The following is a 55793-nucleotide window of genomic DNA, read 5'->3' as shown; positions in this document are numbered from 1 at the left end:
GGCGAAGAGCTCGAGCCCGCGCGCGAGAAGGCCGAGATGCTGGGCATCAAGCCCGAGAACATCTTCATCGAGGACGTGCGCGAGGAATTCGTGCGCGATTTCGTCTTCCCGATGTTCCGCGCCAATGCGCTCTATGAGGGGCTCTATCTCTTGGGCACGTCGATCGCTCGGCCGCTGATTTCCAAGCGGCTGATCGAGATCGCCGCCGAGACCGGCGCGGATGCCGTGGCCCATGGCGCCACGGGTAAGGGCAACGACCAGGTGCGCTTCGAGCTGGCGGCCTACGCGCTCAACCCCGATATCAAGGTCATCGCGCCCTGGCGGCTCTGGGACCTGACCTCGCGCACGAAGCTTCTGGATTTCGCCGAGAAGAACCAGATCCCCATCGCCAAGGACAAGCGCGGCGAGGCGCCCTTCTCGGTCGATGCGAACCTGTTGCACACCTCTTCCGAGGGCAAGGTGCTGGAAGATCCGGCCGAGGACGCGCCGGATTACGTCTACCAGCGCACGGTGAACCCCGAGGACGCGCCGGACCAGCCCGAATATATCGAGGTAACCTTCGAACAGGGCGACGCGGTCGCGATCAACGGCGAGGCGATGTCGCCCGCGACGATCCTGACCCGGCTCAACGAATACGGGCGGGTGCACGGGATCGGACGGCTGGACCTCGTGGAGGGCCGCTTCGTCGGCATGAAGTCGCGCGGCATCTACGAGACCCCGGGCGGCACCATCCTGCTTGAGGCGCATCGCGGGATCGAGCAGATCACCCTCGATCGCGGCGCGGCGCATCTCAAGGACGAGCTCATGCCGCGCTACGCCGAGTTGATCTATAACGGCTTCTGGTTCTCGCCCGAGCGCGAGATGCTGCAGGCTGCCATCGACCGCAGCCAGGAGCATGTGACCGGCACCGTCCGGCTGAAGCTCTACAAGGGTCTCGCGCGCACGGTCGGCCGCTGGTCGGAGCATTCGCTTTATTCCGAGGCCCACGTGACCTTCGAGGACGATGCCGGCGCCTACGACCAGAAGGACGCGGCGGGCTTCATCCAGCTCAACGCGCTGCGCCTGAAACTGCTGGCGGCGCGGAAAAAGCGTCTCGGCGGCTGATCCCGCCGCAGCGTCACGGATTGCGGGCGCGGGGCCGTCGGCCTAGCCCGCTAGCACGTCGCCAGGGGAAAGGTCCGACCATGACACTCGAAGAGCTTGCCGACATGCTGCGGCCGGGACTGACCCGCCATCCGCTGTCCGAGTCGCTGAAATTCGATTGCGGCGAGGCCGGGGCGATCACGCTTGACGGGGCGGAGGCACGCGTCGCCGACGATCCCGCCGATTGCACGATCCGCATCAGCGACGCCAATCTGGAGAAGCTCCTGAAGGGCAAGCTGAACCCGATGACCGCCTTCGCCATGGGCAAGATCAAGGTGTCGGGCGACGTGAGCGTCGCCATGAAGCTCAGCAAGCTGCTGGGCTGAGCCCGGCTTCCTTCTCCTTCCACCAAGCGCCTCGGCCGGGGCGTCATCGCGCCTCGGGCGTGCTTTCGGGTGTTGCGCGCGGGCCGGTGGCTTCGCGGGGCACATCGGAGTTCCGCGCCGCGAGGATGGCCGAAATCGCATAGGCTCGGTCCGGTGGCAGCCCTGCCATGATCGCTGCGGCCACATCGGGCTTCATCCGGGCGAGGAACCCGGCCGCGAATTCCGGCGCCATTTCGCGGAAGAGAAGCGCCGCATTCTTCGGCTTCATCCGCGAATAGACCTCCGTCAGTCCCGCCACATCGGCCTCCGCCGCGCCACGGGCCAGCGAGATGGTCTGCCGCAGCCGCGCCTCGGCATCGACCAGCGCCGTCATCTTCTCGGTGATTTCCGCCTCCGCGACCTTCAGCGCCTTCTCGCGCAGCCGGATCTCCTGCTCGCGCGCTTCGAGCCGGGCCTTCTGCACCCGGAGCGCGGCCAGAAGCGTGTCGGGCTCCGCCTCCATCATCTCGGACGCATCGCCCTCGGCGGTCATGGCCACGGGAACGGCATCCGCCGTATCGCCCGCGGCGCGCGCGATCAGCGTGTCGGCGCCCGACACGACTCGCAGCGCAGCCGAGGCAATCATCAGCCCGGCCAGCACCGCCAGCGTCCCGGTGCGGGAGCCCCGCCGCCGGATCATTCCGCCGCCTCGCGACGCGGGTGACGGGCGAAAACCGGTCTCGCATCGTCACGCGGAGCGGGCGCCGGACCGGATGGTGCAGGCGTGCCGTCCTGCAGATCGTGCAGCGAGGCGACCAGCAATTCGAGGCGCCGCGCCGCATCCTCCGCGCGATCCGTCACCTGTGTCAGCGAGGCGCTGGAGGCCCCGGCACTCGTCTGCGCGGCGCCCAGCGCCTTGCGCATGTCGTCCACCTGCGCCGACAGCACCGCGACAGCACTTCCCATGCCGCCTTCGAGATCGTTGAAGGCCCGCAGCCTCTTGGACAGCACGTAACAATAGAAAGCCGCGCCCAAGGCACCGGCAGCCAGCAAGATATCGGCGATGATCTGCATGAGAGACCCCCCTCAGTCCAAAACGAATTCCATGACAAGAAGATCGCGCATCCGGTCCTCACCGAGGACCAGCTGCAAGCGGCGCGTCAGCTGGCCGCGAATCACGAACAGCGCGTCCTGCGCCTCGATATCGGCGGGTTCGAGCGCTCGCAGATAGCCGTTCATGACGTCGAGGATGCGCGGCTCCAGCGCGGCGACATCGCCCTCGGCGCCCGCCACCGTCTCGATCGCGGCCTTGAACCGCAGATGCCGCGCGCCCGCATCGGGCCCGAGCGACACCAGAATCGGCGACAATTGCACGAACCGCACATCGGCGATGTTTTCGCCGTCATACATCGCCGGAAGCATCGCGGGCTTGGCGGTTTCGGCGTCGCCCGCCGGATCGCCCGACGCGCCGAAAAGCAGACCCTGGCTGACCGCGACGTAGCCGCCCGCCCCGCCGAGAACGGCCAGAACCGCCCCGAAGATCAGGGGCTTCTTGCCGGTTTTTCGGGTCTCGGGGCCCGGTTCGCCCTCGGTCTCGCCGGGTTCGACGCTGGTATCGGTCATCGGCACTCCTTTCGAGTCGCGAGACCAGATAAACGTGAATGAGCTAACCGCCTGTTAACGGGGATCGGCGAATTCTGGGCGAGGTCGAAGAAATTGACCGGGAATCAGGAGGTCGGACTTGCCCCAGCTTTTGGCGCTCTGGAACGGATTGTCGCTTGGCCGGAAGCTGGCGGTGGCCTTGTCCACCGCAGCGATGTTCGCGGCTGTTCTGGGATTGGCGCGGATGGCGTCGCAACCCGATATGGCGCTGCTTTATGCAGGGCTCGAACCGCAGGCCGCGGCGGACGTGGTCGCGGCGATCGAAAGCAGCGGCATCCCGTTCGAGGTGCAGGGCGGTGCCATCATGGTTCCCCGCGCGGAACGCGACGCGCTGCGGCTGACGCTGGCGGGCGAAGGCCTGCCCGCGAACAATGCCCAGGGGTACGAGCTTCTCGATTCGCTGACCGGCTTCGGCACCACGTCGCAGATGTTCGACGCCGCCTATTGGCGCGCCAAGGAAGGTGAGTTGGCGCGAACGATCCTCGCCACGCCGCAGGTATCCGCGGCACGCGTTCACATCGCGATGTCCGCCGCCAATCCCTTTCAGCGCGAGGTGACGCCGTCCGCCTCGGTGTCGGTCACCGGCGCGAACGGCGTGGTGGACGCGGAACGGGCGCGGGCGATCCGGTATCTCGTGGCTTCGGCCGTGCCCGGGCTCGTGCCCGACGATGTCTCCGTGATCGACAGCCGTGGCGGCCTGATCGGAGCGGAGGACGCGCAGGGCCTGGCCTCGTCCGAGGATCGCGCGGAGGCCTTGCGCAACCGTGTCCAGCGCATCGTCGAGGCGCGTGTCGGCGCGGGCAACGCCGTCGTCGCGGTCAGCGTCGATACCGTGACCGAAAGCGAACAGATCCGCGAGCGCAGGCTCGATCCGGATGGCCGCGTCGCGATCTCCTCCGATACCGAGGAACGGTCGGAACAGTCGAACAACCAGGGCAACGGCGACGTGACCGTGGCCTCGAACCTGCCCGACGGCGAGGCCGGGGGCGGCGACAGCTCCTCGGCGCAGCAAAGCGAAACCCGCGAGCGGGTGAATTACGAAGTCTCCGAGACCACGCGCGAGATCCTGCGCGCGCCGGGTGCGATCAGCCGCCTGACCGTGGCGGTTCTCGTCAATGGCGAGCTCGCAGATGGCCCCGACGGGCCGGTCTTCACGCCCCTCGCAGACGAAGAACAGGCCGCCCTGCGCGACCTCGTGGCCTCCGCCGTGGGCTTCAATGCCGAGCGTGGCGACGAGATCACCATCCGCTCGATGCCGTTCAACGCCCCCGAAGGCCTGGGGACCGAGGCCATCGCGCCAGGGATGTTCGACACGATGGCGCTCAATCCGCTGCGGCTGATCCAGATCGCGGTGCTGGCGCTCGTGGCGCTTGTCCTCGGCTTGTTCGTGATCCGCCCGATCCTGTCCCGCGCCACGACCGAGCCCGCCGCCCTGCCCGCACCGCAGGGCCTGGGCGCGCCGGAACTGGCCACGTCCGCGCCGAAAGCGTCACCGCTGGACGAGGCCGATACACCGCTGACTGGCGAGATCGACATGGGCGACGGCTTCCGGCCCATGGGCGATTCGCTGCCGCTCGGCAACGGTTTCGCCCCGCTCGAGGACCTCTCCTCGGAAGATCCCGTGGACCGGCTGCGCACGCTCATCGGCGAGCGCAAGGAAGAGACCGTCGAGATCCTGCGCAGCTGGCTCGAGGACCGCCCGGAGGAGTCACGCTGATGCAACTCACCGAACTGCTCACGGATTTCGCCCGTTCCGATGGCAGCGGGCCGGCCTCCGGCACGGCCGATACCGGGCCCGATGCGCAGGAGCAGCGCGATCTCGCGAGCTTCGACAAGGGCTATCGCGACGGCTGGGAAGACGCGATGGCCGCCGTCGAGAAGGAAGGCGGCCGCCTGCACAGCGACCTGTCGCAGAACCTGCGCGATCTTTCGTTCACCTACCACGAAGCCTACACCCACATCCTCGCCGCCATGGAGCCGTTGCTGACCCAGATCGCCACGGCGATCCTGCCCGCGGCCTTCGACGACAGCCTCCCGCGGCACCTCCTGGACCGGCTGATGGAACATGCCCGCACCTCCGGCGAGACGCTCGTCGAGATCGCGGTCAGCCCGCGCGAGTTGGCGCTGGTGGAACCGCTGGTCGACAGTGATCTGGGCTTTCCCGTCACCGTCGTCGCCGACGGCACGCTTGCGCCGGGACAGGCGGATATCCGCTTCAGCGAAGACCGCGAAGAACGCATCGACCTGACCGAAATGGCATCCGAGATCCGCGACGCGATCACGGGTTTCAGCACCGAAACACGGAGAACCGCCAATGGATGAGACCGCCGCCGCCCCGCGCCCCAAGACCGACACGCCGCTCACGCAGGTCCCGATCGAGATCACCGTCTCGGTTGGGCGCGCGCGGCCACTCGTCCGGGACCTCCTGAAACTCGATGAAGGCTCCGTGCTGACGCTCGACAAGTCACTGGACGACCCGGTGGAGCTGTTCGTGGGTGACCGGCTGATCGGCATCGGCGTTCTGGAAGTCGTGGAGGAAGGCGAGGCCGCCCGCCTCGCGGTGCGGCTGACCGAAGTCGCGGATATGAGCGGACGCAGTTGAGCCCGGCAAACGCCCCCCAGCATGCGGCGTCTGGCCGACCCGGGACCGCGAAAGACGGCGGGCGGTCGCGATGCGCCTCGTTCGGGCAGCGGCCCGGCCGGGCATCGCCGTCGCCCGGTCTCTTTCTTCTCGCTTCGCTTCTCGCCCTCCTCGCGGGCCCGGTTGCCGCGCAAGGGATCAGCATCGATCTTGGCGAGGGCGGCGGGCTGACGGCGACCAGCCTGCAACTCATCGCCCTCATCACGCTTCTGAGCCTCGCACCCGGCATCGCGATCATGATCACCTGCTTTCCGTTCATGGTGACCGTCTTCGCGATCCTCCGGCAGGCAATCGGCCTGCAGCAATCCCCGCCCAACATGCTGATCGTCAGCCTCGCGCTGTTCCTGACCTACTTCGTCATGGAGCCGGTCTTCACCGAGGCCTACAATGCGGGCGTCGTCCCGCTTCTCGACGAGGAGCTCGAGCTGGTGCCCGCCGTCACCGCCGCACTGGCGCCGTTCCGCGACTTCATGGCCGGCCGCGTCGATCCCGACACGTTCCGCGCCATGGCCGACCTGCGCCCCGACGCGGTGGGCACCGAGCGCAGCCCGGATGCGCCGCTTTCGGTTCTCGTCCCCAGTTTCCTGCTCTCCGAGATCGCGCGCGCCTTCCAGATCGGCTTCCTGATCTTCCTGCCGTTTCTCATCATCGACCTCGTGGTCGCCGCGATCCTGATGTCGATGGGCATGATGATGGTTCCCCCAGCCATCGTGTCGCTGCCCTTCAAGCTGGCGTTCTTCGTCGTGGCGGACGGCTGGTCACTCTTGGCCGGATCGCTTGTCCGATCCTATTTCTGAGACAGCCTTGAGCGGCCCCGCTGATCCGGGACGACACGCCGCGAAATTGGTCATTCAGGTCCCGCGACGGGTGGCGATATGACGCGCATCGGGGCTTTGACCTTTAGACTCGCGGCCGCACGTCGTAGTAACATGCCTTTACGGATCAGACCGGGGGACCCATGCAAGACCGGACGGAACCGACCACGGACTACGACCTTTTCGTCATTGGCGGCGGCATCAACGGATGCGGCATTGCCCGTGACGCCAGCGGACGCGGCCTGAAGACTGCGCTTGCGGAGATGAACGACCTCGCCTCGGCGACCTCGTCGGCCTCGACGAAGCTGTTTCACGGCGGCCTGCGCTACCTCGAATATTTCGAGGTCCGGCTGGTCCGCGAAAGCCTGATCGAGCGGGAAACGCTCTTGCGCGCCATGCCGCACATTTCCTGGCCGATGCGCTTCGTTCTGCCCTTCCACAAGGACATGCGCTTCGACAATGCGACGCCGACATCCCGGCTGCTGAAAACGGTCATGCCCTGGATGAAGGGGCGGCGCCCCGGATGGCTGATCCGGCTGGGCCTGTTCATGTACGACAACCTCGGCGGACGGGAAATCCTGCCCGGCACCAAGACGCTCGATCTGTCGAAATCGATCGAAGGCGGCCCGCTGAAAGACAAGTTCAAGCATGCCTACGAATATTCCGACGCCTGGGTGCAGGATTCGCGGCTCGTCGTTCTGAATGCCCGCGACGCCGAAGCTCGCGGCGCCGAGATCATGACGCGCACGAAGGTCATCTCGGCCGATCGCGTGGACGACCACTGGGAAGTAGTGCTCGAGGATCGGCGCGACGGACAGCAACGCCGCATCACCGCCAAGATGCTGGTCAATGCGGGCGGCCCCTGGGTCGGCGACATCATCCGCACCAAGGTGCGCTCGAACGCCAAGGAAGGCGTCCGCCTCGTGCGCGGCAGCCATATCGTGACCCGCAAGCTCTACGATCACGACAAGTGCTACTTCTTCCAGGGCACCGACGGGCGGATCATCTTCGCCATCCCCTACGAGCAGGATTTCACACTGATCGGCACCACCGACAGCGAACAGGACAACCCCGACAAGAAGCCCGAATGCACCGACGAGGAGATGGATTACCTCCTAAACTTCGCCTCGAACTATTTCGAGAACCCGGTGACGCGCGACGACGTGGTCTGGACCTATTCCGGCGTGCGCCCGCTTTACGACGACGGCAACAAGAGCGCGACGGCGGCCACACGGGATTACACGCTGAAGGTTGACGACACCGGCGGCGCGCCGGTCCTGAACATCTTCGGCGGAAAGATCACCACCTATCGGCGCCTCGCCGAACACGCGCTCGAGAAGATCGTGCCGTTCTTCCCCGGGACCAAGGGCGCCTGGACCGCGGGCGTCACCCTGCCGGGCGGCGATTTCAAGGTCGCCGAGACGCGCGGCCGGATCACGATGCTGGCGGAGGAATATCCCTTCCTCGGCGACAAGTGGGCCGAGCGGATGATCCGCCATTACGGCACCGAGGCCTGGGACATCTTGGGCGAGGCCAAGTCCGTCGAGGATCTGGGCGAGAATTTCGGGGGCACCCTGACCGAGGCCGAGGTGATGTGGCTGATCGACAAGGAATATGCCGAGACCGCGGAGGACGTGATCTGGCGCCGCACGAAGCTCGGTCTGCGTCTCGACGAGCCCGAGATCGACGCGCTCGAGACCTTCATGCAGGATGCGCTTCTGATGAAACGCACGGAGGCGGCGGAATAGTCCCGCCGCCCCCTGGCTTTCCCGCGATGATGCGGATGCGGACCCGGCCTTGCGCCGGGTCCTGTCGTTTCCGGCTCAGCCCAAAACGGTCTTGATCGCCGTCGCGGTCTTGTCCGCGATCTCGTCCGCCTCGGCTTCGGTCAGGCAGAAGGGCGGCGCGTAGCCCAGGATATCGCCCTGCGGCATGGCCCGCGCGATGACGCCCTGCTCCAACAGCGCCGCGGCGACGCTGGGACCGACCTTCTTCGAGGCCTCGAAGAAGGTCCGGTTGTCGCGATCCTCGACAAGTTCGACCGCGCAGAGCATGCCGTCGCCGCGCACCTCGCCCACATGGGCATGCGCGCCCACCGCTTCGGCCATCACCTTGTTCAGGTAGGCGCCGACCCGGCCCGCATTGCCGACGAGGTCCAGCTCTTCGATCAGCTTGAGGTTGGCGACACCCGCCGCCGCACCGATCGGATGCGCCGAATAGGTCCAGCCATGGCCGATCGGGCCGTTCTCGTCCGTGCCCTGCTCCAGCACCTTCCACATCTTGTCCGAGACGATCGACCCCGACAGCGGCGCATAGGCCGAGGTCAGGCCCTTCGCGATGGTCATCAGGTCGGGCTTCAGCCCGTAATGGGTCGAGCCGAACATGGTTCCGAGGCGCCCAAACCCGGTCACGACCTCGTCCGCGATGAGCAGGATGTCGTTCTTGTCCAGAACCGCCTGGATCGCCTCCCAATAACCTGCGGGCGGGGGCACAATGCCGCCGGTGCCGAGGATCGGCTCGCCGATGAAGGCCGCGATGGTGTCTGCGCCTTCCTGTTCGATCAGCGCCTCAAGCTCGGCCGCGCAATGGGCGGTGAAATCCGCCTCGGTCATGGCGGTGTCCGGGCGGCGGTAATAATACGGCGCCTCGGTGTGGATCACCTGTCCGAAGGGCAGGTCGAACTTCTTGTGGAAAAGCTCGAGCCCGGTGAGCGAGCCGGTCATCAGCCCCGAGCCGTGATAGCCGCGCCAGCGCGAGATGATCTTCTTCTTCTCGGGGCGGCCCAGCACGTTGTTGTAATACCAGACGAGCTTGATGTTGGTCTCGTTCGCATCGGAACCCGACAGCCCGAAATAGACCTTCGACATGTGCTCGGGCGCGCGGTCGAGGACCATCTTCGACAGCGTGATCGAGGCCTCCGTGCCGTGGCCCACATAGGCGTGGTAATAGGCAAGCTCCTTGGCCTGCGCGGCGATGGCCTCGGCGATGTCCTGACGCCCGTAGCCCACGTTGACGCAATAGAGCCCGGCGAAGGCATCCAGCATCCGGTTGCCGTCACGGTCCTCGATATGGCAGCCCTGACCGCCGGTGATGACCCTGTGCGGCACGTTCCCGCGGGCGAATTCCGCCAGATGGGTCGAGGGGTGGAAGAAGTTCTCGCGGTCCCACTTCTCCAGCATGTCGTTCTTGAGCATGATGCTTCCTTTCTGTCTCAACGGGCGAAGCCGCCGGGCGCGGCCGCCGAACCTTTACTCAGCCCCAGTCACGGCAGACGTACTTGATTTCGGTGAAGGCCTCCAAGCCCTGTCTTGCACCTTCGCGCCCAAGGCCCGATTGCTTCATGCCGCCGAAGGGAATGGGCGCACCGGTGACCTTGGTGCGGTTCACCGCGACCATGCCGAATTGCAGCTTGCGGCTGACCCGGTAGATGCGGCGCGGATCCTGGCTGTGTACGTAGGCGACAAGCCCGTATTCGGTGGCGTTCGCCTTGGCGACGACCTCTTCCTCCGTGTCGAAAGGCAGGATCGCGGCGACCGGCCCGAAGGTCTCCTCGTGCAGAATATCGGCATTGTCGGGCACATCGGCCAGCACGGTCGGCGCATAGAAAAGCGGGCCCAGATCGTCGCGCCGCCTGCCGCCGCATTTCAGCACGGCACCCTTGGCCAGCGCATCGGCGACATGCGCCTCCTGCTTCTGCACCGCCTTTTCGTTCATCAGCGGTCCCAGATCGGCATCGTCGAGCCCCTTGGCCATGCTCAGGGCCTGCGTCGCGGCGGTGAACTTCTCGACGAAGGCGTCGTATATCGCGCGCTCCACGAAAATGCGGTTGGCGCCGAGGCAATCCTGCCCGGTCGTGGCGAACTTAGCCTTGATCGTCTCTGTTACGGCCTGATCGAGGTCCGCGCCCTTGAACACGATAACCGGCGCGTGGCCGCCCAGCTCCATGATCAGCGACTTCACGCTGCCCGCGCATTGGCGATAGAGAAGCCGCCCGACCTCGGTCGAACCGGTGAAGGAGAGAACGCGCACGCGGGGATCCTGCGTCCAGGGCTCCACAATGGTCGGCGCGGCGCCGGTCACGACGTTGAACACGCCCGGCGGGAAGCCCGCGCGCTCGGCCAGCTCCGCGAGGGCCAGGGCCGAGAACGGCGTCTCGGCCGAAGGATGCGCCAAGATGGTGCAGCCTGCCGCCAGCGCCGCCGCGGCCTTGCGCGTCAGCATCGCCGAGGGGAAGTTCCACGGCGTGATGAGCGCGGCGACGCCCATGGGCTCGCGCCACAGCTCGACCTCCGCATCGGGCAGATGCGAGGTGACGCCCTCGATATTCGGGCGGCGGGTCTCTTCGGCGTAGAACTCGATGAAATCGGCCGCATAGGCGATCTCGCCCCGCGCCTCGGACAGGGGCTTGCCCTGCTCCAGCGTCATCAGAAGCGCCAGGTCCTCCTGGTGTTCCAGCATCAGCGCTTGCCAGCGGCGCAGAAGCCGCGCGCGTTCCTGCGGCAGAGTCTCGGACCAGGTGGCGAAAGCGCGGTCCGCAGCGTCGACCGCTTCGGTCGCATCCGCGGCGGACAATGCCGCGACCTCACCCAGCCATTCGCCATCGGCGGGGTTGGTGACGGCAATCGCCGCGCCATCCGGGGCACCGCGCCACTTGCCGTCGATATAGGAGAAGGGCCGCACGAGCCGCGCATCGGTCAGCGCGGCAAGCGGCGATTTCGGAAAGGTGCGATGGACGGTCATCGAAGAATCCCCTCGGGTTGGCGAATGCGATGCGGTCAGGTTAGGGTGCGCAGTCCGGAAGAGGGGACTGAAGATCGCCGCCCCGGCAGAGGAAACCTCCATGATCGGGGCCCGCGCCAGAGGATTCCTCTGACGCGCCGCGTTGCTGGTCTTGCCTCTTGGAAAAATGCGCGGAGCAGCGTTCAGTCATCCATGTCCAGAAGGCCGAGTGGCAGACCGTAGCTCGATTTCACCGGCTTCGTGACGATGTAGGTGTAATAGCGCGCGAGCCCGATCTCGGCATCGAGCAGCCGGTCGATGAGCCGCTGATACGCGTCGATATCCTGCGTCACCACCTGGATCAGGTAATCGAAGCCGCCGCCCAGCGCCCACGCCCAGGTGACCTCGTCATGGCGCCGGATCGCATCCTCGAAGGATTGGAAATCGCGCGCCCGGTGACCATCAAGTTCGCAGGCGACGAAGACCGTCACATGGGGTCCGAACGCCTTGTAGGCGATCCGCGCGCCGTAGCCTTCGATCACCCCGGCTTTCTCGAGCTTCTTCAGCCGCTCCCAGGCGGGTGTGGGTGACAGGCCCACGCGGTCGGCCAGCTCCGCCTTGGTGATCCGGCCCTCCGCGGACAGCACCCGCAGGATCTCGATATCGCGCGCGTCGAGACGGACCATGGCTCAGGTCCGCCGAATGTTTCGGGAGAAGGCAATCGCATCGCGGCGCATGCGGCGAACATGGCGCGACCGCAGCGGAATGAAAAGACATCCGCGCCGCTTTCAGACTGTCACGCATCCGGAGCCCGGTCTATCGTCGCGCCATGAACACCCATGCCGATCTCGATACCCGCCGCTCCTGGATCCGTCTGGGGCTCACGCTGATCGTGGCCACCACCGGCAATATCGGCATGTGGGCGGTGATCTCCGTCCTGCCCGAAGTGGCGGCAGAATTCGAGGTCTCGCGCGGCGCGGCCTCCCTGCCCTATTCGGCGACCATGCTGGGCTTTGCGTTGGGCAACCTCGTGATCGGGCGCGTCGTCGACCGCTACGGCATGGCCCTGACGCTGGCCTTGATGGGGCTGGGCCTCGCCTGCGCCTACAGCGCCGCGGCGCTGGCGGGCTCGATCATCGTTCTGGCGATGGTGCAATTCGTGATCGGCTTCCTGACGGCAGGCTCGTTCGGCCCGCTCATCGCCGATGTCTCGCAATGGTTCCTCAAGCGACGCGGCATCGCGGTCGGGGTGGCGGCCTCGGGCAATTACCTTTCGGGCGCGTTCTGGCCGCTGGCGCTGGGTTGGCTGGGCGGGGATGCGGGCTGGCGTTGGGATTACGGGGCGCTGGCCGTGGCGTCGCTGGTGATCCTCGTCCCGATGAGCGCGCTTTTCCGCACCCGCGTGGATGCCGGCGCGCTGGCGGTGTCCGAAGCGCAGGCCAGCGCCCGCGCCGGCCGGACCGGGCTCTCGCCGCGCCAGCTACAATGGGCGCTCGGGATTGCCGGGATCGGGTGCTGCGTCGCGATGTCGATGCCGCAGGTGCATATCGTGGCATTGTCGGTCGATCTCGGTTTCGGCGCGGCGGTGGGCAAGGAATTGCTGTCGCTCATGCTTCTGGGCGGCGTGGTCTCGCGGCTGGCCTCGGGCTTTCTGGCCGACCGTCTGGGCGGTATCCCGACGCTGCTGATCGGGTCGGTCCTGCAATGCATCGCGCTCATTCTGTACCTGCCCGCGGGCGGATTGACGTCGCTTTACATCGTCAGCCTGATCTTCGGGCTGAGCCAGGGCGGTATCATCCCGTCCTACGCGGTCATCGTCCGCGAATACCTTCCGGCCCGCGAAGCCGGGGCGCGCGTGGGCTTCGTCATCATGATGACGATCCTCGGCATGGCCTTCGGCGGCTGGCTCTCGGGCGCGATCTACGACGCGACGGGATCCTACGCTCTGGCGTTCTGGAACGGCATTCTGTGGAACTGTCTGAACATCGCCATCGTCCTCGCGATCCTGTTCCGCTCCCGCGCGCGCCGGATGCCGTTGCCCGCCGAGAGGTCGTAGCGCATACGCCGCTTGCCCGCGACCTCGTTCTGCCCGGCGACGCGGCCATGGGCCTCGAACCCCCGGCTTTGGTAATAGATCAGCCCGCCGTGATTGTCGGCCCGGATATCGGCACCGATCCAGCGATAGCCCAGCGCCCGGGCCGCCTTTGTCGACGCCTCGAACAGTGCCGATCCGATGTCGAGCCCGCTGCGGCCGGGCCGCACGAAGGTCGCGATGTTGCAAGCCTCGGGCGGCAGGTCGCCTTGCGGCTCGATATATTGAAAGCCGAGGATCGTGCCGCACTCATCCTCCGCCACATGCCAGGCGCCGGTATCGCGATGCCGGCGCATCGAGCCGTAGAGCTCGTCCGCCGTGACCGCGCGGGGTACCACGGCGGTCCCGCCCGCGCCGGCGATCTCGTTCAGCAACTCGGCCATCTGCCGGACATCGAGCCGCCCGGCCCGGCGCACCATCACCTTCACGACGCGGCCAGAAGCTCCGCATGGCGGGCGGTGAAATCAGCGCGCACTTCCACCGGCGGACGCAGCGTGATCTTCAGATCCGCGATCATGTCCGCGGGGGGCCGCCCGAAAAAGCGATCCGCCTCGCTCTCGGCAAATCCCGCGATCTCGGTCGCCTCCATCCAGGCCGAGACCTTGTCGGCGCGCTTGATCCGACGCTTCAGCGTCTTCGACGTGATCGCGGGCAGTCCGAACCGGATGTGGATCGCCGCGGACAGCCGGTCGTCGAGCGTGCCGTATTCCGGCCCGACCGCCGCCTTCACCGGCGAGATCATGTCCCCGATCACGTATTCCGGCGCGTCGTGCAGAAGCGCCGTCAGCCGGTCCGCAGCACTCGCCTTCGGGCACATGCGGGAAAAGATCGTCTCCACCAGCAGGGAATGCTCGGCCACGGAATAGGGGAAATCGCCCCGGGTCTGCCCGTTCCAGCGCGCCACGAAGGCCAGCCCGTGGGCGATATCCTCGATCTCGATATCGACGGGCGTCGGATCGAGAAGGTCGAGCCTGCGGCCCGACAGCATGCGTTGCCAGGCGCGGGGCGGTCTCGAAGCCATGGCTGTGTCCTTTTTTGCCTTGGATGCGATCAGGGTCGTCGCTTTTGAAGCCAAGGGCGGGAGGTGTGGCAAGGTGGCAAGCCACTGTCAATTGTCCTGAAACGGTCTTGATGCTATGGCCGATGCAACAGCATTTTTCAGGACTTCGCACATGGCCAAAGACTACATCGTAAAGGACATCTCGCTTGCCGGTTACGGCCGCAAGGAGCTGGACATCGCCGAGACGGAAATGCCGGGCCTGATGGCCTGCCGCGAGGAGTTCGGCGAAAGCCAGCCGCTCAAGGGCGCGCGCATCGTGGGCTCGCTGCATATGACCATCCAGACCGCCGTTCTGATCGAGACGCTGACGGCACTCGGCGCCGATGTCCGCTGGGCGTCGTGCAACATCTTCTCGACGCAGGACCACGCCGCCGCCGCCATCGCCGAGGCGGGCGTGCCGGTCTTCGCCATCAAGGGCCAGACGCTGGAAGAGCATTGGGATTACCTCGACAAGTCGTTCCAGTTCGAGGACGGGCCCAACATGATCCTCGACGATGGCGGCGACGCCACACTCTACGTGCTGCTCGGTGCCCGCGCCGAGGCCGGCGAGGACATCCTTCCCGTGCCCGCCTCCGAGGAGGAAGAGGTCGTCAAGGCGCAGATCAAGAAGCGCATGGCGCAGAGCCCGGGCTGGTTCACCAAGGTCCGCGACCAGATCAAGGGCGTCTCCGAAGAGACGACGACCGGTGTCAACCGGCTCTATCAACTGGTCAAGGAAGGCCAGCTGCCCTTCCCGGCGATCAACGTGAACGACAGCGTCACCAAGTCGAAATTCGACAACAAGTACGGCTGCAAGGAAAGCCTCGTCGACGGCATCCGCCGCGCAACCGACACGATGATGGCCGGCAAGGTCGCCGTGGTGCTGGGCTACGGCGATGTGGGCAAGGGCTCCGCGGCCAGCTTGCGCGGCGCGGGCGCGCGCGTGAAGGTGACCGAGGTCGACCCGATCTGCGCCCTGCAGGCGGCGATGGACGGCTTCGAGGTCGTGCTGCTGGAGGACGTGATCGACAGTGCCGACATCTTCATCACCACGACCGGCAACAAGGACGTGATCCGCATCGAGCACATGCGCGAGATGAAGGACATGGCGATCGTCGGCAATATCGGCCATTTCGACAATGAAATCCAGGTGGCGAGCCTGAAGAACCACAAGTGGACGAACATCAAGGAACAGGTGGACATGATCGAGATGCCCTCGGGCAACCGCATCATCCTGCTGTCCGAGGGCCGTCTTCTGAACCTCGGCAACGCCACCGGCCACCCGTCCTTCGTGATGTCGGCGTCCTTCACCAACCAGGTGCTGGCGCAGATCGAGCTGTGGAAGAACGGCGGCGAGTACGAGAACAAGGTCTACATCCTGCCCAAGCATCTCGACGAGAAGGTCGCGCGGCTGCATCTCGACCGGATCGGCGTGAAGCTGACGCCGCTCGCCCCGGACCAGGCCGCCTATATCGGCGTGTCGCCCGAAGGCCCATTCAAGCCCGAGCATTACCGCTACTGATCGGACGGTCCCGACGGACCAGGTAAAACGGCCCCGGCGCTTCGTCGCCGGGGTCTCTTCGTGTCAAACGTGCGAAAAAGGGCGCGGAAGACACGAAAAAACCGGCTCTCCCCCGCCGCAAGCGTGCAGTTTCGATTTTTTGCTTGAGCGGTCCGGTCCCGCCTGCATACCTTTCGCCCGGGAGCCTCGCCGCGACGTCCGAGGCCGGGTAGAGAGGGATACAAGACATGGGAAAGCGTGACGAACTCATCGCAAAATATGCCGATGATCTGCGCAATAAGTGTGGCATGCAGCCCGACATGGACCTGCTGACCAAGGTCACGATCGGCTGCGGACCGGCGATCTACAACGACGACGCCTCGACGGTCGCAGGCTCCGACAAGGCCGAGCTGGAGACGATCAAGAAGAATTTCCTGATGAAGAAGCTGGGCCTGCCCGACAGTCCGGACCTGATGGCCGGCATCGACGCCGTGATCGAGACCTATGGCCGTTCGGAGCGCAACAAGTACCGCGCCGTCGTCTATTACATGCTCACGAAGCACTTCAACAAGGACGCGGCCTACGCCTGATCCGCGGCGTATCCTGAAATCGGAAACGCCCCGCGCCACGCAGGCCGGGGCGTTTTTCGCTTAAACAGAGCCTGTTTTCAGGCCTCGACGCCACCCAGCGCGCAGACCACGCGCCATTCCGCCTCGGTCACGGGCTGAACCGACAGCCGCGCCTGCTTTACCAGCGCCATCTCCGACAGCCGGTCATCCGCCTTCACCTGGTCGAGCGTCACCGGCCTCTCGAACGGCCGCAGCGCCTTGATGTCCACACAATCCCAGCGGTCATCGTCGGTCCTGCTGTCGGGATGCGCCTCCGCGATGATCTCGACGATGCCGACGACGGCCTTCTCCTTCTGGGAATGGTAGAAGAAGCCGCGATCGCCCACGGACATCTCGCGCATAAAGTTCCGCGCCTGATAGTTGCGCACGCCGTCCCATTCCTCTCCTGCATCGCCCTTGGCGACCTGGTCGTCCCACGACCATTCCGACGGTTCGGATTTGAAAAGCCAGTAGCGCATCAGCCGATCACCCGGTTCCATTCCGATAGCTCGACCGAGGCGAAGAGCCCCGCCTTGCCATAGGGATCGCCCGCGGCCCAGGCCTCCGCGGCGGCCATGTCGGGCACGTCGAGCACGATGATCGACCCGGCCATCGCACCGTCTTCCATCACCGGACCCGCCTGCTGCACGCAACCGGTCTCTTTCAGATAGGCGAGATGCGCATCGCGGTTGGCTTTGCGTATCTCGAGGGCGCCGGGCTTGTCCCGTGCGATCAGAACCACAAGCATCGTCTTGTCCTTTCGGTTGATATCAGGCCTTGGCCCCCTTCTTGCCCGACCCCACGAGCGGCTGCGCCCCAGGATCGAGCGGCCAGCGCGGCCGGGCCTTGAGCGTCATGTCGGAGCGGTGGCCCGCCGCGAACAATTCGGAACCCGCATAGGCGATCATGGCCGCGTTGTCGGTACAAAGCGACAGTGGCGGCGCGGTGAAGCGAAGACCGCTTCGGGCGCAAAGCGTCTCTGACTCGGCCCGGATCGCGCGGTTCGCGGCAACACCACCGGCGATGGCGAAGGCCGGTTGAGCCGGCGCGTCCTCGAGGTAAAGCGCAATCGCTCGGCGGGTCTTTTCGGTCAGAACATCGCGGATCGCGGCCTGAAACCCGGCGCAGAGATCCGCGCGGTCGGTTTCCGTCAGCCCGCCTTTTTCGGCCACGATCCGGTCCCGCTCGCGCAGCAGCGCGGTCTTCAGACCGGAAAAGCTCATGTCGCAACCGGGCCGGTCCAGAAGTGGGCGCGGGAACCGGAACCGCGTGGAATTGCCGCGGCGCGCGGCGTCTTCGACCGCGGGCCCGCCCGGCTGCGGAAGACCCAGCAGGCGCGCGGTCTTGTCGAAGGCCTCACCCGGCGCGTCGTCAATGGTCCCGCCCAGGCGCTGAAACCTGTCCGCTCCGCGCACGATCAGGAACTGGCAATGCCCGCCCGAAATCAGCAGCATGAGGTAGGGATAGGCCAGATCGTCCGTCAGCCGCGGCGTCAGGGCGTGCCCGGCGAGGTGGTTCACCCCGATCAGCGGTTTACCGGCGCCCGCCGCCAGACCCTTGGCGCACATGACCCCGGACAGCACGCCGCCGATCAGACCCGGGCCCGCCGTCACCGCGATGGCATCGACCGCTGCCAGCCTCAGGCCGGATCGCGACAGCGCCTCGGCGACGGCGAGGTCCAATTTCTCGGCATGGGCGCGGGCGGCGATCTCGGGCACGACGCCGCCGAAAGCCGCGTGCAGCTCGGTCTGGCCCATGACCACATTCGACAGGATCTCCCGGCCGCGCAGGATTGCCGCCGACGTGTCGTCGCAGCTGCTTTCCAGTCCAAGCGTGATCAGCGGGGCGGTCATGTTGCATATCCGTTGCGCGCGAGCAGCCCACGGGGTAGCACCGATTATGGCCCAGCCACAATATCGGCGGTATGCATGCCCGCTCCGATCCTTCTTCTTACCCGACCCGAAGCGGCCGCGCAGGCCTTCGCCGAAGAGCTGACCTCCGAGGGGATTCGGCCCGAGACCTGTATCGTCAGCCCGCTAATCGAGATTTCGTTCCTGCCGCATGTGCCGCGCATGGACCGGTATCAGGGTCTGATCTTCACCTCGGCGAACGGCGTGGCCGCCTATCGCGCGGCGGGTGGCCCTTTCCGCGAGACCTGCTTCACCGTGGGCGACGCCACCGCTGCCGCGGCGCGCGACGCGGGCCTGCACCCGATTTCGGCGGATGGGGCGGCGTCGGACCTGATCGCGCTGATCGCGGAGGCGAAACCCGCCGCGCCGCTTCTGCACCTGCGTGGAGAGCACAGCCGCGGTGCTGTCGCGGAAACGCTGAGTTCCGCGGGAATAGAGACGGATTCCGCCGTGCTCTACACCCAGAATCTCGTGCCGCTGTCGGCGGAAGCGCGCGGCTTTCTCGCTGGCGCAGTACCGGTCGTGGCGCCCTTCTTCTCGCCGCGCACGGCACGGGCCTTCGCGGAACATGGTCCTTTCGATGCGCCGCTTTATCTTGCAGCCATGAGCGAGGCGGTCGCGGACCCGCTTGCGGGCCTCGGCGCGCGCGCACTCGAACGGGCCGCCCACCCAAACGGCACGGCGCTGCGTCGCACCGTCAAGGGATTGTGGCGCAAGGCGCAATCGCTTGAGGGCCGGGATACAGGCCAGTAAGGTCGTGGAAATACCGGCGCACCGGTTGCCGGAACAGATTCGAAAGGGAAGGACAGTTGGCGAGATCGAAAAAGCCCAGGGGGGCCAGGAACGCAAACGTCCAGACCGAGGGTCAGGACAACGCCGAGACCACCGCCGGGACCGAGGATATCGTGAGGACGGACAGCCCGGAGGAAAGCTCGGGCACGGATGCCGATACCGTCACAGCCGCGGACGACACGTCCACGACGGCGCCGGACGCCGAAACGTCGGATGCGCCCGGGGACGTGCCTGACGCCGCACCCGATACCAAGGCCTTCAAACCCGACACCGAGACGCCGGAGCAATCGGACGCCGCGACATCCGACAGCGCCGCGACCGAAGAGAGCCTGATCGAAACCCCGGATGTCACCGAGGCCGAGGCGATGAGCCCCGCCGATCCGGACACGTCGCTGGCCGAGGATGCGGCCGCCAAGGATGACGACGCGACCCGCCCCATGGATGAAAGCGATGGTGAAAAGGTCGACCCCGACATCGCCATGGCCGCGACCGGGGCCGACCCCGAGGGTACCGGCCCCGCGGAGAGCAGCGCGGACCAGCCCGCGGCGGATGCCCCCTCCTCGGGGCCCGTCATTCACGAGAAGGTCGTGGAGCGCAAAGGCGGATTCTTCCCGATGCTTCTGGGCGGCGTCGCCGCGGCGGCCATCGGGTTTGGCCTGTCGCAATACCTGGGCGGTGATCTTTTCGGCGACAACGATGCCTTCGCGGATGAAACCCGCGCCGCCCTGTCGGCCCAGACCAATAGCCTCGATGCGCTGAATGGCCGGATCGACGGGCTGGAGGCGTCGATCCCGCAGGTCGATCTGACCTCGGTGGAAAGCGCCATCGCGACGCTGAGCGCGCGCGGCGAGGAGCTGGGCGCCCAGATCGGCAATCTCTCCGGCCAGATCGCCACGCTCGAGACCAGCGCGGAGGAACTAGTCGCCCGGGTGACCGAGCTGGAGAAGGCTCCGGTCGAAGCGTCGGTCTCACCCGCAGCGATCGAGGCCTACGAACAGGAAATCGCGCGGCTGCGCGACGAGGTTCAGGCGACGCTCGACGACGTCGAAACGCAGCGACAGGAAATCGCGACCATTGCGGAGACCGCCGTTGCGGCAGAACGCAGCGCCGAGACCCGTGCGATGCGGGCGGACCTGCGCGCGGCATTGGCCACGCTGACCGCCGAGGTCGATGCGGGCCGTCCCTTCGCCGACGCGCTGGCACCGCTTGAGGCCTCGGACGTGGTGTCGGTGCCGGCGGTTCTGTCCGAAAACGCCGCCGACGGCATCGCCACGCAGGCGGAGCTGATCGCCGATTTCCCCGATGCCGCGCGATCGGCCCTCGCGGCATCGCGCGAGGCTGCCGCGTCCGAAGGGGGCAACCCGCTGGCGGGCTTCTTTGCCGAACAGCTTGGTGCGCGGTCGGTCACGCCGCGCGACGGCAACAGCCCCGATGCCATCCTCTCGCGCGCGGAGGCCGCAGTGAAGGGCGGCGATCTGGCGACAGCGCTCAACGAAATCTCCGCCCTGCCCGAAGCCGCCAGCGTGGCGCTTCAGGGTTGGGTCACACGCGCTGAGACGCGGGCCGCGGCACTTGCCGCGACCGAGACGCTCTCGGCCGAACTGGATACGGAATAAGGGTCGGTTCATGCTCTGGTCACTCATCAAGATCGTTCTTTTCGTCGCGATCGTCGCGGCCCTGACCCTCGGTGCCAGCTACCTTCTGGAAGCGGAAGGCGGCATCCAGATCACCGTTGCGGGGATGGAATTCACCTTCGGACCGCTGCAATCGGTCATCGCGGCCATCGTCCTTTTCGTGGCCGTCTGGCTGCTGTTGAAGATCGTGTCGCTGCTGATCGCGGTGCTGAAATTCATCAACGGCGACGAAACGGCGATCACCCGCTATTTCGACCGCAACCGCGAACGCAAGGGGTACCAGGCGCTCGGCGACGGTCTGACCGCGCTGGCCTCCGGCGAAGGCCGGGTCGCGCTGGCCAAGGCACAGAAGGCCGAACGCTACCTGCACAAGCCCGAGGTGACCGACATCCTCGCGGCGCAGGCCGCCGAACAGATCGGCGATACCCGCAAGGCCGAAGATATCTACAAGCGGCTTCTGAAGAACGACGCCACCCGCTTCGTCGGCGTGCGCGGGATCATGAAGCAGCGCATGGCGCAGGGCGACACCGACACCGCGCTGCAACTGGCCAAGCGCGCCTTCGCCCTGAAGCCCAAGCACGAGGAGATGCAGGACACGCTGCTGCAGCTTCAGGCCAAGAAGGCCGATTGGTCCGGCGCCCGAAAGACGCTGCAGGCCAAGCTGAAGCACGGCAACATGCCGCGCGACCTGCACAAGCGGCGCGACGCGGTTCTAGCCCTGTCCGAGGCCAAGGATATCCTCGACGAGGGCAAGGATGTCGAAGCGCGCGAAGCGGCGATCAGCGCCAACAAGACCTCGCCCGATCTGGTGCCCGCCGCCGCGATGGCAGCGCGGGGCTATATCGGCGACGGCCGCAAGAAGAACGCCGCGCGGCTGCTGAAAAAGGCCTGGCAGGCGCAACCGCATCCCGACCTCGCCGCCGCCTTCGCCGAGATCGAGCCCGCCGAAAGCCCTGCCGAGCGGCTGAAGCGGTTCCGCACCCTGATCGCAATCCATCCCGATCACCGCGAATCGAAGCTGCTTTCGGCTGAACTGCATCTCGCCGCCGAGGATTTCCCCGGTGCCCGCCGCGCCATCGGCGACCTGTGGGAAACCGAACCGGATGCCCGCGTGCTGACGATCATGGCGGCCATCGAGCGCGGTGAAGGCGCCGAGGACGCGATCGTGCGCGGCTGGCTCGCCAAGGCGCTGACCGCGCCGCGCGGCCCGCAATGGGTCTGCGAGAACTGCAACAACATCCAGACCGACTGGTCGCCCGTCTGCAACAATTGCGATGCCTTCGACACGCTCAGCTGGAAGACGCCGCCGCGCACCGATGTGAGCCTGCCGGGCGGCGCCGAGATGCTGCCCCTGCTCGTCGGTCCGTCCACCATGCCGAAGGACGAGCGGCACATGCCCGACCCGTTGGACGAGGTCGTGTCGGACACCGCGCCGGATGTTCCCGAAGCCGAACCGGCGGACGAAGCAGGCGCGGGCAAGGACGCCGCGTCCGGGGAGACACAAAAGGCCTCCTGACCCTCTTCCCATCCCCCGTGCGCGATGCTATGTGCCCGCGCACGGAAATTGGGCCGCTGTAGCTCAGCTGGTAGAGCACGTCATTCGTAATGATGGGGTCGGGGGTTCGAGTCCCTTCAGCGGCACCACTTTTCCCGGTCTCCGAAAAGTCGCGTAGTGCAGGGCGCTTGAGCAGGCGTTCAGTCCACGACCGCGCATCGCTTTGGCTATCGCGCCCGTCGGAGATATCCTGCAAGCGTGGCCGCCACCGGGCCCGTGATCGCTCGGCCCACCGCGGATTGAGGGCCCGGATCAGAGACAAGTCGGCCTTGTTAGGCCCGGATCACTTCCCGGAATACTCGCGGTACCAGCGCACGAACTCGCGGATACCCTCGCGGAAATCGGTCTTCGGGCGGTAGCCCGTCAGCGCGTGCAGCAGCGACGCATCGGCCCAGGTCGCGGGCACGTCGCCCGGCTGCATGTCCATGAAGTTCTTCTGTGCCTTCATGCCGAGCGCCTCCTCGATCCCTTCGATGAAATCCAGCAGCCGCACCTTGTCGGAATTGCCGATATTCACCACGCGCCAAGGCGCGACCGGGCTCAGGCTGTCGCCCTCCACACGGGTCTCCTCGCCGCCCGGGACAGCGTCCATGAGAAGGCGGATGCCGCGCACGAGATCGTCGATATAGGTGAAGTCGCGATACATGTCGCCGTGATTGTAGACGTCGATTTCCCGTCCATCGAGCATGGCATCGACGAACTTGTAGAGCGCGAGGTCGGGTCGGCCCCACGGCCCGTAGACGGTGAAGAAGCGGAACATAGTGATCGGTACACCATGGATATGCGCCCAGCTGTGCCCCATGCTCTCGTTGGCCTTCTTCGAGGCGGAATACATGGTCAGCTGAAAATCGGCCTTGTCGGTCTCGCGGAAGGGCATGTCCTCGTTCGCGCCATAGACCGACGAGGTCGAGGCCATGAGCAGATGGCGCACCTCGTGCCGCCGCGCGGCCTCCATCACCGAAAAGGTGCCCATCACGTTCGAGGTCAGGTAAGCCTTGGGGTTCTCCAGCGAATAGCGCACGCCCGCCTGCGCCGCGAGATGCACGATGATCTCGGGCTCGAAGGCATCGGCGGCGTCATCGAAATCCTCCTGGTCCTCGAGCTGCGCCTCGGTCGCGGTGAAACCCGGTTTCTGTAGAAGGATACCGTGACGGCGCTGCTTCAGGCGCACGTCGTAATAATCGTTCATGCCGTCATAGCCGTGCACCACGTGGCCCTCGTCCAGAAGAAGGCGGGCCAGGTGAAACCCGATGAACCCGGCGGATCCGGTGATGAGAACGCGTGCCATGATACCCCTTCCTGTCTGTCCTCTCCGTTCCTAAGGTCCCGGCCCGCACAAAGAAAGCATGAAGCGCTTGGAACACGCCCGCCTCCGCCCCGTTCAGTTTGTCGTGAGAGGCGGCTTTCCCTTTTGCCGACAAGCCCGTCGTCAGGGACACTGGCCGCAGCAATCCGGAGGAGCCCCATGAAACACGTCATCCAGACCGCACTTGTCGCCCTGAGCCTGACCTTCCCCGCCTCCCTTGCCAAAGCCGCCGAGATCACCGTCGCGGGCGGCTGTTTCTGGTGCGTTGAGGCCGATTTCGAGAAGGTCAAAGGCGTGTCCGAAGCCGTGTCGGGCTATACCGGCGGCACCACGCGCAATCCGACCTACAAACAGGTCACGGGCGGCAATACCGGGCATTACGAGGTGGTGGAGATCACCTACGATCCCGATACCGTCTCCCGCGGGCGGCTCTACGACCTGTTCTTCCGGTCGATCGACCCGTTCGACGATGGCGGGCAGTTCTGCGATCGCGGCGCGTCCTATCGCCCGGCGATCTTCGTGGACGGGGCCGCCGAACGCGCCGATGCCGAAGCCGCCAAGGCGCGCGCGGAAAAGGCCCTCGGTCGGGCCGTGGCAGTGCCGATTCTCGACGCCAAACGCTTCTACGAGGCGGAAGATTTCCATCAGGATTACTACAAGAGCACCGAGAAGACGCTGACCCGCTTCGGCTATATCGACCGCGCCGATGCATATGCACGCTACCGGGAAGGCTGCCGCCGCGATCAGCGCGTGCGACAAATCTGGGGAGACGACGCGCCCTTCGTCGGCGGCTAGGCCTTCGGGCCGAACCGCTCCTCGACATCTTTCAGATCGGGGATGACATCCGCCGTTCCGACCCGCGTGACCATGATCGCCGCGGCCTTGGCCGCCAGATCGAGCGATTGGCGCAGGGTGAACCCCCGGTCGAGCCCCGCGACGAGATAGCCGGTGAAGGTGTCGCCCGCACCGGTCGTATCCACGGGATCGGACGGAACCGCCGGAATGTCGGTCGCGTCGCCGCTGTCGGTCTCGAACCAGGTGGCGCCTTCCGCGCCTTTTGTCACGATGACGTCGCGGACCGGCAGCGCACCGGGTGCGAGCCCGGTCGCCGCCTGCAATTGCTGCGCCTCGACCGCGTTCAGGATCAGAAGGTCGAGAAGCGGCAGAACCGCCGACACCGCATCCGCATCGAAGGGCGCCGCGGCATAGACCACCCGCAAACCCTGCGCCGAGGCCAGTGCGGCGCCCCTCGCCTGCGCATTGGTCTCGTTCTGGAACAGGAACAGGTCGGAAGCCCCGGCCTCGGCCAACCGATCCGCGAGCCGCGTCTCGGAAATCGCGTGATTTGCGCCGGGATATAGCAGGATCTGGTTCTCGCCATCCTCGGCGACGGCGATGATCGCATGGCCCGATGCCTCCCCGACCCGGTCGATGGCACGGGTGTCGACACCGTATTCCATCAACCGTTCGATCATCCAGCCGCCGTCATGCCCGACGGCCCCCAGATGCGCGACCCGCGCGCCTGCCCGCGCCGCCGCGACGGACATGTTCGCGCCCTTCCCGCCCAGACCGCGGCTATAGGCGCTTGCGGGCAGCGTCTCGCCCGGGCGCGGCAGATGCGGCACGCGATAGACGTAATCGGCATTGATAGAGCCGAGATTCCAGATCGTCATCGCCGCCCGCTCCTGTCCCGGCGCCTTTCGAATTCACGAAAGACGCCCACGTGCCTCAGCCCACCTTGCAGGCCGCAAGCACCGCCATGTTCATGATATCGTTCGCCGTAGAGGCTGACGAGCAGATCTGGATCGACTTGTCGACACCCGCAAGGATCGGACCGATCACCGTCGCACCCGCCATTTCCTGCATCAGCTTCGTGGAGATCGAGGCCGAATGCCGCGCAGGCACGATCAGGATGTTCGCGGGACCGGTCAGCCGCTGGAACGGATAGGTGTCCTGCGCCCGCGGGTTGAGCGCGACATCGACGGTCATCTCGCCTTCGTACTCGAAATTCACGCCCCGCGCGTCCAGCACGTCGGGCGCGAGATGCATCTTCTCCGCCCGCTCCGACACCGGGTAGCCGAAGGTCGAGAAGGAGACGAAGGCGACCCGCGGCTCGAGGCCCAGATGCCGGGCCACGCCCGCTGCACGCTCCGCGATATCGGCAAGGTCATGCTCGTCGGGCCATTCATGCACCAGCGTGTCGCCAATGAGCACGATCCGCCCCTTGTGCAAGAGCGCCGTGACCCCGGCCGCCCCCTGCTTGGCCTGGGCATCGAAGACAGTGTTGATCCGCTCCATCACATGCGCCGATTTGCGGGTCGCGCCGGTCACCAGCCCGTCGCCATGGCCATGCGCCAGCATGAGCGCCGCAAAGACGTGCCGGTCGCGCGCCGCAAGCCGATGCACATCCTGCCGGTCCATGCCCTTGCGCTGGTTCCGGGCGTAGAGGAACTGCTTGTAGGTTTCGAGATGCTGGGTGTTGGCCGCGTTCACCACCTCGATCTCGCGTACCGCATCGGCCATGCCGGCGGCTTCGAGCTTGGCTTTGACATCCGGTTCCCGTCCCACGACCAGCGCCTTGCCGAAGCCCGAACGCTGATAGCTGACGGCGGCCCGCAACACGCGAGGGTCGTCCCCTTCGGCGAAGATCATGCGGGCCTGCGCGGCCCGGGCCCGCGCATTGATCCCCTGCAGGATCGACGCGGTCGGATCGAGCCGGGTCTTCAGCGAGACCTCGTAGGCCTCCATGTCGACGATGGGCCGCCGCGCCGCGCCGGTATCCATCCCGGCCTTCGCGACCGCCGGGGGAATGCGGTAGATCAGCCGCGGATCGAACGGCGTCGGGATGATGTAGTCGCGTCCGAAGCGCAGCGTCTTGCCATAGGCGACCGCGACCTCGTCCGGCACGTCCTCGCGCGCCAGTGCCGCCAGCGCCTCGGCGCAGGCGATCTTCATCTCGTCGTTGATCGCGCGCGCATTGATGTCGAGCGCGCCGCGGAAGAGATAGGGAAAACCCAGCACGTTGTTGACCTGGTTGGGATAATCCGAACGCCCCGTGGCGACGATGGCATCCATGCGCACCTCGTGCGCGGCTTCCGGCGTGATCTCGGGATCGGGGTTGGCCATGGCGAAGATCACCGGGTTGTCTGCCATGGACTGGACCATCTCCTCCGTCACGGCGCCCTTGACGGAGACGCCGAGGAAGACATCGGCATCCACCATCGCCTCCTCCAGCGACCGCGCCTCGGTCTGGATCGCGTGGGCCGATTTCCACTGGTTCATGCCCTCGGTCCGGCCCTGGTAGATCACCCCCTTGGTGTCGCAGACGACGCAATTGTCGTGCCGCGCACCCATGCTTTTCAGAAGCTCGATACAGGCGATGCCGGCCGCGCCCGCCCCGTTCAGGACGATCTTCACATCCTCGATCTTCTTGCCCGAGATATGCAGCGCGTTGATCAGCCCCGCGGCACAGATCACCGCCGTGCCGTGCTGATCGTCATGGAAGACCGGGATGTCCATCTCTTCCTTGAGACGCTGCTCGATCATGAAACATTCCGGCGCCTTGATGTCCTCGAGGTTGATGCCGCCAAAGGTCGGCCCCATCAGCTTGACCGCCTGGCAGAAGGCGTCCGGATCCTCGGTATCGAGCTCGATATCGATGGAGTTCACGTCGGCGAAGCGCTTGAACAGCACCGACTTGCCCTCCATCACTGGCTTCGAGCCGAGCGCGCCGAGATTGCCGAGGCCCAGAACCGCGGTGCCGTTCGAGATCACCGCAACGAGGTTGCCCTTGTTCGTGTAATCGTAGGCCAGTTCGGGGTTCTGCGCGATTTCCTCGCAGGGCACGGCGACGCCGGGCGAATAGGCCAGCGACAGATCCCTCTGGGTGGTCATCGGCACGGTGGCCTGCACTTCCCACTTGCCGGGCGTCGGTTCCAGATGGAAGGCAAGCGCCTCTTCGCGGGTATATTTCTGCCGTGCCATGCGATCCTCCCAGATATGCCGAACCGGCTTAGCGGAGGGTCCGGCGCTCCTCAACCGCGATAGCGCTATCAGGCGGGGTTACGCCCCGTGCGCGGTTTTCCGGGTTTCGGAGCGCGTCGGGCATTTGTAGGGTCGCGCAGGACACGAGCCGATGGGGGTCGCATGAATGCCGTGACGCCGATGATGGCGCAATATCTCGAGATCAAGGCCGGTCATCCGGAGGCCCTTCTGTTCTACCGGATGGGCGATTTCTACGAGCTCTTCTTCGACGATGCCGCGGCGGCCGCCGAGGCGCTGGATATCGCGCTGACGAAGCGTGGCAAGCATGACGGCGATGACATTCCCATGTGCGGCGTGCCGGTGCATGCCGCCGAAGGGTATCTTCTGACGCTCATACGCAAGGGGTTTCGCGTCGCGGTCTGCGAGCAGATGGAAAGCCCCGCCGAGGCCAAGAAACGCGGGTCGAAATCGGTCGTGAAGCGCGAGGTTGTGCGCCTCGTGACGCCCGGCACCTTGACCGAGGAAAGCCTGCTGGAAGCCCGGCGGCACAATTACCTGGCCGCTTTGGGCCAGGTCAGAGACACATATGCGCTGGCCTGGGCCGATATCTCCACGGGCGCGTTTCACGTGATGCCCCTGCCTGCGTCGCGTATCGGGGCGGAGCTTGCGCGGCTGGCGCCGGCAGAGGTTCTGATCTCCGAGGCCAGCGATGCGGCGATGCGGCCGGTGCTTGCGGATCTGGGGATCGAGCCGACGATTCTGTCCCGCGGCTCCTTCGCCTCCGATGCGGCGGAGGCGCGGCTGACCACGTTGTTCAAGACCGCCTCGCTGGAGCCGTTCGGCGATTTCAGCCGCGCCGAACGGTCGGCCATGGGCGCGCTGGTCGATTACCTGGAGATCACGCAGAAGGGAAAACTCCCCCTGCTCAGACCGCCGCGACAGGATAACGTGTCGCGGCTGCTGCAGATCGATGCGGCGACGCGCACCAACTTGGAGCTGACGCGCGGCGCGGATGGCACCCGCGCGGGCTCTCTGCTGTCGGTCATCGACCGGACGGCAACGGCGGCCGGGGCGCGGCTCCTGGAGCGGCGGCTATCCTCGCCCAGCCGGGACCTCGGCGATATCGCCGCTCGTCACGACGCGGTGGAATGGTGCATCGAGGCGCAGAATGCCGCTCTGTCCCTGCGCGAAAGCCTGCGCAAGGTGCCGGATATCGACCGCGCGCTGTCGCGTCTGGCGCTGGATCGGGGCGGACCGCGGGACCTTGCGGCGGTGCGCAATGCGCTGACACAGGCCGAGGCACTGTCGGACGTGCTGGAAGGCACCACCCTGCCCGACCTCCTGGCCGAGGCTCGGGCGGCGCTGACCGGGCAATCGGAGCTTCTCGGCCTTCTCGACGAGGCGCTGGTCGCCGAGCCGCCGCTTCTGGCGCGGGATGGCGGGTTCATCGCAGAAGGCTTCAATCCCGATCTCGACGAGGCCCGCATCCTGCGCGACGAGGGTCGCGGCGTGATCGCGGGTCTGCAGGCGGACTACGCCCAGCGCACGGGCATCACCTCGCTGAAGATCAAGCACAACAACGTGCTGGGCTATTTCATCGAGACGACCGCCACTCACGCCGCCAAGATGATGGCGCCGCCGCATTCCGAGACCTTCATCCACCGCCAGACGACCGCGAACCAGGTGCGGTTCACCACGGTCGATCTGTCCGATCTCGAAACCCGCATCCTGAATGCGGGCGGGCGCGCGCTGGAGATCGAAAAGCGGCTCTATGACACCCTGAAAGCGGCGATTCTCGCGGAAGCGCCGGCGTTGTCCGCGCTGGCGCTCGGGCTTGCGGAGTTCGATCTGGCGCAAGGCATGGCCGTGCTGGCGCGGGAGGAAGACTGGGTCCGCCCCCGCGTCGACGACAGCCGCGCCTTCGAGATCGCGGGCGGGCGGCATCCGGTGGTGGAGCGCGCCCTGCGGAGCCAAGGCGGCGCGCCGTTCATCGCCAATGATTGCAGCCTGTCGCCCGAGGGCGATGGGCCGGCGCTGGAGCTTCTGACCGGCCCGAACATGGCCGGTAAATCGACCTATCTGCGCCAGAACGCGCTGATCGCCATCCTCGCGCAGATGGGGGCCTTCGTGCCTGCCACTCGGGCCCATATCGGCTGCGTGAGCCAAATCTTCAGCCGCGTCGGGGCCTCGGACGACCTGGCGCGCGGGCGGTCCACTTTCATGGTCGAGATGGTTGAGACGGCGGCGATCCTGAACCAGGCCGATGCGCAGGCGCTCGTCATCCTCGACGAGATCGGGCGCGGCACAGCCACCTATGACGGTCTGTCGATCGCCTGGGCGACGCTGGAACATCTGGCCGAGGTGAACCGCGTGCGGGGGCTTTTCGCGACCCATTACCACGAGATGACGGCCTTGGCGGGCAAACTGCCGGGGGTCGCCAATGCCACCGTCGCGGTGAAGGAATGGGACGGCGAGGTCATTTTCCTGCACGAGGTGCGCCCCGGCGCCGCGGACCGGTCCTACGGTGTGCAGGTTGCGCAGCTGGCCGGGTTGCCGTCTGCGGTGATCGCGCGGGCGAAATCGGTGCTCGAGGCGCTGGAAAAGGGCGAACGCGAGAAAGCGTCACCCAAGGCGCTGATCGACGATCTGCCGCTCTTCTCGGTGGCGGCGCAGGCGCCGGCGCGAAAGGAAAAAGCCGCGCCCTCCGAGGTGGAGGCGCGGCTTCGCGCGTTGTCGCCGGACGATCTGAGCCCCCGGGAGGCGCTCGATGCGCTTTATGAATTGCGCCGCCTTCTGCCGGAATAGTCTCTAGCTGGCGGGCGTCGAGCTGACCCCGACCTGCGCGGGCCGCAACAGACGGTCGTAGAGCATGAAGCCCTCGGCCGAGACCTGGATGATGTCGCCCGCCTTGGTGTTCGGAACGGGTGCTTCGAACATCGCCTCGTGAATCTGCGGATCGAACCGGTCGCCGACCTCGGGTTTGATGACGTCGATGCCGTGCTTCCTGAACACCGATTGCAATTCGCGCAGCGTCAGCTCCACCCCTTCGAGGAGGGCCACGGAAATCTGCTTCTGCTCCTCGTTGGCGGCGGTCAGGGCGCGCTGCAGGTTGTCATAGACCGGCAGGAGATCGCGGGCGAGACGGGTGGAGCCGTAATTCTCCGCCTCCTTGCGGTCGCGATCGGCGCGCTTGCGGGCGTTTTCCGCATCGGCCAGCGCGCGCATGAACCGGTCCTTGTACTGGTCCCGCTCCGCCTCGAGCTCTGCGATCATGTCGGCCTCGCTGGGCTCTTCCAGCTCCTCTGCCTCTTCGCGGGCGTCTTCCTCGGCGGCCAGCGCCTCGAGGTCGTCGAGGAAATCGTCGTTCTTCGGGTCTGCCATATCTTCCCTCTATTTCCGGTCGGACAGCAATTTCCCGACCAGCTGTGCGGTGTAGTCCACGATCGGAACGATCCGACCGTAATTGAGACGCGTGGGTCCGATGACCCCGACCGCGCCAACGATCTTTCGGTCAGCGTTCATATATGGAGAGACCACCAGAGAGGAACCCGAAAGCGAGAAAAGTTTGTTCTCGGAGCCGATGAAGATGCGCACGCCCTCGCCATCTTCGGTCAGTTCGAGGAATTCCGCGATGTCGCGCTTGCGTTCCAGGTCATCGAAAAGCGTGCGAATCCGGTCGATATCCGCAGGATCGGCCTCTTCACCCAGAAGATTGGCGCGGCCGCGGACGATGAGACGCTCCGCGCGGTCGCCCTCCTCATCCCAGACGGCGATGCCGGACTTCACAAGCTCATGGGCCAGCGAATCGATCTCGCGGCGGCGCGTTTCGATGTCGTGGGTCATCTCGCGGCGCATCTCGGACAGGGTGCGGCCCTCCGCCAGCGCGTTGAGGAAATTCGCGGCCTCGCGCATCGCCGAGGGCGTGAGGCCCGGGGGCGGCGTGAAGACCCGGTTTTCCACGTGCCCGTCGGCAAAGACCAGCACCACGAGGGCCCGGTTTTGCGCGAGCGAGACGAACTCGATATGCCGGATCGGCGCTTCGTGTTTCGGGGTCAGCACCAGCGAGGCGCCATGGGTCACCCCGGACAGGGCCGCGCCGACCCGGTCGAGAAGCGTGCCGGTATCGTCACTGTTGCTGCCCAGGGTGGCGTCGATCTTGCTGCGATCGGCGGAATCGAGATCGCGCACCTCCAAGAGGCCGTCGACGAACAGCCGCAACCCGGTTTCGGTGGGCACGCGGCCCGCAGAGGCGTGCGGCGCGTTCAGCAGCCCGAGATATTCCAGATCCTGCATCACGTTGCGCACCGTCGCGGCGGACACTTTTTCCGACAGCGTCCGGGTCAGGGTACGGGAGCCTATCGGCTCTCCGCTTTCGAGATATCCCTCGACCACGCGCTGGAACACCTCGCGCGAGCGGGCGTTCATCTGGTCGAAGAGTTTCGGACTATCCTGCATGCATCCCTTCCCCGTTTCGGGGTCATTAAAAAGGGCAAAGGGCCGGGGTCAATCGGGGTTGCCGGGGCCATACCCCTATCTGTATGCCCTGCGGCAAAGAAGGAGAATATTTATGCGCCCGTCCGGACGTGATTTAAGCGAAATGCGCGCGGTTTCAATCGAGACCGACGTGACGAAACACGCCGAAGGCTCCTGCCTGATCCGCATGGGAGACACCCATGTGCTGTGCACGGCAAGCGTCGAGGAGCGCGTGCCGCCCTTCATCAAGGGATCCGGCCTGGGCTGGGTGACGGCGGAATACGGCATGCTGCCGCGATCCACCTCGTCGCGGATGCGGCGCGAGGCGACCTCGGGCAAACAGGGTGGCCGCACGGTGGAAATCCAGCGTCTGATCGGTCGCTCGCTGCGGGCCGGCGTCGATCGCGTGGCCATGGGCGAGCGCCAGATCACCGTGGATTGCGACGTGATCCAGGCCGATGGCGGCACCCGCTGTGCTGCCATCACCGGTGGCTGGGTCGCGCTGAAGCTGGCGGTGGACAAGCTCATCAAGGCCGGTGACCTGACCTCCGATCCGCTGATTTCGCCGGTGGCGGCGGTGAGTTGCGGGATTTACGCGGGTCAACCCGTTCTGGACCTCGACTATCCCGAAGACAGCGAGGCCGGTGTCGACGGCAACTTCATCCTGCGCGGCGACGGTCAGTTGATCGAAGTGCAGATGTCGGCGGAAGGCTCGGTCTTTTCGCGCGACCAGATGAGCACGCTGATGGATCTCGCCGAACAGGGCGTCTCGGCGCTCGTGACGGCCCAGAAGGCAGCGGTGGCGTGACCCGGCGGTTCGATGCGCCGCGGCTTTTGGTCGCGACGCATAATTCGGGCAAGCTGGAAGAGATCGCAGACCTGCTGCAGCCTTTCGGCGTGACCTGTCTGGGCGCGGCGGAAATGGACCTTCCGGAGCCAGATGAAACCGGGACCACCTTCGTGGAAAACGCGCGGATCAAGGCCCACGCGGCGGCGAAGGCGACCGGCCTGCCGGCCCTGTCGGACGATTCCGGTATCGAGATCGACGCGCTGGACGGGGCGCCCGGCGTCTATACCGCGGATTGGGCCGAGACCGGGAATGGCCGGGATTTCGAGATGGCCATGACCAAGGCGCATGATCGCCTCGTGGCATCCGGTGCCCCGCAGCCCTGGACCGCGCGCTTTTGCTGCACGCTTGTCCTGGCCTGGCCCGACGGACATGACGAGGTGTTTCCCGGCGTGATGGAAGGCCAGGTGGTCTGGCCCATGCGCGGCGATCAGGGCCACGGCTACGATCCGATCTTCCAGCCCGACGGGTACGAGATCACCTTTGGCGAGATGGATCGCTGGGAGAAGAACAAGATCAGCCATCGGGGCCGGGCCACCGAATTACTGGTGAAGGGCTGCTTTGGCTGAGAACTGGCAGACCGGAGGCTTCGGCCTCTATGTGCATTGGCCGTTCTGCGAGGCCAAATGCCCCTATTGCGACTTCAATTCGCATGTCACGCGAAAGGTGGATCATGCCCGGTGGCGGCGTGCATTCCTGAGCGAGATCGCGCGCGTCTCGGCGGAAACCGGCCCTCGGGTCCTGTCGTCCATCTTCTTCGGGGGCGGCACGCCGAGCCTGATGCCGCCGGACCTCGTGGGTGATATCGTAACGGCGGCCTGCGCGGCCTGGACGCCGGCGAACGATCTGGAAGTCACGCTGGAAGCCAATCCCCGCTCGGTCGAGGCGAACCGGTTCGAGGGCTTTCGGGATGGCGGGGTCAACCGCATTTCCATGGGACTTCAGGCGCTGAACGACCACGACCTGAGGCAGCTCGGGCGCTTGCATTCGGTCGCCGAGGCGAAGGCGGCGTTCGACGTGGCGCGGTCTGTCTTCCATCGGATCAGTTTCGATTTGATCTATGCGCGCCAATCGCAGAGCGAGGAGGACTGGCGCCGCGAATTGTCCGAAGCCCTCGAAATGGCCGCGGATCACCTTTCGCTCTACCAGTTGACCATCGAGCCCGGCACGGCGTTCTGGGAACGCGACCGACGGGGCGCCCTGCCCGGCCTTCCCGACGAAGATCGCGCAGCGGACATGTACGAGATCACGCAGGAGCTGTGCGACGCCGCCGGTTTGCCGGCCTATGAAGTCTCTAACCATGCCCAACCCGGGTCGGAATCGCGGCACAACCTGATTTATTGGCGTTATGGCGACTATGTCGGGATCGGTCCCGGTGCCCATGGGCGCCTGGGCTCGGGCGATGGACGGATCGCGACCGAGGCCTGGCGCAATCCCGGTGCGTGGCTGGATGCGGCCGAGGCGGGTGACGGCACGCGGATCACGAACCCGGTTCCGAGGGACGAGCAAGCCACCGAATGCCTGATGATGGGGCTGCGATTGCGGGAAGGCCTGTTGCTCCAGCGGTTGCAGGCGCTCGATCCGCGTGTGGCATCCGCGAGGGCGCGGGCTGCATTGCAGGAGGACGGGTTGATCTGGGAACGGGATGGCCAGGTCGGCGCGACGGATCGCGGCCGGCTCCTGCTCAATTCGGTGGTTGGCGCGCTACTGCCCGACCAGCCCTAACGCTGGGCGCTGAGGATTCCGCAGAGCGCGTCCAGCTGATCGAGCGTATCGTAGGAAATCGTGAGGCGCCCGGATTCCGCGCCGGGCTTGTGATCGATCGTGATCTTCATGCCAAGCGCGGCCGACAGATCGTTTTCCAATGCGCGTGTATCGGCATCCTTCTCGATGCCCATGCCGTCCGTGCGCTGCGGTCGCTTCTCGACCCGAGCGCTGTCGCCCTTGGCGAGCTTTTCGGTATCGCGCACAGAGAGGTTCCGGGATATCACCGTTCGTGCAAGCGCAGACGGATCGGGCGCGGTGATCAGGGCTCGGGCGTGCCCGGCACTCAGACGCCCTTCGGACACATGAGCCTGGACGTCGTCCGGTAGGTTTAGCAACCGCATAAGGTTGGCGATATGTGACCGGCTCTTGCCCAAGGCCTCCGCAAGTTTTTCCTGCGTATGACCGAACTTGAACATCAGCTGCCGGAAACCTGCCGCCTCTTCGATGGCATTCAGATCGGCGCGCTGGATGTTCTCGATGATCGCGACCTCGAGAACCTCGGTGTCGGTGAAGCTCCGGACCAGCACCGGAATATCGTGAAGCTGCGCCTTTTGTGCGGCACGCCAGCGGCGTTCACCCGCGACGATCTCAAAGTGATCCGGCATGTCCGGTTTTTCACGGACGATAATCGGCTGAATGATACCCTTGGCGCGGATCGAGTCCGTCAACTCTTCGAGCTGTTCTTCGGAAAACCGCCGGCGCGGCTGATCCGGATTGGGGTGGATGCGGTCAATCGGCACGAGACGGTCCGCGCGCGGCGCGGGGCTGTCCGTGGCGCTGGTCTGGACCGCAGGTTCGACATCGGCCATGAGCGCCGACAATCCGCGCCCGAGCCCGCGCCGTTCCCGTTTCTCGACCATGGCTCTCGCCTCCTTCAAGCCGCTGTTTTCGTGTAGGTGGACAGCAATTCCTGCGCGAGCGCCCGGTACGCGGCAGCGCCCTTCGACGCGCTGTCATATTTCAGCACGGGCAGCGCGTAGGACGGTGCCTCGCTGACCCGGACATTGCGCGGGATGACGGTGCGATAGACGAGCTCGCCGAGATTGGAGCGCGCGTCGTCTTCGACCTGCTGCGACAGGTTGTTTCGCGCATCGTACATGGTCAGCACCACGCCTTCGATCCGGAGGTTGGGATTGGCGCTTTGCCGGACTTCACGGATGGTCATCATCAGTTGCGACAGCCCCTCCAGCGCAAAGAACTCGCTTTGCAGGGGAACCAGGACGGAATGCGCCGCCACCATCGCGTTCACCGTCAGCAGGTTCAACGAGGGCGGACAATCGATCAGCACGATGTCGAACCCGTATTCGTCGATTGCGGGCTGACGCAGCGCATCGTGCAAGAGGTAGCTGCGCTTTTCATTGGCGATCAGCTCTATATCCGCGGAGCTGAGATCAACCGTGGCGGGGATAAGCGAGAGGTTTTCGGTATCCGTTTTCTGGATCACCTCCGGCAACGGAATGTCGTCGAGAAGAAGCTCGTAAGTGGTGTATTCGCGATCCGTCGGCTCGATGCCGAGGCCGGTCGAAGCGTTTCCCTGCGGATCGAGATCGACGACCAGGACATTCAGGCCCTGCTCGGCCAGAGCGGCGCCGAGGTTGATGGTTGTCGTGGTCTTCCCGACCCCACCCTTCTGGTTTGCGACGGCGATGATCCGGGGGGCCCGAGGACGTGTGGGATCAGACATGCACGAGGTTTCCGATGCTAAGAATGACAGCGCTGGGGTCGGTTTCACTTGTAGTTATCTCGTGGGAAAATGACCATTCCCGCTGCGCATCCGCGAGCTCTTTTTTCCAGGTTGTGCCTTTGAGGAACACCGCTTTTCCACCCGGTCCAAGATGCGGTTGCGCGTAGCCCAGCAAGGTGGAAAGCGATGCGAGGGCGCGGGCGCTCACGATGTCAGATGGGATTTGCGGCAGGGTTTCGATCCTGCATGACCTGACCTTAGCGTTGAGGCCGAACTCGCGGATCGCGGTCCGCAGGAAGACCGATTTCCGGGTATCGCTTTCCACGAGGGTCATCGCCATTTCGGGCTGCATCGTTTTCGCGGCAATCGACAGGACGATGCCCGGAAAACCGCCTCCGGAACCGAGGTCGAGCCAATGGCCTTCTCCTTCCGGAAGGAACGGGATCAGTTGCAGGCTATCGAGGATGTGCCGCGTCCAGAGGCCTTCGAGGGAGGCCTTGGACACAAGGTTGATGCGTTGCGTCCAATGGCGAACCAGCGCTTCGAATGCTTCGAGCGCGTCCAATGTTTCACGTGAAACATTCGGCAGTCGGTGTTCCGCACTCACGCCGATTTTGTCCGCTTGGCCTGACGCAGCTTCGCAAGAATGAGCGTCAACGCAGCCGGGGTCATCCCGTCGATGCGCGACGCCTGGCCCAGGTTTTCGGGACGCGCGGCCTTCAACTTCGACTTCAACTCGTTAGAGAGCGAGTCGAGAGCGTCGTAATCGAAAGCCGCCGGAATGATGGCATTCTCGTCTTTACGAAGCGCGTCCACATCCTGTTTCTGTCGTGCGATGTAATTCGCGTAAAGCGCGTCTTTTTCCAGCTGGCTGGCGATCTTGGGATCGATATCCCCCAGCGCCGGCGCCATCTCTGCAACTTTTGCAAAGCTCATATCCGGATGCGACAGAAACGCATAGGCGCTCTTCTTGTGCCCATCGGACCGCGCGGCGTGGCCAGCAGATTGCAGGTCCGACGGCAGGAACATGTGCGCTTTGAGGCGCGCTTCTGCGTCGCCCAGATGTCGATTCTTCTCCTCAAACCGGGCTTGCCGCTCTTCACCGACGCAGCCCGCCTCGACCCCCAATGGCGTCAATCGCTGGTCAGCATTGTCTGCGCGCAAGGACAGACGGAATTCGGCGCGTGACGTGAACATCCGGTAAGGTTCGGAGACACCGCGCGTCGTCAGATCATCGACCATCACGCCGATATAGGAATCCGACCTGCGGAACCGGATCGGGTCCCGGCCCAGCGCCTCCGCCGCCGCGTTCAACCCGGCCACAAGACCTTGCGCCGCTGCTTCCTCATAGCCGGTGGTCCCGTTGATCTGGCCTGCGAGGTAGAGGCTCGGCACATCCCTCACCGCAAGCGACAAATCGAGCGACCGCGGATCGACGTAATCGTATTCGATCGCGTAACCCGGCTGAAGGATCACCGCGTCTTCGAGGCCCGCAATGGACTGCACGTAATCGCGCTGGACCTCTTCCGGCAATGAGGTCGAGATGCCATTCGGATAGACCACGTCATCCTCGAGGCTTTCTGGCTCCAGGAAGATCTGATGCGAGGTCTTCTCCGCAAATCGGACAACCTTGTCCTCGATTGACGGGCAATACCGCGGCCCCACCCCGGCGATCATCCCTCCGTAAATGGCGGACCGCGCGAGGTTCTTCTGGATGATCTCGTGTGTCCGGGTGTTGGTGTGGGTGATGGCGCAACTGACCTGACGGGCGGTCGGCCGGTCCGACAGGAAGGAAAACATCGTCGGATCGTCATCTCCCGGCTGCTCTTCGAGGCGCGAAAAATCGATGCTCCGTCCATCAAGCCGTGGGGGCGTTCCGGTTTTCAGCCGGCCAAGACGAAGGCCGAACCGATCGATCCTCTGGGCGAGGCGCGTACTGGCCTTGTCCCCCATGCGCCCGCCGGAATAGGAAACATCGCCGATATGAATCTGGCCCCTCAGGAAGGTGCCTGATGTCAGGATCACACGATCCGCAGACAGGCTTGTTCCATCCGCAAGTTGCGCGCCCGAGACCGTCCCATCCTCGACGAGAAGATCGACAACCTCGCCCTCGACAATCCGCAATCCGTTCCGATTCTCGGTCTCGCGCAGCATTTCACGCTGATAGATCTTGCGATCCGCCTGGGCCCTGGGACCTTGAACCGCGGGTCCCTTGCGCCGGTTGAGAAGACGGAACTGGATACCGGCGTCATCGGCGACGCGCCCCATCACGCCATCAAGCGCATCGATCTCGCGGACAAGATGCCCCTTGCCGAGACCTCCAATCGCCGGATTGCAGGACATCACGCCGATATCCGCTTTCCGCATCGTGACGAGAATCGTGTCCGCCCCCATGCGCGCACTGGCATGCGCCGCCTCGACCCCGGCATGGCCCCCGCCGATGACCAGAACGTTGGTGTCGCGATGTTTCACGTGAAACACTCCTTACTTCCCGAGGCAAAAATTGGCGAATATCTCGTCGAGAACATTCTCGACATCGATATGTCCGATCAATGCTTCCAGCCGCCGAATGGCGATCCTGATTTCCTCTGCCGCCAGATCATAGGTCTCGGCACCCTGCCCCGCGATCTCAAAAGCGACCTGCAGATGCTCCATCGCCAGACGCATCGCCGACCGGTGCCGTTCCCGCGTCGCAAGTCCCGCGGTCCCGGCCCGGCTGCGGAGAACTTCGGTGACCTCGGTGACAACCCGGTCAAGACCAACCCCCGAAAGCGCCGAGATCGCGTTGGCCCGACCACTCACATCCGCCTTCGTCCAATAGACAAGATCGTCGGCGCGCGGGTCCAGTTCAAGCGGGTCATCATCAAAGCGCAGAAAAATCCGCAGATCGGCCTGCTCCGCCCGTTCCCGCGCCCTCGCGATCCCAAGTGATTCGACGTGATCTTCCGTTTCCCGCAGCCCCGCCGTGTCGATCAAGGTAACCGCGAGGCCGGCAAGATCCATCCGCACCTCGATCACATCCCGCGTGGTGCCCGCCACTTCCGACGTGATCGCCGCATCCCGGCCCGCCAGCGCGTTGAGCAAGGTCGACTTGCCGACGTTCGGCGCGCCGACGATCGCAACCTCGAAGCCGAGCCGCACGCGCTCCGCCGCTGCAATCCCCGCCACCTCCGCATCGATCCCGCGGCGCACCTCGCCCAAGAGCGCCGAAACTTCTTCGGATACGTCTTCGGGCACCTCTTCATCGGCGAAATCGATCACGGCCTCGAGCAGAGACGCCGCCCGGATCAGCGCCGTCCGCCAGGTCGCCACCTTCTTACCAAGCGCCCCGGAAAAGACCCGCAGCGCCTGCTGCCGCTGCCCTTCCGTCTCCGCATCGATGAGGTCCGACAAGGCCTCCACCTGCGCGAGGTCGAGCCGGCCGTTCTCCAGCGCGCGCCGCGTGAACTCGCCCGGCTCCGCAAGGCGCAATCCGGGCATGTCGCCCAAGGCATCGAGAACTGCGCGCACGACGGAAATGGATCCGTGCAGGTGCAGCTCCACCACCGCCTCACCGGTGAAGCTTCGGCCCTCGGGAAACACCAGAACCAGCGCCTCGTCCAGATGCCCGCCCTGTGCATCGTGCAACCGGCGCAGACCGGCCACGCGCGGCTCCGGCAAGGTCCCGGCCAGGCGCCGGCCTGCGTCGAACGCCGCGGGCCCCGAGATCCGGATCACCGAAACGCCAGCCTTTCCCTCAGCCGTGGCCAGGGCGAAAATCGTCTCCATCGCCGTCTCCCGGAAACCGGATCAGGTGTTCATGGAGTCGAAGAACTCGGCATTGGTCTTGGTCTGCTTCAGCTTCGAGATCAGGAACTCGATCGCATCCGTCGTCCCCATCGGATTCAGGATCCGACGCAGCACGAAGGTCTTCTGCAGATCGCCCTTGTCGACCAGAAGCTCCTCTTTCCGCGTCCCGGACTTGAGGATGTCCATCGCCGGGAAGACCCGCTTGTCGGCCACCTTCCGGTCGAGCACGATCTCGGAGTTGCCGGTGCCTTTGAACTCTTCGAAGATCACCTCGTCCATGCGGCTGCCCGTATCGATCAGCGCGGTCGAGATGATGGTCAGCGATCCGCCTTCCTCGATATTCCGCGCAGCCCCGAAGAAGCGCTTCGGGCGCTGCAGGGCGTTGGCGTCCACACCACCGGTCAGCACCTTGCCCGATGACGGCACCACGGTATTGAAGGCACGACCAAGTCTTGTGATCGAATCCAGAAGGATAACTACATCTCGTTTATGTTCGACAAGGCGCTTGGCCTTCTCGATCACCATCTCGCTCACGGCCACGTGCCGCGTCGCCGGTTCGTCGAAGGTCGAGGATATCACCTCCCCCTTCACCGACCGCTGCATGTCGGTCACCTCTTCGGGGCGCTCGTCGATCAGCAGAACGATCAGGTAGCATTCGGGATGGTTCTTCTCGATGGAGCTCGCAATGTTCTGCAGAAGAACCGTCTTACCGGTCCGCGGCGGCGCGACGATGAGCGACCGCTGCCCCTTCCCGATCGGCGCCACCAGGTCGATGATCCGGGCCGAGCGATCCTTGACGGTCGGATCCTCGACCTCCATCTTCAGGCGTTCATCGGGGTAAAGCGGCGTGAGGTTGTCGAAGGCGATCTTGTGACGCGCCTTCTCCGGCGCCTCAAAATTGATCTGGCTGACATCCATCAGCGCGAAGTAGCGCTCGTTATCCTCGGGCGCCTTGATGGGCCCCTCGATCGTGTCCCCGGTCCGGAGCGAGAATTTCCGGATCATGTCCGGCGAGACGTAGATATCGTCCGGGCCCGGCAGGTAATTCGCCTCGGGCGAGCGCAGGAACCCGAACCCGTCCTGCAACACCTCCAGGACACCGTCGCCATAGATGTCCCAGCCTTCATCCGCGCGTTCGCGCAGGATCTGGAACATCATCTCGCCCTTACGCATGGTCGAGGCGTTCTCGATCTCCAGTTCTTCGGCCAGCGCCAGAAGGTCCTTGGGAGATTGGGCTTTCAGATCGAAAAGATTCAGTTTCTCGAGATTCATGACGACACCAGCACACAACACGGCGTGCTTCTTTCTTTGAACAGCAATGGGAAGGTCGTGATCCCGGACGGGATACCAGACGTCGCTAAGCCTTCAAATCATCGAAGTCAATCTTTCACGCAGGAGAGGTCGAGCGCGCCCGATCCGGTCCCTCTCGAATAATAAAAGACTCTTTTAAGAAAGGTTGATGATTGATTAAGGGAGCGGCCGTTCCTGTGGATTATGGATTTCTCCCGCTCTTGCCCACATCCCCAAGGCCTGTGGACGGCTTCGGGGACATTTCGCGACCTGTTTTCCGGGAACACGATTAAATACATCGAAATCAATATCTTGTCATGTATTTCTGTCGCAGACCTGGCTAGGAACAATCGCACGGACAGGACGGGTACAAGCCTGCCTCTCCCGAAATCCGATCTATCCCCTCCACAACCCGAACAATTGGCGCGGCAGCGGGGAAGAACCGCGCCTTCCATCCTCAGCTTGCAAGAGCGGGCGATATTTCACAGAACCGTCACGCACCCTCTACCGATCTTGTCCGCTGGATTGTCCACATGAAAAAACCTCTCGTCCTCGCGTCGGGGTCGCAGATCCGGGCCGATCTTCTGGCCCGCGCCGGCGTACCGTTTCGAATCGATCCCGCCCGGATCGACGAGGATGCGGTCCGCGAAAGCCTCGCCGCCGAGGAGGCGCATCCCCGCGACGTGGCCGACACGCTGGCCGAGATGAAGGCGCGGCGGATCGCCGACAGGTCGGGGGACGCGCTTGTTCTCGGTTGCGACCAGGTGCTGTCGCTGGGCCGCGAGGTCTTCGCCAAGCCCCCGGACCGCGATGCCGCGCGCGCTCAGTTGCTCCGGTTCAGCGGACAGACCCATCACCTCCATTCGGCGGCCGTTCTCTACGAGGATGCCCGACCTGTCTGGCGCCATGTGGGACAGGTGCGGCTGACGATGCGGACCCTGTCCGAAGACTATATCGACGCCTATCTCGATCGGAACTGGGCGTCGGCGCAGCACTCTGTCGGCGCCTACAAGATCGAGGAGGAAGGCGTCCGCCTGTTTTCCCAGATCCACGGCGATCACTTCGCCATTCTCGGTCTGCCGCTTCTGGAGCTTCTCAACCATCTCGTCATCCGTGGAGACCTGCCCACATGAGCACCACGCGTATCCCGTTGGCCGGCGTGATCGGTGCGCCCATCGCCCATTCCCGCTCTCCCCGCCTGCACGGCTACTGGCTGCGGAAATACGGGCTTCCGGGGCATTACATCCCGATGGAGGTGCCGGAGGACCGGCTCGAGGAGACCTTGCGTCTGCTTCCGCATCTGGGTTTCGTGGGCCTCAACGTGACCATTCCCTACAAGGAAAAGGTGCTGGACATCGCTGATCTGGTGACCGATCGCGCGACCCTGATCGGGGCGGCCAACACGCTGATCTTCCGCAGTGACGGCAAGATCCACGCCGATAATACCGATGGCTACGGGTTTCTGGAGAACCTGCGCCAATCCGCACCCGACTGGTCGCCGAAAGCGGGTCCCGCGGTGGTCTTCGGCGCCGGCGGTGCCGCGCGGGCCGTGCTCGCCACGCTTCTCGAAGTAGGCGTGCCGCGGATCATCCTGACGAACCGCACCCGCCACCGGGCCGAACTTCTGGCGCGCGAGCTTGGCACGCGGGTCTCGGTGGTCGATTGGGTGCAGGCGGGCAACGTGCTCGAGGACGCCGCGACACTGGTGAACACGACGTCGCTCGGCATGGTCGGAAAGCCCGAACTGCGCGTGCCGCTCGACGGTTTGCGCCCCGGCACATTGGTGACGGACCTCGTCTATACCCCTCTCGAGACTCGGTTGTTGCGGGTCGCGGCGGCGCAGGGTTGCGTCACGGTCGATGGCCTCGGCATGCTGCTGCACCAGGCGGTCCCGGGTTTCGAGCGCTGGTTCGGCCTGCGCCCCGAGGTCGACGAGGCCACGCGGGCCGCGGTGCTGACATGAGCTTCAAGCTCGGTCTCACCGGATCCATCGGCATGGGCAAGTCCACGACCGCAGGGCTTTTTGCCGAGGAAGGTGCGGAAATCTGGGACGCGGATGCCGCCGTGCATCGTCTCTATGCCGCCGGAGGTGCGGCCGTCGCGCCCATTGCCGAGGCATTTCCCGAGGCGCTGGCCGATGGCGCGGTCTCGCGCGATGCCCTGCGCCGGATCATCGCGACTCGACCCGAGGCGCTGAAGATCATCGAGGGGATCGTGCATCCGCTTGTGCGCGCGGATCGCGACGCCTTCGCTGATAAAAGCCGCGCAGAGATCACCGTCTACGACATCCCGCTCCTCTTCGAGACCGGCGCGCAATCCGAGATGGATATGACCGCCTGCGTCTACGTCCCCTACGAGGAGCAGCGCCGCCGCGTGCTGGAACGCGGCACCATGAGCGCCGCCGATTTCGAGCATATCCTCGACAAGCAGATGCCCATTCAGGACAAGCTCGACCGCGCGGATTTCACCATTCGCACCACGGACCTTGAGACTGCCCGCGCCGACGTGCACACTGTCCTCGAAGAGATCAGAAAGCGGCTCTGACCATGCGCGAAATCGTCCTCGACACCGAAACCACGGGCTTCGATCCGGAAAGCGGCGACCGCATCGTCGAGATCGGCGCGGTCGAGCTGTGGAACCATGTCGCCACCGGACGCACCTATCACCAATACATCAATCCCGAACGCGGCATGCCGCAGGAGGCCTTCGCGGTGCACGGGCTCGGCGACGACTTTCTGCGCGACAAGCCGGTCTTCGCGAAGATCGTCGACGATTTCCTGGCTTTCGTGGGCGATGCGAAGATGGTGATCCACAACGCGGCCTTCGACATGAAATTCCTCAACGCCGAGCTGCGTTGGGTCAAACGCCCCGCCCTGCCCTGGGATCAGGCCATCGACACGCTCGAGATCGCGCGGCGCAGATTTCCGGGCTCACCGGCCTCGCTCGATGCGTTGTGCCGGCGCTTCAACATCGACAATTCCTCGCGTACCCTGCATGGCGCGCTTCTGGACAGCGAGATCCTGGCGGAAGTCTATCTTGAGCTGATCGGCGGCAAGCAGCCCGATTTCGGGCTGAGCACTGCCCAGTCCGGGGCACGTTCCGCAGGAACAGAGACGGATTGGCGCCCGAAACGGCGCGACACCCCCCTGCCCCCGCGGATCACGGACAGCGAAAAGGCGGCTCACGCCGCCTTTGTCGAGAAACTCGGAGAAGACGCACTCTGGCGAAAGCTGTGACTTACGCCTGACCCGTTGCGGGTGCGGCAGCCTGCGCCTGCTGGCGGCGCTGCAATTCGGCCCGGTACAGCGCGATGAAGTCGATCGTCTCGAGGTTCAGGGGCGGGAAGCCGCCATCGCGGGTCACATCGGCGACGATCCGGCGCGCGAACGGGAACAACATCCGCGGACATTCGATCAGCAGGAAGGGATGCAGCTGCTCGTCGGGAATGTTCTCGACCTGGAAGATGCCCGCGTAATCGAGCTCGAGCAGGAACAGCGTGTCGCCCGAGTCCTTCGACTTGTTGGTGATGTGCAGTTTCATCACCACCTCGTACTGCCCCTCGGTCTGCCGCTTGCGCGCGTCGAGGTTCACCTGCACCTGGATGTCGGGCTTCGTCTCGCCCTTGGCGCCCTTCTGGGCCAGCACGTTCTCGAAGGACATGTCGCGGATGAATTGCGCGAGGATGTTCATCTTGGGCTGGACGGGGGTCTGGGCTGCGCCGTTTCCGGCACCGGCATTTGTGGAAGCATCGCTCATGGACGCGGTCCTTTCAGGAATGGATCAGATCTGTTGCGTTTCGCTTACCAACTGCGCGGCATGACCTCAATGCTTGGTCCATCCGGAGTTGCCGGGATGGGTCGGGCGCTTCGACGGGTCCACCTCGACATACTCGCCCTCGATCACGTCGCCGTCCCGCGGCGGGGATTTGTGCGGCCCGGGCCCCTGCCCCGCGCGCGGATCGTGTCCCGGGCCCCGGCGGGCCTGTCCGCCCATCTCGAACCGCTCGACCTTCACGTGCTTCCGCGCATAGGCGATGGCGGCGCGCCGGAACGGCGGCGTCAGCAGCGCGAAGCCCACCGCATCGGTGAAGAATCCCGGCGTCAGCAGAAGCGCCCCCGCGATCAGAATCATCGCGCCATGCGCCAGGGGCTCGGTCGGATCGCGCAGATCGTTGAAGGACGATCTCAGCTCGGACAGCGCCAGCGCACCCTGCGACCGGACGAGATACGTGCCCAGCATGGCCGTCAGCACGACGATCAGAAGCGTCGGCCAGAGGCCGATCAGCCCGCCCACCTGGATGAACAGAGCGATTTCGATCAGCGGCACGCCGATAAACGCCACGAGAAGCCACATCGGTAATTCCTTTCCCGGGTTTCCCCGCATCAGTGGACTTGGGCACCTGCCATGCCTACATAGGAACCCAAAGAGACAGGTTCTACAGGCTCACCCGAGAGGTCCCATGAATTCGCCCATTCTACAGCTACTTGTGCTCGCAGGAATTGCGGTTTTCCTGATCCTGCGATTGAAAAACGTGCTGGGAACGCGCGAGGGCTTCGAAAAGCCTCCCTCACAACCGGACGGCGTCCCTGCGCCCGATCGCCGCGGCTTCGAGGTGATCGAGGGTGGTCCGGACCCCGATATCGTGGACCATGTGCCCGAGGATTCCGACGCGGCGAAGGCCCTGGCCGAGATGAAGCGGATCGAGCCGTCCTTCTCGGTCGGTGAATTCCTGGGTGGCGCACGCGGCGCCTACGAGATGATCCTGATGGGATACGAGAAGGGCGAGATCGAGGATCTGCGGCCCTTCCTGGATGAGGAAGTATTCGAATCCTTCGCCGCCGGCATCGCCCAGCGCGAGGAGCAGGGCCTGACCGTCGAGGCCGAATTCGTTGGTGTGCGCGAGACGACGCTCCAGGAAGCCACGCTCGATCCCGAGACCAACGAGGCCGAACTCACGGTGCGCTACATGGGTGAGCTGACCTTCGCGGTCTACGATCAGGAAGGCACGCTGGTCGAGGGCAGCCCGACGAAGATCAAGCGCCAGCGCGACGTCTGGACCTATGCGCGCCGCATGGGCAGCGACGACCCGAACTGGCAGCTTATCGCCACGAGCGAATGATCCGGCGCCTTCTGGCGATAATATTGGGGGTGACGCTGATGGCACCCGATCCGACCCGCGCTTCGGACGACGGACCCGTCTACGAAATCCTCGATTTCGACGCGCTGGAAGGCTGGGCGGACGACGATCACGGCGCCGCCCTGACCGCGTTCCTCGAAACCTGCCGCGACCTGAAGGACCCCGATTGGCGCGCCCTCTGCCGCGCCGCCCGGGACGATCCCGAACCGCGCGCCTTCTTCGAGCTGTTCTTCCGTCCGGTGCGCATCACCCATGGCGCGCCGGGCGCGCTGTTCACCGGCTATTTCGAGCCTGAACTGGACGGCGCCCGCCATCCCGGCGGCAAGTACCGCTGGCCGGTCTACAAGATGCCGCCCGAGGCGCGCGAAGCCGGCCAATGGCTGTCACGAAGCGAAATCCTGACATCGGACGTCATGCAGGGTCGCGGGCTCGAGATCGCCTGGGTCGATGATCCGGTCGAGCTGTTCTTCCTGCAGATCCAGGGGTCGGGTCGCATCCGGCTGCCCGATAGCGATGTGATCCGGGTGGGCTATGGCGGCTCGAACGGTCACGAATACCGCTCCATCGGCGTCGAGATGATCCGCCGCGAAATCCTGCCCTCGCATCGGGTTTCGGCCGAGGTCATCAAGAACTGGGTGCGCCGGAACGGCGCCGCGGGCGAAGAGTTGCTGCTGCACAATCCGTCCTACGTGTTCTTTCGCGAGGTGAGCGAGGTTCCGGCGGATAAAGGCCCGCTCGGGGCGATGAACCGCTCGATCACCGCGATGCGGACGATTGCCGTCGATCCCGCCTATACGCCGCTGGGTGCGCCGGTCTGGATCGAAAAGGACGGGCGCGACGCGATGCGGCGGCTGATGATCGCGCAGGATACCGGATCGGCGATCAAGGGTGCGCAGCGGGCCGATATCTTTGCCGGTACCGGTGCTGATGCGGGCAAATGGGCGGGAACGCTCAAGGATCCGGGCCAGATGTTCGTGCTGCTTCCGATCCAGCGGGCCTACGCGCTTCTGCCCGACCCGACGCTATGAGCCGGCGGAAACTGCGCCCCGAGGAGCTTGAGCTTTGGGGCCGGGTTGCGGGCAGTGCGCGCAAGCTCGAGACGCAAGGCAAGCTCGCGAAACCCGCCGGTGCCACCTACCCGATTTCGGCGCCGCAGACCGGGCCCAGAACGGAACGCGCGACGCCCGCGCCGGTCGAGCGCTTCGATATGGGGCAGGGCGCGGCACAACGGCCCTCGACCTGGTCCGCGCCGGAAACCACCTCCGCGCGTCTGTCGCGGGACTCAGTGGCGATGGATGCCAAGGCCTTCACACGCATGAAGCGGGGCAAGCTGAAGCCCGAGGCCCGGATCGACCTGCATGGCATGACGCTCGACCGGGCGCATCCGGCGCTCATCGGCTTCATCCATTCCGCGCAATCGCGGGGTCTGCGCCTCGTCCTCGTCATCACCGGCAAGGGCCAGCGCGAGGATCCCTATGACGCCGCGCCGCGCCGCCGGGGTGTGCTGAAATCGCAGGTGCCGCAATGGCTGCGCATGCCGCCCCTGTCGGCCAGTGTGTTGCAGATCAGCGAAGCGCATCTGCGTCACGGCGGCAGCGGCGCCTATTACGTCTATCTACGCCGCTTCCGACGCTGAGACGAGCGCGCCGCGATACCGCGCGAGGCCCAAGATCATCAGGACCGAAGCGGCAAGGAAGTAGAGCGCGATCCCGATATATTGCTTCTCGATCCCGAAACCCGCATCAATCAGGTAGCCCGTCACACCCGGCCCGATCGCCGTGCCCGTGACCATGACCGCAGCTCCCATCGCCTTGACCGCGCCGATATGGCGGGTGCCGTAGAACTCGGCCCAGAATGCCGAGGGCAGGGTGGCTTGCGCGCCCTGCGTCACAGCGAAGACCATCAAGCCGATCCCCGCCTGCATCGGCGTCGCGGCGATGGCGAAGATCGCAAAGGACGCGGCGGCCGGCAGCAGCCACATCGGGAACACCCGGGCGACGCCGAACCGGTCGATGGCCCATCCCGAAAGCAGCATCGCCCCCACCGTCACCGCGGTGAAGAGCGGCAGCCACGCCACCAGCTCGATCAGTGCCCAGCCCTTCACCTCGACGAAATGGACCTGCTGGAAGAAGAACGCCGTGCCCCAGGCGGGCGGACCGACCAGCGCCGGGATCATCATCCAGAACAGCGGGTGACGCAGCACGTCGACGCGGGTCCAGTGGCGGCCCGACATGCCCAGCGCGGCCACGTTGTCCGCCGACATGCTTTGCGGCGTGCGCTCCCGGCGCAGAAGCAGCACCAGCACGGGAATCCCCGCCAGCGCGATGAATGCGGCCAGCACCCACAGCGTGCGCCAATCGTAGATCGCCATGAGCGCCACGAAGACAACCGGCACCAGCGCGTTGCCGACCGTGACGCCGAGGCTCGCGATGCTGAGCGCGCGCCCGCGCGTGGCGAGGAACCAGCGCGACATGGAGGCAAGGGCGATATGGCTGGTCATGCCCTGCCCGAACAGCCTGAGAAAAAAGATCGACAGCGGCAGGAGAAGCGCGATCTTGTTCCACGCCATCATCAGGCAGGCCAGCGCCAGCGCCACCAGGACCGCGGTGCCGAGTGCGCGGCTGCGAAACCGATCGGTCAGCGCGCCCGCCCAGATCATCGTCACCGCCGACAGCATGGTGCCCATGGCATAGACCGCGCCCCAATCGCCATGGCTGAGCGAGAAGGCGGCGCGTATCTCGCCCGCGAAGATCGAGATGAAGAAGGTCTGGCCGAAACTCGACAGGAACGTCAGAAGCATTCCCGCCGCTAGCCATGGCGCGTTTTCCTTGAGAAAGCTCACACGGGGCCTCACAGGGTTCGGGGTGTCGGCGGCAGGTAGGCTCAGGCTCGGCGCTTCACGATCCCGAGGCGAAGAACCGCGCGATACGGGCGGCGATTCGATCCGGTTCCTCCTCATGCGCCAGATGCCCGAGGCCGTCCAGCCATTCGACTTCCGCATGTGCCATGCGCCGGGCTGCGGTGCTCGCAGTTTCCGGCGGAACCGTCTTGTCCTGTCGGGCGGCGAGGAACAGCGCCCGGGTGTCGAGCTTTGGCAGATCCGCCGTGAGGCCGGTCAGCGTCCATTGCGCCATCATCAGAAGCGCGCCCTCGATATGCGCGCGGCGGGACATCAGCCGGGCATAAAGCGCCGCGCCCGTCTCGTCGATTTTCGACCCTGTTCCAGCCAGAAGCTGTCGGGTGCGGCTGGGTGCGACGAGCGTCTTGTGAATGAGGTCGACAGCGAAGGGCAGCGATGCGATGGCGCGCGCCGCGACGGGAAAGACAACGCCGGCGAGGCCTTCGAAGGGTTGCAGCGCGGGATTGATCGCAAGAACCGGCGGATGGTCCGGCAGCATCTGCGACAGGCGCAAGGCGATGGCCCCCCCGGCGGAATGACCGACGATGCCGACGATCTGCCAGCCCTCCTGCTCGGCCAGCGCGCGAATGTCCTGCGCCATGCATTCGAGCGAAGATCGCTGCCGCGACCCCAGCCGGGTATAGCCATGTCCCGGCAGATCGACCGCGATGCAGGTGAAGCCCGGAACGCGCGGCAGGACATCGCGCCAGCTATGGGTGCTGCCCCCGGCGCCATGCAGGAACAGCAGCACCGGACCGTCGCCCAGGGTCTGAACATGCCAGTGATGGGGCCGCGACAGGACCATCCGGGACGCCTCGGACAACGGCCAATCGGCGGGCGGCCCGGTGACCGTCATCTCACTTGCGCAAAGCATCGTGGACCGACCGGGAAATCGCCTGCGCATCGGCCCGGGGCAGGGGCAGGTACGTCGCGCCCATGATCCCCGCAAGCGCGGACAGATCGTCCTTCGGGCGCCGATTGGTGTCGAGCACCAGCGCGGGCAGCCGCATCGCCGCGATCAGGGCCGCGTAGCGTTCCGCATCCGCCTGCGCGGCCTCGCGTCCCGGCGCGGTCAGTCCGATATTCGCCCGACCGTCGGTCAGCAGCGCCAGCGCGGGCGACATGCCCTGGCCCTGCGCGCGGCGCGCCATGTCGGCCGCGGCGCGCAATCCCGCGGCGAGGGGCGTTCCGCCACCGCCGGGCAGAGCGCCCAGCGCGCGTTTGGCCTGCACGAGCGACCGCGTGGGCGGCAGCAACGCCTCGGCGCCGTCCCCGCGAAAGGCGATCAGCGCGACGTGGTCCCGGCTGGCATAGGCGTCGGCCAGCACCGTCTCCACCGCGCCCTTGGCCTCTGCGAGTCGGGTCACCGCGGCCGAGCCGGAGGCATCGACCACGAAGATGATCAGCCGGTCGGAACGTTCCTCGTAGACCTTCACGCGGAAATCGCTGGATTTCAGGATCAACCCCGTTCGGTCCGGCTGCGCCGCGCGGCGCATCTGCTGCCAGGGCGCCGCCGCGCGCAGCGTTGCGAAGAGATCGAGCCGCGCATCGCTGCCCGGTTTGCCGGGCTTCGCGGGCAGGGGCCGTCCGCGCCGGTTGCTGCGCCGACGGCGACCGGCGCCGGTGCCTTGCGCGGGCGCGCGCGATTTCGCGGCGTCGCTCAGGGCGAAAAGCGCCCCATCCGGCAGGACCGCGCGCACCGCATCGACCAGAAGTTCATCGGGGATGTCGAAGCTTTGATCCTTGCCCTCGGGCTCCGTCTCGGTGTCGGGCTCGGTATCGGGGGGCTCGGTATCCGGGGACGGGGGGCCGGCGTCTTCGGGAAGCTGTGTCGCGCGGTGGGCGAAGACCAGCTCGACAGCGAGGTTCAGATCCTCCTCGGTGACGGTGTTCCGCCGGTGCAGAGCCGCATTGGCGCGCGCGGCGGCCAGCGCCAGAACCGGCGCCCGCATCGAGCCGATGCCAAGCCGGGCCGCCGCCACCGTCAGCGCGGCGATGGCCGCATCGGGGATCGTCACCCGGTCGAGATGGGCGCGCGCGTCGGCCACGTCCTCGGGGCTGAGCGCGAGTTCGGAGAGCTCGAACGCCCGGACACCGTCGAGGTCGATCATGAAAGCCAGCCGTTCGGTCAGGACCCGCGGCGCGGCCTCGTCGTCGATGCCTTCATCGAGCAGGATCATCGGCCCGCTTTCCGCGGTGTCGAGATGCTGGGACAACCGCGCGGCCCGGCCCGGACGCAAGCGTTCCGCCATCGTCAGAAGCAGGGTGCCGGCGCGCGAAATCAGACCCTGTTTCCGCACAAGACGCCCGTGTCGAAGGCTTTCCGCGATATCGGTGCCCCCGAACACGGCGTCGTCGTCGAGCGTCGGTGCGATGCGCACCATGGGTAAAAGCGCGTCCGGCGCGCTGTTCAGGAACGCGTCGCGCACCGGACAGGCGCGTGCGCGCAGATGCAGGCCACCCAGACCCGCGGGATCGACCGCGATCAGGAGGAGTGCGAGATGCCCCGCAACCCAGGTCTCGGGCCGGCTCTGCTTCATACGAGGATATCTGCCATCAGTCGCGAGACCCGGGCGCTGCTGCCCGCCTCGTCCAGCGGATCGCGGCGCAGCCGGTGTGACAGGGCCATCGCGGCGACGCTGCGGATATGGGTGCGGGTGATGCTCGGCGCGCCTTCATAGGCAGCTTGCGCCCGCGCGGCGCGCAACAGCGTCAGCTCGCCCCGGAGCCCGTCCGATCCGAGCGCGAGGCACAGCTCGGCACAATCGCGCAGGGCGGCATCTTTCGTCTCTATGTTGGGCAGGGCCGCGCGGGCGGCGAGGATCGAGTTGCGGATATTGAGGTCTTCGCCGCGCCATTTCTGCAGGAAGGCCTCGGGGTTCACGTCATAGGCGGCGCGGCGCCGGATGACGTCGATCCGTTCCTCGACATCCTGAGGCGAGCGCACCTCGACCGACAGGCCGAACCGGTCCAGAAGCTGCGGGCGCAACTCCCCTTCTTCGGGATTGCCCGATCCGACGAGCACGAAGCGCGCATCGTGCCGGATGGACAGGCCTTCCCGCTCGATCACGTTCTCGCCCGAGGCGGCCACGTCGAGCAGCAGATCGACGATGTGATCCTCCAGGAGGTTGACCTCGTCGATATAGAGATATCCCCGGTTGGCCCGCGCGAGGAGGCCCGGTTCGAACGCCTTCTCGCCATGCGTGATCGCCCGTTCGATATCGAGCGCGCCGACGACGCGATCCTCCGTTGCCCCGAGCGGCAGGTCGATCACCGGCGTCGGGACATCGACGATCTCGTCGCCCGCGCCGCGATCCCAGTCGGGCACATCGTCCAGCGCCGCGGCGTTGGTGGCGCTGCCCCGCACCACCGAAACGGGCGGTAACAGAGCCGCAAGCGCGCGCACGGCGGTGGATTTCCCGGTGCCCCGGTCGCCGAAAACCAGCACGCCGCCGATGCCCGGATCGATCGCCGTCAGGATCATCGCCGATTTCATCTCGGACTGGCCGACGATGGCCGAAAATGGGAATGCGTGTTTCATCTCTATCCCTCCTGGGAACCGATTTGTGTGCCCAGGCGCGGGCTCTGCCCATCCCAGGTGCCCTGCTCTCCGGTGACGCGGAAGCGGGCATAGAGTTCTTCCTTGAACCACCGCCCGGACCGGACGGCGTCAATGGCGGCCGCATGGGGGCCGCTTTTCCGGGCGAAGGCGCCCATGCTCTTGGCATCGGGCCAGATCGAGAAGGTGATCTGGTGCAGAAGCGGCACCTCTCCGATCCCGATCTTGAACATCACGTTCGGGTCGGACCCGATGGAGCGGCTGACATCCGGGACGCGCTTCCAGAACCGGGCCGCGATGGCGGGCTTCACGGTCGCCCGGGTCAGCGCGACGAGCGGGCCGTCATGGGTATCGCGCTGCACTTCGAACGGGGCGACCCCGGACCAGGCGCCGCGGCTCGAGATCGGCGACAGGAACACGGTCCAGGCCTCGCGCGCGCGGTTGCGATAGAGGGACCAGGGCCGGGCGGCCGTGATGGCGGCACGGGCCTGATCCTCGTCCTCGAAGACCGACAGGATGGCATAGACGGCCGTGTTCGGAAGCGGTGTGAAGCCTTCGCCTGTGCCCGATCCGCAGAGTTTCCAGAAGCTCAGCCCGGGAACCCGGCGCATCATCGGTCGGGCGAATCCCATCATGGCAAAGGCCCAAGTCCGGGCAGCGAGTCCGTCGAAACGGAACAGGGTAAGGCTCACGCTTTGCATTAAGGATTCCAAAACTGTCAACCAAGACTGACATATATATAGCTTCGAGAAAAGCGTCTCGGCGCCACAGGGGCGAACAACTGCGAGATTGTAAGAAAAAGTTGACAGTGCTACGGTCATACCATGACACGAATTGACACAACGCTGATCGAAGCGGCGCGCATGAAATCCGGTCCGCATGCGGTGGTGATCGGCGCGGGTCTGGGCGGGCTGGCCTCCGCGATGCGCCTCGGGGCGCTGGGCTACCGGGTGACGGTGATCGACCGGCTCGACGTTCCGGGCGGGCGCGGCTCCGCCATCTGGAAGGACGGGCATCGATTCGACCTGGGCCCGACCATCGTGACCGTGCCGCAGGTCTTTCGGGAATTGTGGGCGGCCTGCGGGCGCAGGCTGGAGGACGATATCGATCTCCGCGCGCTCGATCCCTTCTACGAGATCCGCTGGCCGGACGGGTCCCGGTTCGAGGCGTCTGGCGACACCGACCGCATGATCGAGGAAGTGCGCCGTCTCTCGCCGGGCGATGTGGATGGATACAAGAAGTTTCTCGTCGACTCAGAAGCGCGGTACTGGTTCGGGTTCGAAGATCTGGGCCGCCGGTCCATGCACCGCCTGCGCGACCTGATCGCGGTGCTTCCGACCTTCGCGCGGATGCGGGCCGACCGGTCGGTTTATGCCCACGCGGCGCGCCGGGTGAAGGACGAACGGCTGCGCATGGCGCTGTCGTTTCATCCGCTCTTCATCGGCGGCGACCCGTTCAACGTGACCTCCATGTATATCCTCGTCAGCCATCTCGAGAAGGAATTCGGGGTGCATTACGCGATGGGCGGCGTGGCCGAGATCGCCCGCGTCATGGCGCGCATCGTCGGCGAACAGGGCGGCGCCGTGCGGATGGAGACCGACGTCGACGAGATACTCTTCGACGGCGATCGCGCGGCGGGCGTGCGGCTTGCGGGGGGCGAAGAGATCGCCGCCGATCTCGTCGTGTCGAACGCCGATGCGGGCTGGACCTATTCGCACCTCATGCGCAACCGCCCGCGCAAGCGCTGGACCGAGCGCAAGCTCGACCGGTCCCGCTGGTCGATGGGTCTTTTCGTCTGGTATTTCGGCACCAAGGGTACGCGCGACATGTGGCCCGATGTGGGGCACCACACGATCCTGAACGGCCCGCGCTACAAGGGGCTCGTGCAGGACATCTTCCTGAATGGAAAGCTGTCCGACGACATGTCGCTCTATGTGCATCGCCCGAGCGTGACCGACCCGAGCGTCGCCCCCGACGGCGACGATACCTTCTACGTGCTGTCCCCGGTGCCCCATCTGGGCCATGACAACGGCGTCGACTGGACGAATGAGCGCGAGGCCTATCGCAAGAAGGTCGCGCACATCCTCGAGACGCAACTCCTGCCCGGCTTCGCCGAGCATCTCGGTCCCGAGGAGATCCTGACGCCGCTCGAGTTCAAGTCGCGCTACAACGCGCCGTTCGGCACCGGTTTCTCGATCGAGCCGCGCATCCTGCAAAGCGCGTGGTTCCGGCCGCACAATGTCAGCGAAGAGGCCGAGGGACTGTTCCTGGCCGGGGCGGGCACGCATCCGGGGGCGGGGCTGCCCGGCGTCATCTCCTCCGCCGAGGTGCTTGCCCAGCTCGTGCCGGTGCCGAGCGAGGTCGCGAGATGATCGCGCCCGCCGACATGGATGCCTGCCGGGAAGCGATCCGGCACGGGTCGCTGTCGTTTCACGCCGCCTCCAAGCTTCTGCCGTCGCGGGTCCGCGACCCGGCGCTGGCGCTTTACGCCTTCTGCCGTCTGGCGGATGACGCGGTCGATCTGAACGCCCACAAGGCCGAGGCGGTGCTGCGCCTGCGCGACCGGCTCGATCGGGTCTACGAGGGTCGTCCCGAAAATGCCGCGCCGGATCGCGCCTTCGCAGCCGTGGTCGAGGATTTCG

56 protein-coding genes and 1 tRNA gene (2 of these 57 cut by a window edge) are annotated in these 55793 nt (G+C 65.6%); 28 read left to right on the top strand and 29 right to left on the bottom strand.

Annotation, left to right across the window (positions count from 1 at the left end; all coding sequences use genetic code 11):
- Both BW990_RS00825 and BW990_RS00820 read left to right on the top strand, forming a co-directional pair.
- Positions 1–1104, top strand: the 3' portion of a protein-coding gene (locus BW990_RS00825) for an argininosuccinate synthase (RefSeq protein WP_076444045.1). 123 nt of this gene lie to the left of the window's left edge; 1104 of the gene's 1227 nt are visible here — the last part of the coding sequence; its start codon lies off the left edge, out of view; the stop codon is at positions 1102–1104.
- A gap of 80 nt (positions 1105–1184) precedes the next feature.
- On the top strand, positions 1185–1469 hold the full coding sequence (locus BW990_RS00820; RefSeq protein ID WP_076444043.1) for an SCP2 sterol-binding domain-containing protein: 285 nt from the start codon (positions 1185–1187) through the stop codon (positions 1467–1469).
- A gap of 43 nt (positions 1470–1512) precedes the next feature.
- Here BW990_RS00820 and BW990_RS00815 read toward each other — a convergent pair whose 3' ends face one another.
- The 3 genes from BW990_RS00815 to BW990_RS00805 are packed head-to-tail and all read right to left on the bottom strand — an operon-like array spanning position 1513 to position 3071.
- Positions 1513–2148, bottom strand: coding sequence for a MotE family protein (locus tag BW990_RS00815; protein WP_076444041.1), 636 nt, complete (start codon positions 2146–2148; stop codon positions 1513–1515).
- The gene (locus BW990_RS00810) at positions 2145–2522 is read right to left on the bottom strand and encodes a hypothetical protein (protein ID WP_076444039.1); all 378 of its coding nucleotides are present in this window, start codon (positions 2520–2522) and stop codon (positions 2145–2147) included. The genes BW990_RS00815 and BW990_RS00810 overlap by 4 nt, the downstream gene beginning before the upstream one ends.
- Before the next feature lie 12 nt (positions 2523–2534).
- The gene (locus BW990_RS00805; protein ID WP_076444037.1) at positions 2535–3071 is read right to left on the bottom strand and encodes a flagellar basal body-associated FliL family protein; all 537 of its coding nucleotides are present in this window, start codon (positions 3069–3071) and stop codon (positions 2535–2537) included.
- Positions 3072–3189: 118 nt separating this feature from the next.
- On the opposite strand from BW990_RS00805, the gene fliF reads away from it, so the two are divergent.
- The 5 genes from fliF to glpD all read left to right on the top strand — a co-directional run bounded on the left by fliF (position 3190) and on the right by glpD (position 8314).
- Positions 3190–4827: a flagellar basal-body MS-ring/collar protein FliF gene (gene fliF, locus BW990_RS00800; protein WP_076444035.1), complete on the top strand. Its 1638-nt coding sequence runs from the start codon at positions 3190–3192 to the stop codon at positions 4825–4827.
- Positions 4827–5432: a FliH/SctL family protein gene (locus tag BW990_RS00795; RefSeq protein WP_083950419.1), complete on the top strand. Its 606-nt coding sequence runs from the start codon at positions 4827–4829 to the stop codon at positions 5430–5432. Before fliF ends, BW990_RS00795 begins: the two co-directional genes overlap by 1 nt.
- Positions 5425–5712: a FliM/FliN family flagellar motor switch protein gene (locus BW990_RS00790; protein ID WP_076444031.1), complete on the top strand. Its 288-nt coding sequence runs from the start codon at positions 5425–5427 to the stop codon at positions 5710–5712. Before BW990_RS00795 ends, BW990_RS00790 begins: the two co-directional genes overlap by 8 nt.
- Positions 5709–6548, top strand: coding sequence for a flagellar type III secretion system pore protein FliP (gene fliP / locus BW990_RS00785; RefSeq protein WP_083950418.1), 840 nt, complete (start codon positions 5709–5711; stop codon positions 6546–6548). Before BW990_RS00790 ends, fliP begins: the two co-directional genes overlap by 4 nt.
- A 161-nt stretch (positions 6549–6709) precedes the next feature.
- Positions 6710–8314: a glycerol-3-phosphate dehydrogenase gene (gene glpD / locus BW990_RS00780; RefSeq protein WP_076444029.1), complete on the top strand. Its 1605-nt coding sequence runs from the start codon at positions 6710–6712 to the stop codon at positions 8312–8314.
- A 75-nt stretch (positions 8315–8389) separates the two neighbouring features.
- Here the strand turns inward: glpD and BW990_RS00775 are convergent, their stop codons facing one another.
- The 3 genes from BW990_RS00775 to BW990_RS00765 all read right to left on the bottom strand — a co-directional run bounded on the left by BW990_RS00775 (position 8390) and on the right by BW990_RS00765 (position 11971).
- The gene (locus tag BW990_RS00775; protein WP_076444027.1) at positions 8390–9760 is read right to left on the bottom strand and encodes an aspartate aminotransferase family protein; all 1371 of its coding nucleotides are present in this window, start codon (positions 9758–9760) and stop codon (positions 8390–8392) included.
- Between the two features lie 58 nt (positions 9761–9818).
- Complete coding sequence (locus BW990_RS00770) at positions 9819–11306, bottom strand: NAD-dependent succinate-semialdehyde dehydrogenase (protein WP_076444024.1); 1488 nt, start codon at positions 11304–11306, stop codon at positions 9819–9821.
- 182 nt (positions 11307–11488) lie between these two features.
- A complete protein-coding gene (locus BW990_RS00765) occupies positions 11489–11971 on the bottom strand; it encodes an Lrp/AsnC family transcriptional regulator (protein WP_076444021.1) in 483 nt (160 codons plus the stop codon).
- Between the two features lie 143 nt (positions 11972–12114).
- Between BW990_RS00765 and BW990_RS00760 the strand changes: the two genes are divergently transcribed.
- Positions 12115–13341, top strand: coding sequence for an MFS transporter (locus BW990_RS00760; RefSeq protein ID WP_076444019.1), 1227 nt, complete (start codon positions 12115–12117; stop codon positions 13339–13341).
- Here BW990_RS00760 and BW990_RS00755 read toward each other — a convergent pair.
- Both BW990_RS00755 and BW990_RS00750 read right to left on the bottom strand, forming a co-directional pair.
- Entirely contained in the window at positions 13224–13796 is a 573-nt protein-coding gene (locus BW990_RS00755; RefSeq protein ID WP_083950453.1) for a GNAT family N-acetyltransferase, read from the bottom strand. The genes BW990_RS00760 and BW990_RS00755 overlap by 118 nt on opposite strands.
- 5 nt (positions 13797–13801) lie before the next feature.
- On the bottom strand, positions 13802–14398 hold the full coding sequence (locus tag BW990_RS00750) for an HD domain-containing protein (RefSeq protein WP_076444016.1): 597 nt from the start codon (positions 14396–14398) through the stop codon (positions 13802–13804).
- A gap of 151 nt (positions 14399–14549) precedes the next feature.
- On the opposite strand from BW990_RS00750, the gene ahcY reads away from it, so the two are divergent.
- Both ahcY and BW990_RS00740 read left to right on the top strand, forming a co-directional pair.
- Positions 14550–15938, top strand: a complete 1389-nt coding sequence (gene ahcY / locus BW990_RS00745) for an adenosylhomocysteinase (RefSeq protein WP_076444014.1) — start codon at positions 14550–14552, stop codon at positions 15936–15938.
- A 227-nt stretch (positions 15939–16165) separates the two neighbouring features.
- Complete coding sequence (locus BW990_RS00740) at positions 16166–16507, top strand: DUF2853 family protein (protein WP_076444012.1); 342 nt, start codon at positions 16166–16168, stop codon at positions 16505–16507.
- A 77-nt stretch (positions 16508–16584) separates the two neighbouring features.
- Here the strand turns inward: BW990_RS00740 and BW990_RS00735 are convergent, their stop codons facing one another.
- From BW990_RS00735 to tsaD, 3 genes are read right to left on the bottom strand one after another with little or no spacing between them, the layout of a single operon-like run.
- A complete protein-coding gene (locus BW990_RS00735) occupies positions 16585–17004 on the bottom strand; it encodes an EVE domain-containing protein (RefSeq protein WP_076444010.1) in 420 nt (139 codons plus the stop codon).
- Positions 17004–17273: a YciI family protein gene (locus tag BW990_RS00730; protein ID WP_076444008.1), complete on the bottom strand. Its 270-nt coding sequence runs from the start codon at positions 17271–17273 to the stop codon at positions 17004–17006. Before BW990_RS00730 ends, BW990_RS00735 begins: the two co-directional genes overlap by 1 nt.
- Positions 17274–17295: 22 nt before the next feature.
- Complete coding sequence (gene tsaD / locus BW990_RS00725; RefSeq protein WP_076444006.1) at positions 17296–18378, bottom strand: tRNA (adenosine(37)-N6)-threonylcarbamoyltransferase complex transferase subunit TsaD; 1083 nt, start codon at positions 18376–18378, stop codon at positions 17296–17298.
- Between the two features lie 75 nt (positions 18379–18453).
- Between tsaD and BW990_RS00720 the strand changes: the two genes are divergently transcribed.
- From BW990_RS00720 to BW990_RS00705, 4 genes are all read left to right on the top strand, one after another.
- The gene (locus BW990_RS00720) at positions 18454–19188 is read left to right on the top strand and encodes a uroporphyrinogen-III synthase (RefSeq protein WP_076444004.1); all 735 of its coding nucleotides are present in this window, start codon (positions 18454–18456) and stop codon (positions 19186–19188) included.
- 56 nt (positions 19189–19244) lie between these two features.
- A complete protein-coding gene (locus tag BW990_RS00715; protein WP_076444002.1) occupies positions 19245–20843 on the top strand; it encodes a hypothetical protein in 1599 nt (532 codons plus the stop codon).
- 10 nt (positions 20844–20853) lie between these two features.
- Complete coding sequence (locus tag BW990_RS00710) at positions 20854–22377, top strand: heme biosynthesis protein HemY (protein WP_076444000.1); 1524 nt, start codon at positions 20854–20856, stop codon at positions 22375–22377.
- A gap of 52 nt (positions 22378–22429) precedes the next feature.
- Positions 22430–22505 (top strand) — tRNA-Thr (locus tag BW990_RS00705).
- A gap of 194 nt (positions 22506–22699) precedes the next feature.
- Here BW990_RS00705 and BW990_RS00700 read toward each other — a convergent pair.
- Positions 22700–23704, bottom strand: a complete 1005-nt coding sequence (locus BW990_RS00700) for an NAD-dependent epimerase/dehydratase family protein (protein ID WP_076443998.1) — start codon at positions 23702–23704, stop codon at positions 22700–22702.
- A 177-nt stretch (positions 23705–23881) separates the two neighbouring features.
- Here BW990_RS00700 and msrA point away from each other — a divergent pair, with 177 nt between their 5' ends.
- Positions 23882–24517 (top strand): peptide-methionine (S)-S-oxide reductase MsrA, encoded by a 636-nt coding sequence (gene msrA / locus BW990_RS00695; protein ID WP_076443996.1) that lies wholly within the window; start codon positions 23882–23884, stop codon positions 24515–24517.
- Here msrA and BW990_RS00690 read toward each other — a convergent pair.
- Positions 24514–25395: a ribokinase gene (locus BW990_RS00690; RefSeq protein ID WP_076443994.1), complete on the bottom strand. Its 882-nt coding sequence runs from the start codon at positions 25393–25395 to the stop codon at positions 24514–24516. The genes msrA and BW990_RS00690 overlap by 4 nt on opposite strands.
- 55 nt (positions 25396–25450) lie before the next feature.
- Positions 25451–27706 carry an NADP-dependent malic enzyme gene (locus tag BW990_RS00685; RefSeq protein ID WP_076443992.1) on the bottom strand — a complete coding sequence of 752 codons (2256 nt, stop codon included), beginning with the start codon at positions 27704–27706 and terminating at the stop codon, positions 25451–25453.
- 162 nt (positions 27707–27868) lie between these two features.
- On the opposite strand from BW990_RS00685, the gene mutS reads away from it, so the two are divergent.
- Positions 27869–30511, top strand: a complete 2643-nt coding sequence (mutS, locus tag BW990_RS00680) for a DNA mismatch repair protein MutS (RefSeq protein WP_076443990.1) — start codon at positions 27869–27871, stop codon at positions 30509–30511.
- Positions 30512–30514: 3 nt separating this feature from the next.
- Here the strand turns inward: mutS and BW990_RS00675 are convergent, their stop codons facing one another.
- Both BW990_RS00675 and hrcA read right to left on the bottom strand, forming a co-directional pair.
- Positions 30515–31087 carry a nucleotide exchange factor GrpE gene (locus BW990_RS00675; protein WP_076443988.1) on the bottom strand — a complete coding sequence of 191 codons (573 nt, stop codon included), beginning with the start codon at positions 31085–31087 and terminating at the stop codon, positions 30515–30517.
- Between the two features lie 9 nt (positions 31088–31096).
- Positions 31097–32161, bottom strand: a complete 1065-nt coding sequence (gene hrcA, locus BW990_RS00670) for a heat-inducible transcriptional repressor HrcA (RefSeq protein WP_076443986.1) — start codon at positions 32159–32161, stop codon at positions 31097–31099.
- Positions 32162–32273: 112 nt separating this feature from the next.
- On the opposite strand from hrcA, the gene rph reads away from it, so the two are divergent.
- Genes rph through hemW form a run of 3 tightly spaced genes read left to right on the top strand, consistent with a single transcriptional unit; the run spans position 32274 to position 34751 of the window.
- Complete coding sequence (gene rph / locus BW990_RS00665) at positions 32274–32987, top strand: ribonuclease PH (protein ID WP_076443984.1); 714 nt, start codon at positions 32274–32276, stop codon at positions 32985–32987.
- A complete protein-coding gene (gene rdgB, locus BW990_RS00660; protein ID WP_076443982.1) occupies positions 32984–33595 on the top strand; it encodes an RdgB/HAM1 family non-canonical purine NTP pyrophosphatase in 612 nt (203 codons plus the stop codon). Before rph ends, rdgB begins: the two co-directional genes overlap by 4 nt.
- Positions 33588–34751 (top strand): radical SAM family heme chaperone HemW, encoded by a 1164-nt coding sequence (gene hemW, locus BW990_RS00655; RefSeq protein WP_076443980.1) that lies wholly within the window; start codon positions 33588–33590, stop codon positions 34749–34751. Before rdgB ends, hemW begins: the two co-directional genes overlap by 8 nt.
- Here hemW and BW990_RS00650 read toward each other — a convergent pair.
- Genes BW990_RS00650 through rho form a run of 6 tightly spaced genes read right to left on the bottom strand, consistent with a single transcriptional unit; the run spans position 34748 to position 41538 of the window.
- Positions 34748–35653: a ParB/RepB/Spo0J family partition protein gene (locus tag BW990_RS00650; RefSeq protein ID WP_076443978.1), complete on the bottom strand. Its 906-nt coding sequence runs from the start codon at positions 35651–35653 to the stop codon at positions 34748–34750. The genes hemW and BW990_RS00650 overlap by 4 nt on opposite strands.
- A 14-nt stretch (positions 35654–35667) precedes the next feature.
- Positions 35668–36477, bottom strand: coding sequence for a ParA family protein (locus tag BW990_RS00645; RefSeq protein ID WP_076443976.1), 810 nt, complete (start codon positions 36475–36477; stop codon positions 35668–35670).
- Entirely contained in the window at positions 36470–37084 is a 615-nt protein-coding gene (rsmG, locus tag BW990_RS00640) for a 16S rRNA (guanine(527)-N(7))-methyltransferase RsmG (RefSeq protein ID WP_076443974.1), read from the bottom strand. Before rsmG ends, BW990_RS00645 begins: the two co-directional genes overlap by 8 nt.
- Entirely contained in the window at positions 37081–38949 is a 1869-nt protein-coding gene (mnmG, locus tag BW990_RS00635) for a tRNA uridine-5-carboxymethylaminomethyl(34) synthesis enzyme MnmG (RefSeq protein WP_076443972.1), read from the bottom strand. The genes rsmG and mnmG overlap by 4 nt, the downstream gene beginning before the upstream one ends.
- A gap of 12 nt (positions 38950–38961) precedes the next feature.
- The gene (mnmE, locus tag BW990_RS00630) at positions 38962–40245 is read right to left on the bottom strand and encodes a tRNA uridine-5-carboxymethylaminomethyl(34) synthesis GTPase MnmE (RefSeq protein WP_076443970.1); all 1284 of its coding nucleotides are present in this window, start codon (positions 40243–40245) and stop codon (positions 38962–38964) included.
- Between the two features lie 21 nt (positions 40246–40266).
- Positions 40267–41538, bottom strand: coding sequence for a transcription termination factor Rho (rho, locus tag BW990_RS00625; protein ID WP_076443968.1), 1272 nt, complete (start codon positions 41536–41538; stop codon positions 40267–40269).
- 551 nt (positions 41539–42089) lie between these two features.
- On the opposite strand from rho, the gene BW990_RS00620 reads away from it, so the two are divergent.
- Genes BW990_RS00620 through dnaQ form a run of 4 tightly spaced genes read left to right on the top strand, consistent with a single transcriptional unit; the run spans position 42090 to position 44792 of the window.
- Positions 42090–42689 carry a Maf family protein gene (locus tag BW990_RS00620; RefSeq protein ID WP_076443966.1) on the top strand — a complete coding sequence of 200 codons (600 nt, stop codon included), beginning with the start codon at positions 42090–42092 and terminating at the stop codon, positions 42687–42689.
- On the top strand, positions 42686–43519 hold the full coding sequence (locus tag BW990_RS00615; protein WP_076443964.1) for a shikimate dehydrogenase: 834 nt from the start codon (positions 42686–42688) through the stop codon (positions 43517–43519). Before BW990_RS00620 ends, BW990_RS00615 begins: the two co-directional genes overlap by 4 nt.
- On the top strand, positions 43516–44100 hold the full coding sequence (gene coaE, locus BW990_RS00610) for a dephospho-CoA kinase (RefSeq protein WP_076443962.1): 585 nt from the start codon (positions 43516–43518) through the stop codon (positions 44098–44100). The genes BW990_RS00615 and coaE overlap by 4 nt, the downstream gene beginning before the upstream one ends.
- Before the next feature lie 2 nt (positions 44101–44102).
- Entirely contained in the window at positions 44103–44792 is a 690-nt protein-coding gene (gene dnaQ, locus BW990_RS00605; protein ID WP_076443960.1) for a DNA polymerase III subunit epsilon, read from the top strand.
- Position 44793: 1 nt separating this feature from the next.
- Here the strand turns inward: dnaQ and secB are convergent, their stop codons facing one another.
- Both secB and BW990_RS00595 read right to left on the bottom strand, forming a co-directional pair.
- Positions 44794–45312, bottom strand: coding sequence for a protein-export chaperone SecB (gene secB / locus BW990_RS00600; protein WP_076443958.1), 519 nt, complete (start codon positions 45310–45312; stop codon positions 44794–44796).
- Positions 45313–45378: 66 nt separating this feature from the next.
- Positions 45379–45909, bottom strand: coding sequence for an FxsA family protein (locus BW990_RS00595; protein ID WP_076443956.1), 531 nt, complete (start codon positions 45907–45909; stop codon positions 45379–45381).
- A 106-nt stretch (positions 45910–46015) separates the two neighbouring features.
- Between BW990_RS00595 and BW990_RS00590 the strand changes: the two genes are divergently transcribed.
- The 3 genes from BW990_RS00590 to BW990_RS00580 are packed head-to-tail and all read left to right on the top strand — an operon-like array spanning position 46016 to position 48329.
- Positions 46016–46675, top strand: a complete 660-nt coding sequence (locus BW990_RS00590) for a Tim44/TimA family putative adaptor protein (RefSeq protein WP_076443954.1) — start codon at positions 46016–46018, stop codon at positions 46673–46675.
- 38 nt (positions 46676–46713) lie between these two features.
- Positions 46714–47721 (top strand): murein transglycosylase A, encoded by a 1008-nt coding sequence (mltA, locus tag BW990_RS00585; RefSeq protein WP_076445064.1) that lies wholly within the window; start codon positions 46714–46716, stop codon positions 47719–47721.
- Positions 47718–48329 (top strand): Smr/MutS family protein, encoded by a 612-nt coding sequence (locus BW990_RS00580; protein WP_076443952.1) that lies wholly within the window; start codon positions 47718–47720, stop codon positions 48327–48329. Before mltA ends, BW990_RS00580 begins: the two co-directional genes overlap by 4 nt.
- Here BW990_RS00580 and BW990_RS00575 read toward each other — a convergent pair.
- The 5 genes from BW990_RS00575 to crtA form a co-directional block, all read right to left on the bottom strand.
- Entirely contained in the window at positions 48309–49493 is a 1185-nt protein-coding gene (locus BW990_RS00575; RefSeq protein ID WP_076443949.1) for an MFS transporter, read from the bottom strand. The two genes, BW990_RS00580 and BW990_RS00575, sit on opposite strands and share 21 nt — an antisense overlap.
- 97 nt (positions 49494–49590) lie before the next feature.
- Positions 49591–50448: an alpha/beta fold hydrolase BchO gene (gene bchO, locus BW990_RS00570; RefSeq protein WP_076443946.1), complete on the bottom strand. Its 858-nt coding sequence runs from the start codon at positions 50446–50448 to the stop codon at positions 49591–49593.
- Position 50449: 1 nt separating this feature from the next.
- On the bottom strand, positions 50450–52132 hold the full coding sequence (locus tag BW990_RS00565; RefSeq protein ID WP_076443944.1) for a magnesium chelatase subunit D: 1683 nt from the start codon (positions 52130–52132) through the stop codon (positions 50450–50452).
- Positions 52129–53133, bottom strand: coding sequence for a magnesium chelatase ATPase subunit I (bchI, locus tag BW990_RS00560; RefSeq protein WP_076443942.1), 1005 nt, complete (start codon positions 53131–53133; stop codon positions 52129–52131). The genes BW990_RS00565 and bchI overlap by 4 nt, the downstream gene beginning before the upstream one ends.
- Positions 53134–53135: 2 nt before the next feature.
- Complete coding sequence (gene crtA / locus BW990_RS00555) at positions 53136–53852, bottom strand: spheroidene monooxygenase (protein WP_076443940.1); 717 nt, start codon at positions 53850–53852, stop codon at positions 53136–53138.
- Between the two features lie 123 nt (positions 53853–53975).
- Between crtA and BW990_RS00550 the strand changes: the two genes are divergently transcribed.
- Together BW990_RS00550 and crtB are read left to right on the top strand one after the other, a co-directional pair.
- Positions 53976–55523: a phytoene desaturase gene (locus tag BW990_RS00550; protein ID WP_076443938.1), complete on the top strand. Its 1548-nt coding sequence runs from the start codon at positions 53976–53978 to the stop codon at positions 55521–55523.
- Positions 55520–55793, top strand: partial view of a 15-cis-phytoene synthase gene (gene crtB, locus BW990_RS00545; RefSeq protein ID WP_076443936.1) — the beginning only. It continues 767 nt past the right edge of the window; only the first 274 of its 1041 coding nucleotides appear in the window; it begins with the start codon at positions 55520–55522; its stop codon lies off the right edge, out of view. Before BW990_RS00550 ends, crtB begins: the two co-directional genes overlap by 4 nt.

It is taken from the genome of Roseivivax lentus (assembly GCF_900156805.1).
GTDB lineage: Bacteria > Pseudomonadota > Alphaproteobacteria > Rhodobacterales > Rhodobacteraceae > Roseivivax > Roseivivax lentus.
The sequence above is the reverse complement of the archived record's forward strand: the minus strand, read 5'-3'. Positions and strand labels throughout refer to the sequence as shown.

What these genes read in the sequence shown, in the direction of transcription:
- BW990_RS00820 (WP_076444043.1), top strand. Translation starts at nt 1,185, where the DNA reads ATGACACTCGAAGAGCTTGCCGACATGCTGCGGCCGGGACTGACCCGC.
- BW990_RS00700 (WP_076443998.1), bottom strand. Translation starts at nt 23,704, where the DNA reads ATGGCACGCGTTCTCATCACCGGATCCGCCGGGTTCATCGGGTTTCAC.
- BW990_RS00790 (WP_076444031.1), top strand. Translation starts at nt 5,425, where the DNA reads ATGGATGAGACCGCCGCCGCCCCGCGCCCCAAGACCGACACGCCGCTC.
- BW990_RS00770 (WP_076444024.1), bottom strand. Translation starts at nt 11,306, where the DNA reads ATGACCGTCCATCGCACCTTTCCGAAATCGCCGCTTGCCGCGCTGACC.
- crtA (WP_076443940.1), bottom strand. Translation starts at nt 53,852, where the DNA reads ATGCAAAGCGTGAGCCTTACCCTGTTCCGTTTCGACGGACTCGCTGCC.
- mltA (WP_076445064.1), top strand. Translation starts at nt 46,714, where the DNA reads ATGGCACCCGATCCGACCCGCGCTTCGGACGACGGACCCGTCTACGAA.
- BW990_RS00575 (WP_076443949.1), bottom strand. Translation starts at nt 49,493, where the DNA reads ATGCTTCTGACGTTCCTGTCGAGTTTCGGCCAGACCTTCTTCATCTCG.
- rho (WP_076443968.1), bottom strand. Translation starts at nt 41,538, where the DNA reads ATGAATCTCGAGAAACTGAATCTTTTCGATCTGAAAGCCCAATCTCCC.
- secB (WP_076443958.1), bottom strand. Translation starts at nt 45,312, where the DNA reads ATGAGCGATGCTTCCACAAATGCCGGTGCCGGAAACGGCGCAGCCCAG.
- BW990_RS00810 (WP_076444039.1), bottom strand. Translation starts at nt 2,522, where the DNA reads ATGCAGATCATCGCCGATATCTTGCTGGCTGCCGGTGCCTTGGGCGCG.
- BW990_RS00755 (WP_083950453.1), bottom strand. Translation starts at nt 13,796, where the DNA reads ATGGTGCGCCGGGCCGGGCGGCTCGATGTCCGGCAGATGGCCGAGTTG.
- rph (WP_076443984.1), top strand. Translation starts at nt 32,274, where the DNA reads ATGCGCCCGTCCGGACGTGATTTAAGCGAAATGCGCGCGGTTTCAATC.
- tsaD (WP_076444006.1), bottom strand. Translation starts at nt 18,378, where the DNA reads ATGACCGCCCCGCTGATCACGCTTGGACTGGAAAGCAGCTGCGACGAC.
- bchI (WP_076443942.1), bottom strand. Translation starts at nt 53,133, where the DNA reads ATGAAACACGCATTCCCATTTTCGGCCATCGTCGGCCAGTCCGAGATG.
- BW990_RS00620 (WP_076443966.1), top strand. Translation starts at nt 42,090, where the DNA reads ATGAAAAAACCTCTCGTCCTCGCGTCGGGGTCGCAGATCCGGGCCGAT.
- msrA (WP_076443996.1), top strand. Translation starts at nt 23,882, where the DNA reads ATGAAACACGTCATCCAGACCGCACTTGTCGCCCTGAGCCTGACCTTC.
- coaE (WP_076443962.1), top strand. Translation starts at nt 43,516, where the DNA reads ATGAGCTTCAAGCTCGGTCTCACCGGATCCATCGGCATGGGCAAGTCC.
- BW990_RS00760 (WP_076444019.1), top strand. Translation starts at nt 12,115, where the DNA reads ATGAACACCCATGCCGATCTCGATACCCGCCGCTCCTGGATCCGTCTG.
- BW990_RS00805 (WP_076444037.1), bottom strand. Translation starts at nt 3,071, where the DNA reads ATGACCGATACCAGCGTCGAACCCGGCGAGACCGAGGGCGAACCGGGC.
- BW990_RS00730 (WP_076444008.1), bottom strand. Translation starts at nt 17,273, where the DNA reads ATGCTTGTGGTTCTGATCGCACGGGACAAGCCCGGCGCCCTCGAGATA.
- BW990_RS00645 (WP_076443976.1), bottom strand. Translation starts at nt 36,477, where the DNA reads ATGTCTGATCCCACACGTCCTCGGGCCCCCCGGATCATCGCCGTCGCA.
- BW990_RS00750 (WP_076444016.1), bottom strand. Translation starts at nt 14,398, where the DNA reads ATGGCTTCGAGACCGCCCCGCGCCTGGCAACGCATGCTGTCGGGCCGC.
- BW990_RS00685 (WP_076443992.1), bottom strand. Translation starts at nt 27,706, where the DNA reads ATGGCACGGCAGAAATATACCCGCGAAGAGGCGCTTGCCTTCCATCTG.
- BW990_RS00550 (WP_076443938.1), top strand. Translation starts at nt 53,976, where the DNA reads ATGACACGAATTGACACAACGCTGATCGAAGCGGCGCGCATGAAATCC.
- BW990_RS00815 (WP_076444041.1), bottom strand. Translation starts at nt 2,148, where the DNA reads ATGATCCGGCGGCGGGGCTCCCGCACCGGGACGCTGGCGGTGCTGGCC.
- bchO (WP_076443946.1), bottom strand. Translation starts at nt 50,448, where the DNA reads ATGACGGTCACCGGGCCGCCCGCCGATTGGCCGTTGTCCGAGGCGTCC.
- BW990_RS00690 (WP_076443994.1), bottom strand. Translation starts at nt 25,395, where the DNA reads ATGACGATCTGGAATCTCGGCTCTATCAATGCCGATTACGTCTATCGC.
- BW990_RS00675 (WP_076443988.1), bottom strand. Translation starts at nt 31,087, where the DNA reads ATGGCAGACCCGAAGAACGACGATTTCCTCGACGACCTCGAGGCGCTG.
- BW990_RS00795 (WP_083950419.1), top strand. Translation starts at nt 4,827, where the DNA reads ATGCAACTCACCGAACTGCTCACGGATTTCGCCCGTTCCGATGGCAGC.
- BW990_RS00615 (WP_076443964.1), top strand. Translation starts at nt 42,686, where the DNA reads ATGAGCACCACGCGTATCCCGTTGGCCGGCGTGATCGGTGCGCCCATC.
- BW990_RS00710 (WP_076444000.1), top strand. Translation starts at nt 20,854, where the DNA reads ATGCTCTGGTCACTCATCAAGATCGTTCTTTTCGTCGCGATCGTCGCG.
- BW990_RS00765 (WP_076444021.1), bottom strand. Translation starts at nt 11,971, where the DNA reads ATGGTCCGTCTCGACGCGCGCGATATCGAGATCCTGCGGGTGCTGTCC.
- hrcA (WP_076443986.1), bottom strand. Translation starts at nt 32,161, where the DNA reads ATGCAGGATAGTCCGAAACTCTTCGACCAGATGAACGCCCGCTCGCGC.
- BW990_RS00720 (WP_076444004.1), top strand. Translation starts at nt 18,454, where the DNA reads ATGCCCGCTCCGATCCTTCTTCTTACCCGACCCGAAGCGGCCGCGCAG.
- glpD (WP_076444029.1), top strand. Translation starts at nt 6,710, where the DNA reads ATGCAAGACCGGACGGAACCGACCACGGACTACGACCTTTTCGTCATT.
- mutS (WP_076443990.1), top strand. Translation starts at nt 27,869, where the DNA reads ATGAATGCCGTGACGCCGATGATGGCGCAATATCTCGAGATCAAGGCC.
- ahcY (WP_076444014.1), top strand. Translation starts at nt 14,550, where the DNA reads ATGGCCAAAGACTACATCGTAAAGGACATCTCGCTTGCCGGTTACGGC.
- BW990_RS00775 (WP_076444027.1), bottom strand. Translation starts at nt 9,760, where the DNA reads ATGCTCAAGAACGACATGCTGGAGAAGTGGGACCGCGAGAACTTCTTC.
- BW990_RS00650 (WP_076443978.1), bottom strand. Translation starts at nt 35,653, where the DNA reads ATGGTCGAGAAACGGGAACGGCGCGGGCTCGGGCGCGGATTGTCGGCG.
- mnmE (WP_076443970.1), bottom strand. Translation starts at nt 40,245, where the DNA reads ATGGAGACGATTTTCGCCCTGGCCACGGCTGAGGGAAAGGCTGGCGTT.
- BW990_RS00580 (WP_076443952.1), top strand. Translation starts at nt 47,718, where the DNA reads ATGAGCCGGCGGAAACTGCGCCCCGAGGAGCTTGAGCTTTGGGGCCGG.
- BW990_RS00590 (WP_076443954.1), top strand. Translation starts at nt 46,016, where the DNA reads ATGAATTCGCCCATTCTACAGCTACTTGTGCTCGCAGGAATTGCGGTT.
- BW990_RS00740 (WP_076444012.1), top strand. Translation starts at nt 16,166, where the DNA reads ATGGGAAAGCGTGACGAACTCATCGCAAAATATGCCGATGATCTGCGC.
- BW990_RS00595 (WP_076443956.1), bottom strand. Translation starts at nt 45,909, where the DNA reads ATGTGGCTTCTCGTGGCGTTTATCGGCGTGCCGCTGATCGAAATCGCT.
- BW990_RS00735 (WP_076444010.1), bottom strand. Translation starts at nt 17,004, where the DNA reads ATGCGCTACTGGCTTTTCAAATCCGAACCGTCGGAATGGTCGTGGGAC.
- dnaQ (WP_076443960.1), top strand. Translation starts at nt 44,103, where the DNA reads ATGCGCGAAATCGTCCTCGACACCGAAACCACGGGCTTCGATCCGGAA.
- BW990_RS00565 (WP_076443944.1), bottom strand. Translation starts at nt 52,132, where the DNA reads ATGAAGCAGAGCCGGCCCGAGACCTGGGTTGCGGGGCATCTCGCACTC.